Consider the following 56,907-nt stretch of genomic DNA (forward strand, 5'->3'; position numbering starts at 1 on the left):
TGGTACGGCAGAGTGGGGGACATCACGCACGCCGCGGTGGCGGCGCAGCGGGACGCGCGACTGGCCCGCGGGCCGGGGGCGCGCCCGCCCTCGTGAACCCGGGTTCGCGAGGCCGGGCGCCGGGGCCCACCCGCAGGCACAGGCCTGCGGCGCGTCAGCCGGAGATCCGCACCGGCAGGCTGCGCACGCCCCTGAGCATGACGCTCGTACGGCGTTCGAGGCCTGCCGGGTCGGCGGCCAGGGTGAGGCCGGGGCAGCGTTCGAGGAGGAGGCGAATGGCCGTCGCGGCCTCGATTCGGGCCAGTGGGGCACCGAGGCAGTGGTGAATGCCGTGGCCGAAGCCGAGCTGGCCGGCCGGCTTGCGCCGGATGTCGAACCGGTCGGGGTCGGGGAAGTGACCGGGATCCCGGGAAGCGGCGGCCAGGGAGACGAGGACGGAGTCGCCCGCCCGGACGACGGTGCCGCCGATCTCCACCGGCTCGGCCGCGAAGCGGAAGGCAGCGGCGCCGACCGGGCCGTCGTACCGGAGCATCTCCTCGATGGCGCCGCCGATGAGGGCCGGGTCCTCGCGCAGGGCGGCGAGCTGGCCGGGGTGGGTGAGCAGGGCGAGCACCCCGCCCGAGATGAGGTTGACCGTCGTTTCGTGGCCCGCGACGAGCAGCAGGAAAGCCATGCCGAGGAGTTCCTCGGGCGTGAGCGGGATTTCCCTGGGCGTGAGCGGCGCCGCCGCGGGGGCCGCCGCCGCTCCGGGCGCTGCGGCGGCGACGAGGGCACTGAGCAGGTCGTCGCTCGGATTGGCCCGTTTCTCCTCGATGAGGGCGGCGAAGTAGCCGGTCATACCGGCGACCGCCGCACCGGCGGCCTCCTCCGAGGTCGGTGCGACGATCTCGCTGGACCAGCGGTGGAAGTCGCCGTGGTCCGCCGTGGGGACCCCGAGCAGTTCGCAGATGACGGTCAGCGGCAGCGGCAGGGCGAAGGAGCTGACGAGATCAGCGGATCCGGTGGCGACCGCCGTGTCCAGCAGGCCGTCGACCAGGCGGTCGGCGAGTTCCTCGATCCGGGGGCGCAGCGCCTCGATCCGGCCGGGGGTGAATTCGCGGGCGACGAGTGCCCGCAGCCGGGTGTGCCGAGGTGCGTCGGCCTGGAGCATGTTGAGGCCGACGGCGTGGCCGCCGTCGTCCGTCCAGGTCGAGGAGAAGCGGATGTCGTTGCGCAGCCGGGGGTCGGTGAGGGCGGCGCGGGCCTCGTCGCGGGCCACGATCAGCCAGGCCTCGCCGGATCCGGGGACGTGGATGCGGTGCACCGGTCCTTCCGCACGGAGCGCGGCGTAGACCGGGTACGGGTCGACGGTGACGTCCAGGCCCGCAGGGGCCAGGTCCTGAAGTGTCGGAGCAGTCAAGGCAGTTCCCTCCCGATGGAAAAACGGGCAACCCTCCCCGCTTTGCCTTCCGACCGTACCAGGAAACGGACAGCCCTCCCCGATAGGGGTACCGTTCCCCCGTGACCACCGACCGGCCCGAACCTCCCGCCCGACGGCGCGACGCCCGCCGCAACCGAGAACTGCTGATCACCGCAGCCCGCGAGGTGTACTCCGAGCAGGGCGTCGACGCACCGCTCAACGTCATTGCCCGGCATGCGGGCTTCGGCAACGCCACGCTCTACCGGCACTTCCCCGACCGGGCGGCACTGGCCGAAGCGGTGTTCCGGGAGGCACTGGGCACCATCAGGGAAGCGGGCGAGCAGGCCCGGTCGGCCGCCGACCCATGGGCCGGCCTCACCGGCTACCTCGACCGGGTCTTCGCCCTGCTCGCCACCGACCGGGGAGCAGGCGACCTGATGACGACGGGCCTGGCGGGCGTCCCCTCGCTGGACGCCCTGCACCCGCACAACCTGGAGACGGTCGCGATGCTGGTCGGCCGGGCGCAGGAGAACGGGACGGTACGCGGCGACGTCACCCCGGAGGACCTGCTGCTGACTCTGGCCGCACTGGGCCGAGTCGCTCCGGCGCTGGAGGCCGCGGCGCCCGGCGCCTGGCACCGCCCCCTCGCCCTGTTCCTCGACGGCCTCCGCACGCCGGTGGCCCGCCCGCTCCCCGCAGCACCGCTCACGAGCGTCCAACTGGCTTCTTTTCTAGCGGAGTTGGGCGGACGCACGCAGACGGCCGACTGACCCCCGGCCTCGCTTGCTTGCGCGAGGCCCGAGGGGCAGCCGGCCGCCGTCGCGGCGCGGCAGTACAGCACTGCCGGCGCGTCACCACAGCCCTGCAACGCGGCTAGCTCACGCCGCTGCCACCGTTGCCCGAGCCCACGATGTTGTCGTGGAACGCGTTGAAGATGTCGTCCCCGGCGACCTGGTTCCCGTTCCCGATGATGATCGTGCGGCTCGCCGGGGCGACCTTCGACCCGTCACCGCTCTCACCGTTGCCCGAGCCCACGATGTTGTCGTAGCCGGCGTTGAAGATGTCGTCCCCGGCGACCTGGTTCCCGTCCCCGGCGATGATCGTGAAGCCCGGCCCGGAGGCGTCCGCGAAGGCGGCGGTGGGCTGGCAGAGAATGCCGCCCGCGACGAGCAGAAGCGCCGCGACCTTGACAGTACGGTTCATTTCCATCCTTTCCTCGACTGTGCCAGAGCGACATTAGGCACAGGTCGGATTCCCGGACGGGACCGTCCCCCGAATGGCGTGTCCCGGATTCACCCGAGGCCCGGAACCGCCGGGAGAATCGCCTGAGCAGCCCAAACGGGAGATCGTGCACAAACTTCACCACTGCCCGGGATTCCGGTCGCAGCTCCGAAGCGACGGGCCGCTATTCCCTCCGGCGATGACTCCGCGGCTATACCGCGCGAGGGGTGATGCCCTCCAGCAGGATCTCCAGGAAACGGCCCGCCTGGGCGGGGTTCCCGGCGCGGGCGACGGCCGTGACGAGGGCGATGAGTTCCGCGCCGTCGAGGTCCGCCCGCACGCGGCCGGCACCCTGGGCCGCATGCAGCAGCGGGGCGACGGCCTCGCGCACGGACCGGTGCCAGGCGGTGACCTGCGGCGGCTCGGCGTCGGGCGGGCCCTGGTACGCGGCATTGAAGGCGTCGCCGAGCGTTCGACTCGCGTTGATGTGGATGACGGCGGCCCGCAGCCAGCCGACGAGAGCGTCACCGGGCCGCTCCGTCGCCGCCAGGCGGCCGGCCGCGGCACAGAGCGCCCCGATCCGCTGGTCGTAGACGGCCTCGATCAGCTTCTCGCGGGTCGGGAAGTGCCGGTAGAGCGTCGCGTTGCCGACCCCGGCGGACTTGGCGATGTCGTCGAGGGAGGCAGCGGCGCCGTGGGCGTTCAACGCCGTCTCGGCCGCGGCCAGCAGGCGCTCGTAGTTGCGCTGGGCGTCGGCCCGCCGTCGGGGCGGTGGTGGGGAGGACATCGCCCCGCATCCTACTTGCCAACCGGGGAGCAGTCCTCGTATGGTCGTCGGCAAGAAGCGGGGACAACTCCCCGTATTCTCCCGACCGGAAAACGGGGACTGCTCCCCAGTTACCGGCACCGCTCACCGGAAGGCAGGAAGATGGCCGACGCGATGGGACCAGCCGCGGTTGTCAGGGCGATCATCGAGGCACGTGAGGCCGGCGACCTGGACGCCTGCCTCGGCCTCGTCGCCGCCGACTCACTGAACCAGGGGCACCCTGCCACCCACCACGACTGGCGGCGCCAGTGGGAGCTGATGCACGCGGGCTGCCCCGACCTGCGGGTCACCACCGAGCACAGCGTGGAGAACGGCGAATGGGTCGCCAACCGCTACACCATCCGCGGCACCCACACGGGTGACTTCTTCGGCCTGCCGCCGACCGGCCGGCACTTCGAGCTCAACGGGGCCGACCTGGTCCGGGTCCGGAACGGCCGGCTCGTCGAGCACTGGGTGTTCGCCGACCCGCTCCCCGACCCGCTCGACAAACCGCTCCCCGACCCGCTCGACGACCCGCTCTCCGACGCGCTCGACGAACCGCTCGACAAGCCGTCGGCCTCCGGCCCGGCGGCACAGCGGCGGTGAACCGTTCAGTGCGGCAGCGCGAAGGCGGCAGCGGTCGCCGCACCCAGGCCCGCACCGGCCACCGTCTGGAGCGCCGTGTGGTAGCCCAGCGCGACCCGTGACCAGCAGACCGCGGCGACGAGCAGGTACCCGACGCTCCACCAGGGCGAGTGGACCGCCGCGAGCACGGCGACCACGGCGGACGCCACCGCGGAGTCGACGCTGATCTTCCAGGCGGAGTTGACGGCCAGCAGGACGACGGTCATCACCCACAGGGCGAGCATCGCCACGAGGACTCCCCCGGGCGCGCCGCCCAGCAGCATCAGCCCGGCCCCGGCGCCGACCGAGCCGAGGATGACGAGGAAGATCGGCGCGCGCTGGGTACGGTCGACGACGTGCCGGTCGCCCCAGGTGCCCCGTCCGCGCTCCCACTCGATGTAGGCGGCGGGGACGACACCGGCGCACAGCGCGCCGAGCAGGCCCCAGGGGATGCCGGTCCAGTCGCCGGCCGCGGCCAGGCCGACGGCGGGCATGCCCGCGACGAGGGTGTTGCGCGGCTGGAGCACGTCGGTGACGGCGCGTGCGAGCCGCCCGTGCGCGCGGGGCGGCGCCGCGCTGTCGGGGAGTTCGCCGGCCCGGGCGATGACGGACCCCGGCCGGTCCTCCCTGTTCAGCATGGCGGCCACCCTATCGCCGACGGTCGCCGGCCCGGCCCGACGCGGGTCCTCCGCCCGTCCACGGCAACCGTGCTTGCCAGTTCCGGGACGGGTGCGATGCAATGGACGGCATGGAGCACTCACCGGAGAACTCGCCCGCCATCGCCAAGGCCCTGACCGAGGTCGGGCCCCGGCTCAAGCGTCTGCGGACCAGGCGCGGTGTGACCCTGGCGGCGCTGGCCGAGAGCACCGGCATCTCCACGAGCACGCTGTCCCGGCTGGAGTCCGGCCAGCGCCGGCCGAGTCTGGAGCTGCTGCTCCCCATCGCCCAGGCCCACCAGGTCCCGTTGGACGAACTGGTCGGCGCCCCCGAGGTCGGCGATCCGCGGGTCCGCCTGACCCCCAAGCAGGTGAACGGCAGCGTCGTGGTGCCGCTGACCCGGCTCCCCGGGCCGCTGCAGTCCTTCAAAATGATCATCCCGGTCACCCGGTGCACGCCGGAGCCCCGCACCCACGAGGGCTACGAGTGGCTCTACGTCCTCTCCGGACGCCTGCGGTTGGTCCTGGCCGACCACGACGTGGTGCTGGGCCCGGGCGAGGCGGCCGAGTTCGACACCCGGCAGCCGCACTGGTTCGGCAGCACCGGCGACGGCCCCGTCGAACTCCTGAGCCTCTTCGGCCGCCAGGGCGAGCGGATGCACGTCCGCGCCAGGACCGGCAGCGCGGACAAGTCCGTCCACTGACCCGGCCGAAGCGGGCCGCCGGGACAACCACGGCAACCACGGCAACCACGGCAACCACGGCCAGTACGACGGCCGGGGCGGAGGAAACCGCCGCGACCAGCAGCCACATCCCACATGCGGCCGCCGGTCACGGCGGGGTCGGGGGCGCTCGGAGCGGGCGTGAAGGGCCTGCCCCGAGCGCCGGTCTGGGGCGTCAGCGGCGGGTGGTGAGCCCGTAGCCGTACGCGAACAGCGGGTCGTACACCTTGTCGCCGACGTTGATCGGCTCCTGGGCCTCGCTTCGCGGCCAGGTGACGGGGAGCTTGCCGGTGAAGGGGCGCTTGCCGAAGAGCACGTCGGAGACGCCCGCGCCCTCGCTGCCGGGCAGCCAGGACATCACGAAGGCGTCCGTCTTCGGGAGTTCGTCGGTGACGATCTGCGGGCGGCCCGCGACGTCGAGGACGACGCAGGTGCTGATGGCCGCGCAGACGCGGTCGATGTTCGCCCGGTCGGCGGCGGAGATCTCCAGGGTGCGGCCGCCGTTGCCGACGTCGCCGACGCCTTCGGCGTACGGCGTCTCACCGATCACCACGATGCCGACGTCGTAGCCGTCGGTCGGCGCCGAGGCGTCCGCGCTGTAGGCCGCCTGCGGCGCGTTCTGCCGGATGCCCTGGAGGATCGTCGTGCCGGGGATGGTGCTGCCGGACTGCCCCTGCCAGGTGACCGTCCAACCACCCGCCTGGTTACCGATGTTGTCCGCGTTGACGCCTGCCACGTAGATCCGCTGGGAGGCCTTGAGCGGCAGCGCGCGGCCGCTGTTCCTCAGCAGCACCTGGGACTCGGCGACGGCCTTGCGGGCGACGGCGCGGTGGGCTGCCGAGCCGATGGTGCCGGCGTTGCGGCGGTCCGTGAAGGGGTGTTCGAAGAGGCCCAGTTCGAACTTGGCGCGCAGGATCCGGCGGACGGCGTCGTCGATACGGGTCGTCGCGACGTTCCCGGCCGCCACCTCGGCGAGCAGTGTCTGCTCGAACTTCCCCGCGCTGTAGGGCTCCATGAACATGTCCAGCCCGGCGTTGACCGCCGTGCGCACCTGGGCCGGGTAGTCGCCGGGCAGCTGGTGGATCGCGTCCCAGTCGCTGATCAGGAAGCCCTCGAAGCCGATCTTCTGCTTGAGGACGTCGGTCAGCAGCTCCTTGCTGGCGCTCATCTTGACCGGGTTGCCGACGCCGTCCTCCGTCCAGTCGACGCTGGAGTAGGACGGCATGATGCTGCCGACGTCGTGCTGGCGGACGGCCTGGACGTACGGCGCGAGGTCGATCTTCCGGAAGTGCTCGCGGTCGGTGACCGTCACCCCCTGGTCGAGCTTGTAGCTGCCGTTGGTCGAGGTGCCGTACGTGGTGTCACCGTCCCCGGCGAAGTGCTTGACCGTCGCCAGCACCCGGTCGGGGCGGGCCAGGTCCTCCCTGCTGTCGCCCTGGAGGCCGTCGATCGCGGTCTCCATCCGGGAGACCAGGTCCGGGTCCTCGCCGAAGCTCTCGTACGTGCGCCCCCAGCGGTCGTCGCGGGCGACGCAGACGCACGGGGCGAACACCCACTGCGGGCCGGTCGCCCGGGTCTCGGTGGCCGTGATGTGGGCCGCCTCGCGGACCAGGTCCGGGTCGCGGGTCGCCCCCAGCGCGATGTTGTGCGGGAAGACGGTCGCGCCGACCAGGTTGTTGTCGCCGTGCACCGAGTCGATGCCGTACAGCAGCGGGATGTGCAGCCGGGTGTCGAGGGCGCGCTGCTGGTAGCCGTCGATCATGTCCGCCCAGGCCTCCGGCGTGTTCGGGGTCGGGGTGGAGCCGCCGCCGGAGAGGAGCGAGCCGAGGGCCAGGGTGGTGATCTGCGTCAGGTCGCCGTTGACGGAGTTGCGCTCCGCCTGGGTCATCTGGCCGACCTTCTCCTCGATCGTCATCCGGCCGAGGAGGTCCCTGACGCGCTTCTCCACCGGCAGTTTCGGATCGAGGTACGGCAGCGGCCTGGCGCCCGCGCCCGCCGTGACGGCCTGCGCCGCCGTGACGGGCACGGCGCCGGCGGCCAGCGCGGTCGCGGCGAGCAGCGCGCCGCCGAGCAGGGCGCGGCGGCGCGCGGCCCGGCGGCGGGCGGTGGTACCGATGGGGAGGAACTTCACAGGTGTCTCTCCGTCTCGATCGGGTGGGTGTCGCGGACGCGGCCCGGTGCAACGGCTGAATGAAATCAGACCTACCAACCACTTGGTAAGTGTTCTGCAGACACTTTTTTCAGGACGTGACGGATCGACGGGCCGCCGACCGCGCCGCCGCGCCCGGGACCGTAGACTCCGACAGGTGAGACCCAAAAGCACGAACGAGGCCACCGGAACCGTCGCCCCGGAGCCCGCCGCCCGCTCCCCCCGCGCCTCCGGCGCACGACGGCGCGAGGAGATCCTCGCCATCGCGGTGGAGACCTTCGCCACCCGCGGCTACCACAACGCCTCACTGGCCGAGATCGCCGAGCGGGCCGGGCTCACCCAGGCCGGCCTGCTGCACCACTTCCGCTCCAAGACAGCACTGCTGAGCAGCGTCCTGGAGCTGCGGGACAATTCGGAGATCGAGCAGCTGGGCCCGGAGCGCCCGCGCGGGATCGCCTTCCTGAACCACCTGGTGGACACGGTCCGGCGCAACGCCGAACGCGAGGGCATCGTCCGGCTGTACACCGTGCTGTCGGCGGAGAGCGTCACCGAGGGCCACCCCGCGCAGGAGTTCTTCCGCGACCGCTACGACGGCCTGCGCGCCATGGTGACGGAGGCCCTGTGCGAGGCCTGCCAACTGGGCGAGGTCCGCGAGGACCTGGACGTCGAGGGCGTCGCCACGGCCGTCATCGCCGTGATGGACGGGCTCCAGGTGCAGTGGCTGCTCGCCCCGCAGTCCGTCGACATGGCCGCCACCACCCGGCGGGTCATCGACGCGCTGCTCGCCGACCTGCTCCCGGCGCAGGACTGACGGGCCGGCCCGACCCGGGGACGCTCCCACCTGCGGTGACTGCGGCACACCTGCGCCACTCGGCTAGCCTGGGCGGACAATGAACCGTTTGACGACGTCATGGGGCGACTACGCCCTCACCCGCTTCCCCGAGGACCCGCGCGACCAGCTCCGAGCCTGGGACGCCGCCGACGAGTACCTGCTCCGCCACCTCGACGGGACCGCCGACAGTGCCGAGGGCCACCGGGCGGAGCTGTCCGGCACGGTGGTCGCCCTCGGCGACCGCTGGGGCGCGCTGGTCACCGCGCTGAGCGGCGCCCTCGCCGGAGCCGGGGGCGGCCGGCTCGTGCAGATCAGCGACTCCCACCTCGGCCAGCAGGCGACCCGGGCCAACCTGGGGCGCACCGCGGCCGGTACGGACGCCGTGGAGCTGCTGTCGACCAGGGACACTCCGCCGGAGCGGATCGACGTCCTGCTGGTGCGCGTGCCCAAGAGCCTCGCGCTGCTGGAGGACCAGCTGCACCGGCTGGCACCGTCCGTGCACGCGGGCACCGTGATCGTCGGTACCGGGATGACCACCGAGATCCACACCTCGACGCTGAAGCTGTTCGAACGGATCCTCGGGCCGACCCGGACGTCACTGGCGGTCCGGAAGGCGCGGCTGATCCTCTGCACGCCGGACCTCGCGCTCCCCCGGGGCACCGACCCGTGGCCGCACAGCTACCAGCTGCCCGAGGACATCGGCGTGGTCTCGGGGCGGACGGTCGTCAACCACGCGGGGATCTTCTGCGCCGAGCGCCTCGACATCGGCACCCGCTTCCTGCTGCGCCACCTGCCGCGGCGCAGCGGGCGCGAGCGGGTCGTCGACCTGGGCTGCGGCAACGGCGTGGTGGGCACGGCGGCGGCGCTGGCCAACCCGGCGGCCGAGGTGCTGTTCGTCGACGAGTCGCACCAGGCGGTGGCCTCGGCCGTGGCCACCTACCGGGCGAACACGGACCCGGCCGTGCACGGCGGGGCGGAGTTCCTGGTCGGCGACGGCCTCGCGGACGTACCGGCCGGCTCGGTGGACCTGGTGCTGAACAACCCGCCGTTCCACACCCATCAGGCGACGACCGACGCGACGTCCCGGCGGATGTTCACCGGTGCGCGGGACGCGCTGCGCCCGGGCGGCGAGCTGTGGGTCATCGGCAACCGGCACCTCGGCTACCACGTGAAGCTGCGGCGGCTGTTCGGCAACTGCGAGATCGTCAGCAGCGACCCGAAGTTCGTGATCCTGCGGGCCGTCCGCAGGTGACCCCGGACGCGGTGACCCCGGACGGCCGTCCGGGGTCACCGCGCGAGGTTCACCGCGCGAGAGTCATCGCGCAGTGGTCACTGCTCCGGGGCCTGCGAGCTGGCCCGGAGCATCTCCTCGCGCTCGACGACCTTGACCCGCTCGCGGCCCTCGCGCTCACCGAGGGCGCGCTCGTGGGCGTCGAGGCGGTGCCAGCCCTCCCAAGTGGTGTAGCTGACGCCGCGGCTCTCCAGGAAGGCGACGACGGCGTCCTCCTGCGGTGCGTCGGGGGTGCGCAGCCGGTCGCCGCGGTAGTCCTCCACCAGGCAGGCCACCGTCTCGTTGGCGTCGCCCTTGGTGTGGCCGATCAGGCCGACCGGGCCGCGCTTGATCCAGCCCGTGACGTACGTGGACGGCAGGTGGGAGCCGTTCTCGACGACCCGGCCCGCCTCGTGCGGGACGGTGCCGGACAGCGCGTCGAACGGCAGCTTCGCCAGTTCGGCGGAGCGGTAGCCGACGGCGCGGTAGGCGGCCTGGACGTCCCAGTCACGGAACCGGCCGGTGCCCCTGACGTTGCCGGTGCCGTCGAGTTCGGTGCGCTCGGTGCGCAGCCCGACGACCCGGCCGTCCTCGCCGAGTATCTCGACCGGCGACTCGAAGAAGTGCAGGTACAGCTTGTGCGGGCGGTCGCCGGTGTCGCGGATCGCCCAGTTCTCCAGGGTGGAGGCGACCATGTCGGCCTGCTTGTTGGCGCGGCGGGTGGCGATGCTGCCGTCGTCGTACTCGATGTCCTCGGGGTCGACGATGACCTCGATGGTCGGCGAGTGGTCGAGTTCGCGCAGCTCCATCGGGCTGAACTTGGCCTGCGCGGGGCCGCGCCGGCCGAACACGTGGACCTCGACGGCCCGGTTGCCGGCGAGACCGTCGTAGACGTTCGGCGGGATCTCGGTGGGCAGGAGTTCGTCGGCGGTCTTCGCCAGGATCCGGGCGACGTCGAGGGCTACGTTGCCGACGCCGAGCACGGCGACCTGCCGCGCCTCCAGCGGCCAGGTGCGCGGGACGTCCGGGTGGCCGTCGTACCAGGAGACGAAGTCGGCGGCGCCGTACGAGCCGTCCAGTTCGACGCCGGGGACACCGAGGTCGCGGTCGGCGTCGGCGCCGGTGGAGAAGATCAGCGCGTCGTAGAACTGGTGCAGGTCGTCGAGGCTGATGTCGCCCGGGTAGTCGACGTTGCCGAAGAGGCGGATCTGCGGCTTGTCCAGGACCTGGTGCAGGGCGGTGATGATGCCCTTGATGCGCGGGTGGTCGGGGGCCACGCCGTAGCGGATCAGGCCGAACGGGGCGGGCATCCGCTCGAAGAGGTCGATCGACACGCCGGGGTCCTGGGCGACGTCGGACTTCATCAGCGCGTCGGCCGCGTAGATGCCGGCGGGGCCGGCTCCGACGATCGCCACTCGGATGGGACGGGGCATCTGGGTTTCCTCCGACGGGCAGGGCTGGACTGAGCGGACGCGTACGGGCGGGCCGTGCTCCCGGGACAGCCTCGCGGCCGGCGCGCCCGTCCGGTAGCCACCTCGGACCTATGGGGCCATAGAGCCGACCTATGCCGGACGGGGAACCCGGCGGCGGCAGCGCGGGCGGATCACGGCGGGCGCACGTGTCGCGGGGGCCCGCACCGGGCCCGCTGCCTACGCTGGACAGCAGGACCGGGGACGACTCGACGACTCCCCCGAGCCCCGCCGAGGAGGCCCCGCACCATGGCAGACACCGTACCCGCCGCGCCCGGCCCGGCCGCGGCGCCCCCTCCCCCGCAGGTGTGGCCCAGCCTGCGGGCGCACGACGCGCGGGCACTGATCCGCTTCCTGGTCGAGGCCTTCGGCTTCGAGGAGACCGCCGTCTACGGCGACGAGCAGCACGTCCACCACGCGCAGCTGGCCTGGCCGCCCGGCGGCGGCGTCATGCTCGGCTCGGCCCGCGAGGAGGACGACAGCGAGGACCCGTGGCCGCTGCGCCCGGGCAGCTTCGGCGCGTACGTGGTCACCGACGACCCGGACGCGCTGTTCGCACGCGCGGTGGCCGCCGGCGCCGAGGTGCTCTCCGGGCTGCACGAGACGGACTACGGCTCCCGCGACTGCGCGTTCCGCGACCCCGAGGGGAACCGCTGGTCGTTCGGCACCTACCCCGGCGAACCCCGCCGGCCGGCCGCTCCCGGGGCCTGACCCGGTGTCACCGAGGTCTCGTTGACCGGCCTTCGGGGCCCGCCTAGAGTCTCGGTGACCGCCGAGTAACGTCGGGTCCGAACCACTTCTCGGTCCCGACCGGCCGCAGGAGGGGCACCCATGAAGCGCCGCGACTGGCTGAACCGCATCCAGCAGCTCGACCCGGAGACCGACTTCGCCGAGATCTACCGGATCAGCAGCACCCACGAGTTCCCCTGGGACACCACCCAGGCACTGGGATTCGCCCTGTACCGGACGTACGCGGTGCCCAGCATCGGCCGCCTGCTCGCCGCCACCGGGGAGTTCACCGGGCGCACGCAGAAGCGCTACGACGACACGGTGCTGATCCTGGAGGCCGTCGTCGAGCACGGCTTCGGCTCGGTGCAGGGCCGCGAGGCGATCCGCCGGATGAACCAGATGCACAAGCGGTACACCATCACCGACGACGACTTCCGGTACGTGCTGGCGACGTTCGTGGTCGTCCCCAAGCGCTGGCTCGACGACTACGGCTGGCGGCCCTACTCCGCGCACGAGGTACGGGCCTCGGTCAACTACTACCGCGAGCTCGGCCGGCACATGAACATCCGCGGCATCCCGGAGACGTACGAGGAGTTCGAGCGGCTGCTCGACGACTACGAGCGGGCCAACTTCGCCTTCGACCAGGGCGGGCGGGACGTCTCGGACGCCACGCTGGACCTGATGGCCTCCTGGTACCCGACTCCCGTCCGCCCGTCCATCCGCCGGTCCTCGGTCTGCCTGCTGGACGACCCGCTGCGGGAGGCGTTCGGCTACCCGAGGCCGCCGGCCCTGCTGCGGGCCGTCGTCCGGGGCGGGATGCGGCTGCGCGGGCGCTTCGTGCGGCTGCTGCCGCCGCGCCGCGCACCGCACTACGCGCGCGACGGCAGACTCGTCCGGGGCTACCCCGGCGGGTACCTGGTCAGCGAACTCGGCACCTTCGGGCCGGACGCGCCGGCGGGCGGCGGCTGTCCGTTCCCGCACGGTACGGCGGTGGAGGGTCCGGCCACCGCCTGAGACCGGCCGGCGCCCGGGGCGCCGTCCGGACCGCCTGAGCCTTTCCGGCGCGGCTGTGCTTGACGAACCGTCACCGCTGACTGAGCCTGGACATGACACGCCACGCGGCTCAAGGAGGAGCACCGGTGCCGGTTCCGTCGTCCTACGCGCGTGGCAGTACCGACGCCCCGCTCTCCACCGAGACGATCGGGCAGGCCCTCGACCGCGCCGCCGGCGCCCACCCCGGCCGCGAGGCCCTGGTGGACGTACCCAGCGGGCGCCGCTGGACGTACGCGCAGCTCGTGGAGGACGTGGACGCGCTGGCCAGGGGCCTGCTCCGGGCCGGCGTCACCCAGGGCGACCGGGTCGGCATCTGGGCCGCGAACTGCCCCGAGTGGGTCCTCGTGCAGTACGCGACGGCCCGGATCGGCGCGATCCTGGTCACCCTCAACCCGGCCTACGGCGCCCACGAACTGGCCTACGTACTCGGGCACGCGGGAGTCGGCCTGCTGGTCGCCGAGCCCGGGTACCGCGGCGCCGACCACCGCGCGATGGCGGCCGAGGCCGCCGCCCGGTGCCCGGCCCTGCGCCGGACGGTCTGGATCGGCGAAGCCTCCTGGGACGGGCTGCCCGCACCGGAGGACGGGAGCGCCCTCCCCGTACTGCACTGCGACGAGCCGATCAGCATCCAGTACACCTCGGGCACCACCGGCCGGCCCAAGGGCGTCACGCTCTCGCACCGCGGCATCCTCAACAACGGCCGCACCGTCGGCGTCCTGCTCGGCTACACCGAACAGGACCGGATCTGCGTGCCGGTGCCGTTCTACCACTGCTTCGGCATGGTCGTCGGCAACCTCGCCGCCCTCGCCCACGCCGCCTGCGTGGTCATCCCCGGGCCCGGCTTCGAGCCCGCCGCCACCCTGCACGCCGTCGCCACCGAGCGCGCCACCTCGCTGTACGGCGTGCCCACCATGTTCATCGCCGAACTGGGCCTGCCCGACCTCGCCCGCTACGACCTCACCTCGCTGCGCACCGGGATGATGGGCGCAACCCCGTGCCCGGTCGCGGTGATGAAGCGGGTGCTCACCGAGCTGCACATGCCCGAGGTCGCGATCGCGTACGGGATGACCGAGACCTCGCCGGTCTCCACCATGACCCGCCGGGGCGACGACCTGGAGCAGCGGACGGCCACCGTCGGCGCCGTGCTGCCGCACGTCGAGACCAGGGTCGCCGACCCGCTGACCGGGCTGACCGTGCAGCGCGGCGAGCCCGGTGAGCTCTGCACCCGCGGCTACTCGGTGATGCTGGGCTACTGGGACGACCCGGTGCGCACCGCCGAGACCGTCGACGCGGACGGCTGGCTGCACAGCGGCGACCTCGCGGTCATGCGCGAGGACGGCTACGTCACGGTCGTCGGGCGGATCAAGGACATGATCATCCGCGGTGGCGAGAACGTCTCCCCACGGGAGATCGAGGAGTTCCTGCACGCCCACCCCGGCATCTCGGACGTCCAGGTGGTCGGCGTGCCGCACCCGACGCTCGGCGAGGAGATCTGCGCCTGCGTCATCCTGCACGACCCGGCCGCCGGCCTCGGCCGGGCCGAGCTGGCCGCCTACTGCGAAGGACGCCTCGCGCACTACAAGACCCCCCGCCACGTCCACGTGGTGGACGCCTTCCCGATGACCGCCAGCGGCAAGGTCCGCAAGGTCGAGCTGCGGAGCGAGGCGGCCCGCGCCCTCGGCCTCGCGCCATGACCCGGCAGCGCGGACGACCATCCGGGCGACCACCCGGCCGGCGCCTGTGGTGCGTCCCACAACAGGGGGCTCGCCCGCCCCCGCCGGGGTCATCTAGGCTGGATGACGTGCTCATACTCGTCAGCCGTCGCCACGTGGACCTGCTCCGCGTCACGAGCATGTCCTGTCGACGCTCCGGCTGACCCTCGAACCCTCAGCGCGCGGCCCCACCCGGCCCGCATCCCCCTTCCCGGCCCCGTGGCACCCGCCCTACCCGGCGCGGCCCCGGCGTCCCCGGTCACCACCGGGCCCGGCCGGGACGAGACCCAGCGGATGTCACCCATGACGCAGCAGGCTCCCTCCACCCCCTCCTCCACCCCCGGCGCCCCGGCCGCCGGACTCCCGGTGATCGACCTCTCGCTCGCCGACGGCAGCCCGGCGGACCGCACCCGGCTCCACGCCGAGCTGCGCGCCGCCGCCACCGAGGTCGGCTTCTTCCAGCTCACCGGCCACGGCGTCACCGCCGGGGAGACCACCGCGCTGACCGACGCGATGCACGCCTTCTTCGCCCTCCCCGAGGCCGACCGGCTGTCCGTGAGCAACCTCAACTCCCCGCACTTCCGCGGCTACACCCGCACGGGGCACGAACTCACCGGCGGCAGCCGGGACTGGCGGGACCAGCTGGACATCGGGGCGGAACTGCCGCCGCACGTCCCCGAGCCCGGCGAGCCGCCGTACTGGTGGCTGGAGGGCCCGAACCAGTGGCCAGGGGCACTGCCCCGCCTGCGCCCCGCCGCCCTGCACTGGATCGACCGGCTCAGCACCGTCGCCCAGCGCCTGCTGCACGAACTGCTCGCCGCCATCGGCGCCCGCCCCGACTTCTACGACGACGCCTTCGCCGGCCACCCCCACCTGCGGCTGAAGCTCGTCCGCTACCCCGGCACCGCCCCGGACGGCACGGGCCAGGGCGTCGGCGCGCACAAGGACTACGGCTTCATCACCCTGCTGCTCCAGGACAGCGTCGGCGGCCTCCAGGTGGAGCGGCCGGACGGGTCGTTCCTGGAGGTGCCGCCGCTGGAGGGCGCCTTCGTGGTCAACCTCGGCGAGCTGCTGGAGGTCGCCACCGACGGCTACCTCAAGGCCACCAACCACCGGGTGGTGAGCCCGGCCGGTGCCCGCGAACGGTACTCGGTGCCGTTCTTCTACAACCCGAGGCTCGACGCGCACATCGAGCCGCTGGACTTCCCGCACGCGCACCACGCCCCCGGCGCCACCCAGGACCCGGGCAATCCGCTGTTCGCCGATTTCGGACGGAACGAGCTGAAAGGGTACGTAAGGGCGCACCCCGAGGTGACCCGCCGGCACCACGCCGAGCTGCTGGACAGCACCCGCTGACCGGCCCGTCGGCACCGCCGCTGCGACGACCCGTGCGGCGACCCGTGCGATGACCGCGCGATGACCCCTGTGCCCGCCCGCCACTGCGGCGGGCGGGCACAATAGTCGCCATGTCCCGACGAATCACGCGGCCCACCGTCACCGCCGTCACCACTGCCGCCCCCTGCCCCTGCGGTCTGCCCGCACCGTACGGCGACTGCTGCGGCAGGCTGCACCGGGGCGAGAGCGCCGCCCCCACCGCCGAGCTGCTGATGCGCTCGCGCTTCAGCGCCTTCGCCGTCCGCGACGAGTCCTACCTCGTACGGACCTGGCACCCCGCGACCCGGCCGCAGGACACCGGGATCGACCCGGGCCTCCAGTGGGTCCGCCTGGAGATCCACTCCGTCTTCGAGGGCGGCCCCTTCCACACCCACGGCACGGTCGACTTCAGCGCGCACTTCATCGACCGCGGATACCCGGAAGTGCTCCACGAGCACAGCCGGTTCGTCCGCCACGAGGGCGCCTGGGTCTACTTCGACGCCCTGCCCCAGCCCTGACGGTGTGCCTGCGTCGGCCCGTCCCGGCGGGCCGATAAATTTCTTTCGCGGAAACCCGGTACGGATGTCGAAATCCCGGTTCCTGCTTCTACCTACGGGTGAGAGCGCCGGACGGCGGCGCGGGAGAGTACGAGGAGCAGGGCCATGAAGTACATGCTGCTGATGCAGTTCAGCCAGGAGACCACCGACTTCGCGCCGATCGGGGAGTGGACCCCGGAGGAGTTCAAGGCGCACATCGCCTTCATGAAGGACACCAACCTCAAGCTCACCGAGGCCGGCGAACTGGTCGACGCGCAGGGGCTGGCGATGCCGGACACCGCGAAGATCGTCCGCTCGCACGCCGGCGGCACACCCGTGGTCACCGAGGGCCCGTTCGCGGAGACCAAGGAGTTCCTGGCCGGCTGGTGGATCGTCGACTGCGAGACCCCCGAACGGGCCGTGGAGATCGCCGCGTACGTGTCGGCCGCGCCCGGCCCGAAGGGCGAGCCGCTGAACATGCCGATCGAGGTGCGCGAGGTGATGTCCGCCCCGCCCACGGAGCTGTGACGCGGCCGTGACGGCCCCGTCCGGCCCGGGCGCTCCCGTCGGCGACCTGCTGCGCGAACTCGCGCCGCAGGTCGTCGGCGTGCTCACCCGCCGCCACGGCGACTTCGACACCGCCGAGGACGCCGTCCAGGAGGCCCTGCTCGCGGCGGCCGTCCAGTGGCCGGACGAGGGCCTGCCGGACAACCCGCGCGGGTGGCTGATCCAGGTCGCTTCCCGCCGCATGATCGAACAGGTCCGCGGTGAACAGGCCCGGCGCCGCCGCGAGGACCGCTCCGCCCGCGAACTCCCCGCCGACACCTGGACGGCACCGGGGGCGGACGAGCCGGACGCAGGCGGGCAGGACGACACACTGACCCTGCTCTTCCTGTGCTGCCACCCCGCCCTGTCCCCCGCCTCCGCGATCGCCCTCACCCTGCGCTCGGTCGGCGGCCTGACCACGGGCGAGATCGCCCGCGCCTTCCTGGTGCCCGAGGCGACCATGGGGCAGCGGATCAGCCGGGCCAAGCAGAGGATCAAGGCCTCGGGCGTGCCGTTCCGGCTGCCGGAGCAGGCGGAACGGGCGAGCCGGCTCGACGCCGTCCTGCACGTGCTCTACCTGATCTTCAACGAGGGCTACGCCACCAGCACCGGGCCCGAACTGCAACGCGTCGAACTCTCCCGGGAGGCGATCCGGCTCACCCGGGCCGTGCACGCGCTGCTCCCCGCCGACAGCGAGGTCACCGGACTGCTCGCGCTGATGCTGCTGGGCGACGCCCGCAGCGCGGCCCGCACCGGCCCCGACGGCGAGCTGATCCCGCTCGCCGAACAGGACCGCAGCCGCTGGGACGGCGCAGCCATCGACGAGGGCATCGCCCTGATCACCGCCGCCCTGCCGCAGGGCCAGGTCGGCCCGTACCAGGTCCAGGCCGCCATCGCGGCCTGCCACGACGAGGCACCGACGGCGGCGGAGACCGACTGGCCGCAGATCCTGGCGCTTTACGGAGTGCTGGAACACCTGTCGGCCAGCCCGGTCGTCGCCCTGAACCGGGCCGTCGCCGCATCCATGGTGCACGGGCCCGCCGCCGGGCTGGAGATCCTGACCGCCCTGGAGGCGGACGGACGGCTGACGGGCCACCACCGCGTGCACGTGGTCCGGGCCCACCTGCTGGAGCTCTCCGGCGACCGGCAGGGCGCCGCCGCACAGCTCCGCCTGGCGGCAGCCCGCACGGCCAACCTGCCGGAGCGGCACTACCTCACACTGCGGGCGGGGCGGCTAACGGCTAACGGCTAACGGCTAACGGCTAACGGCTAACGGCCGACAGATGACAGATGACAGATGACAGATTCTGTCAGCACGTCTAATCTCTCGCCGCCGCCCCACCCCGCTGAAATACTCCGGCTATGCCAAGCATCTTCGACGACCTGCTGGCCGAAGCCGACGCCGCCCCCATCGAAGGCTGGGACTTCTCCTGGCTGGACGGCCGCGCCACCGAGCAGCGCCCCTCCTGGGGCTACCAGCGGACCATGAGTGAGCGGCTGAGCAGGGTGTCCGCCGCCCTGGACATCCAGACCGGCGGCGGCGAGGTACTCGCCGGCGCACGGCAACTGCCCCCGCTGATGGTGGCCACCGAGTCGTGGCCACCCAACGTCGCCAAGGCGACGCGACTGCTGCACCCGCTCGGCGCCGTCGTCGTCGCCGACCCGGACGAGCCGCCGCTGCCTTTCGCCGACGAAGCGTTCGACCTGGTGACCAGCCGCCACCCGGTGACGGTCTGGTGGGAGGAGATCGCCCGGGTGCTGCGGCCCGGCGGCAGCTATCTCGCCCAGCACGTCGGCCATTCCAGCGTGTTCGAGCTCGTCGAGTACTTCCTCGGACCGCAGCCGGAGGCCTCCCGCCGCGGACGGCACCCCGACGACGCCCGCCGGGATGCCACCGTGGCCGGGCTGGAGGTGGTGGACCTGCGCTTCGAGTCCCTGCGGACGGAGTTCCTCGACATCGGCGCGGTGGTCTACTTCCTGCGCAAGGTGATCTGGATGGTCCCGGGCTTCACCGTGGACGGCCACCGCGAGCGGCTGCGGGAACTGCACGAGCAGATCGAGCGCGAGGGCCCGTTCGTCGCCCACTCGACCCGCTACCTGATCGAGGCCCGCAAGCCCGCCTGAACAACACCGCGGCCCGCAGCCCGCGGCGCGAGGGCGCTGCGGACTGCGGACTGCGGACTGCGGACTGCGCCGGCCGGTCAGCCGTTGGGCAGGATCACCGCACGGCCGTTGATCTTTCCGGCGTGCAGCCGCTCGTAGGCGAGCGGGGCCTCGTCGATGCCGTACGTCTCCACGTGGACGTTCACCGCGCCGGCCCGGGCGAGGTCCAGGACCTCGATCAGCTCCGAGCGGGTGCCCCAGTACGGGGCGGCGACCGAGACTTCGTAGGGCAGCGTGCCGAAGCCCACGGCGAGGCTGCCGCCGCCGATGCCGACGATCGTCACGTCGCCCTCGGCGGCAGCCATCGCGCCGGCGGCGGCCGTGGTCGGCGGGGCTCCGACGAAGTCCAGGACCACCTGGGCGCCGACGCCACCCGTCAGTCCGCGGACCTTCGCGGCCGCCGAGGCATCCGAGAGCACCGTCTCGTGCGCGCCGACGGTGCGAGCCAGCGCCAGCTTCTCCTCCGTCACGTCCAGTGCGATCACCCGGGCGGCGGTCATCGCGCGCAGCAGCTGGATCGCCACGTGCCCGAGGCCGCCGGTGCCGATCACCACGGCCGTGCTGCCGGGCAGCAGCTTGCCGAGCGAGCGCTTGATCGCGTGGTACGGCGTCAGGCCGGCGTCGGTCAGCGGCACGGCCTGTACCGGGTCGAGGCCGCCGAGCGGCACGAGGTGGCGCGGGTTGTCGACGACCATGTACTCGGCCATCGCGCCGGGGGCGCCGAGGCCGGGCGGGCGGATGGCGAGTTCGGCGGCCCGCAGGCAGTAGTTCTCCTTGCCCTCCGCGCACTTGGCGCAGCTGCCGCAGCCCCACGGCCCGTACACGGCGACCGCGTCGCCCTCGGCGAAGCCGGTGACGCCCGCGCCCAGGGCGGCGACGGTGCCGACTCCCTCGTGTCCGAGGGTGAGCGGCAGCGGGAACGGCAACTGCTCGGCCGGCCAGCTCATCACCGCGATGTCGGAGTGGCACACCCCGGCCGCGGTGACCTTGAGCAGTACCTGCCCCGGTCCGGGCTCCGGATCGGGAACGGTGACCACCTCGGGGGCCGAGCCGACCGTGCGGTACTGGACTGCCTTCATGATTCGTACTCCTTGCCTTCGGACTGCCCCCCGGTGTCGGGTCGGTCAGCGGGCCGCGTAGGCGCCGTCGACCAGGTGGTAGCTGCCGTGGACGAAGGAGGCCCGGTCGGACAGCAGGAAGGCGGTCAGTTCGGCGACCTCCTCGGCGCGGCCGAGCCGGCCGGCGGGGTGCAGCGCGATCAGGGCGTCGCGGGCGGCCGTGTCGGCGTTCTGGAGCAGCGGGGTGTCGATGAAGCCGGGCCCGACGGCGTTGATCCGGATGCCCTGTGCCGCGTACTCCAGGGCCGCGGTCTTGGTGAGGCCGACCACGCCGTGCTTGGCAGCGGCGTACGCGGGCGAGCCGGCGAAGCCGTTGGTGCCGAGGATGGAGGCCATGTTGACCACGGCGCCGCCGCCCGCTGCGAGGATGGCGGGGATCTCGTAGCGCAGGGAGTAGAAGACGCCGTCCAGGTTGGTCGCCAGCACCCGGCGCCACGACTCGGGCTCGTACTCGCCGGTGGGCGCGGAGTCGCCGCCGATGCCGGCGTTGTTGACGGCCAGGTGCAGCCCGCCGAGGCTGTCCACGGTTTCCTGGACGGCGGCCCGCACGGACTCCGGGTCGGTGACGTCGACGGCCACGGCGAGGGTGCGGGCGCCGTCGGCCGCCAGTTCGGCGGCGGCCTTGCGGGCGCCCTCCAGGTTGAAGTCGGCGACGGCGACCGCCGCACCGCCCGCGGCGAGCCGGCGGGCCACGGCGAGGCCGATGCCGGAGGCGCCGCCGGTGACCAGTGCGGTCCGGCCGGCGAATTCCCGGGTGTAGTCGTTGACGGTCATGGTCGGTGTTCCTTCCGTACGGTTGCGTGCCTGGTGGGCACGCCGGTCAAGCGGCCGGGCCGTGGGGTGGTGGCTCTGCCGCGAGCACCTCGAAGGCCTGCTCCACCAGTTCGGGCAGATCACCCGCGGCCGTCGTCGCCTCCGGGTGCCGGACCCAGGCGCGGGCGGCGGCCTGGAGGGCGGCGACGCCGAGGCCGATGGCGACGGCGGGCCGCAGGTCGCGTTCGGCGTCCAGCCCGAGGCGGCCGGCGGCGATCCGGATGGACGCCTCCTCCGCCTCGACGCAGATCCACCGGTACGCGGCGGTCAGCGCCGGCTCGGCGGCGATCAGCCCGATCAGTTCCCGGACGCCGGGGCGCCGGTGCCAGGCGGGGTGCTCGTCGTCGCGCAGCCAGTCCCGCAGGGCCGCGCGGTACGCGGTCAGCGGGGTTTCGGCGGCGGGGCGGGCGGCCAGCGCCGCGTTGATCCGGCCGAAGTCGGCGCGCAGGCAGTCCAGCACGGCGTCCTCCCGGGAGGGGAAGTACCGGCTGAAGGTGCGCCGGGAGACGTCGGCCCGCTCGGTGATGTCCTCGACGGACACAGCGGCGAGGCCCCGGTCCAGGACCAGGCTCAGGGCTGCGTCGGCGAGCGCCTCGCGGGTGCGGCGCGCCTTGCGGTCACGTCGGCCCTCGGGGGTTTCGCCTGCCTTCTCGATGCTCACGCCACCCACCGTACTCCCAAAAATGTCCCGGCGGGACATGAGTCCCGCCGGGACATTCCCAGGCCGTCACCGGCTCGGCCCAGACCCAGGCCCGGACCCAACCCCAGGCCCGGACTCAGCCCAGGGAGGCCTGCCACTCCGCGCGGTAGTCGTCGAAGATCTCCTTCAGGTGGTGGCCGATCTTGAGGTAGTCGAGGTCGTCGAGGTTCGCCAGCGAGACCCGCACCGACCACTCCGGCCCGTCGAAACCGCCGCCGTTGAGCAGCACCACCCCGGTCTGCTCGGCGAGACGGAACAGCGGTTCGGTGGGTTCGTACGTCTTCAGCAGGTACGCCGCGAAGTCGGGGCCGGCCACCCGCTCGGCCTCGGCGAGCAGGTCGAGTTCGACGTAGTAGCCGGCCCGCTGCGGGTCGTCGGCGATCCGCATCCCGGAGCCCTCCAACAGCAGGTCCAGGCGCTCGCGGACGATGGCCTGCACCTTCGCCTTGTACGCCTTGCCCTCGGGCAGCAGCGCGAACAGCGAGAACAGCGCCATCTGGACCTGCTGCGGGAGGCTCAGCCCGGCGGTGTGGTTGAGCGCCACCTGGCGGGAGTCGGCGACCAGCCGGTCGATGAACCTGATCTTCTCCGGATCCAGGCTGAGCGTGCCGTAGCGCAGGGCGAGGCGGTCCTTCTCGGCCTGCGGGAGGGCCGCGATCTGCTCGTCGACCACGTTGTCGCGGTCCAGGCCGATGACGCCGAGGCGGTGCCCGGTGGCGCCGTAGTGCTTGGAGTACGAGTAGACCAGCATCGTGTTGCGCGGCAGGTCGGCGGCGATCGTCCGGAACCCGTCGACGAAGGTGCCGTAGACGTCGTCGGTGACGATGACCAGGTTCGGGTTGCTCTCCGCGACGATCTGCGCGATCTGCTCGGTGACCCGGGCGGACAGTGCCAGCGACGGCGGGTTGCTCGGGTTGACCAGGCAGACCAGCCGGACGGCCGGGTCGGCCAGCTTGGCGACCTCCTCCGGCGGGTAGCGCCACTCGCGCACGCCCCGCTCGGCGAAGCGGTTGGCCTCGACCCTGACGACGTCGAAGCCGTAGGTGTCGAGTTCGGCGATCTCGATGTACGGGGTGAAGACGGGCACCATCAGCGCGATCCGGTCGCCCTTGCGCAGCACCCCGTTCTTCAGCAGCGAGTCGAAGATGTAGCACATCGCGGCCGTGCCGCCCTCGGTGGCGAACAGCTCGGGCTGCGTCCCGGCCGGCGGCCGGCCGGCCATCAGCTCCTCCTGGAGGTAGCCGCGGACGACCTGCTCGGTGTGCACGAGCATCCGGTCCGGCACGGGGTAGTTGTCGCCGATGGCGGAGTCGGTGAGCTCGTGGATCCAGGCGTTGCGGTCGAAGCCGAAGCGGTCCACGGCGAGGTTCACGCTCGCCCGCAGCAGTTCGATCCCGGGCAGTGCGGGGTTGCTGCGGACGAAGGCGTCGAAGCGCTCCGCCGACCCGGTCTCCTCCGGCATGCCGCCGAGGTTGTCGGCCGTCCAGACCCGGCGGCTCTCGCTGAGCGCGAAGTGGCCGAGCGCGAGGTAGGCCTCCCGCGGGCCGGTGGCGACCCAGTTCGGGTTGCCGCGCCCGGCGTTGAGCATGTGGGCGGTGGACTTGCCCTTCTGGCCGGGCTCGTCCTGCTGGTAGACCTCGGCGAGCCGGATGAACTCGCCCTTGAGTTCGAAGGGGCTGAGCTGCGCGAGCCGGTGGATGTCGGCCCGGCTGATCGAAGGCTTGCTCATCGGTTCTCTCTCCTAGCCGAGCAGGGCGACGATGATCGCGCCCCAGATGGTCAGCAGCACGTTTCCGGCCGCGTACGGGATGGTGTAGCCGAGGGTCGGGATCTGGCTGCGCGCCGACTCGTTGATGGCGCCGATCGCGGCCGTGGTGGTCTGGGCGCCGGCCACCACGCCCATCAGGATCGGCGTACGGATCCTCAGCACGAAGTGCCCGAACAGCAGGCCGACGATCAGCGGCACCACGGTGGCCACCGCGCCCCACACCAGCAGCCCCCAACCGGCCTGCGAGAGACCGCTGGTGAAGCTCGGTCCGGCGTTGATCCCGACGATCGCGACGAACGCGCAGAGCCCGAAGGTGTCCATGAACCACTGGGCGCCGGGCGGCACGTTGCCGTACGTCGGGTACCTGCCGCGGATCCAGCCGAAGACCAGGCCCATGATCAGCGCACCGCCCGAGGTGGAGAGGCTGATCGGCACGCCGCCCGCGGTCAGCGCCGGGATGCCGATGCAGCCGCCCAGGAAGATGCCGAGGCCCACCCAGACCATGTCGGTCGCGAAGCTCGTCGGCACCGGCTTGCCGAGTGCCTCGCAGGCCGGGTCGACCAGCCGCTTGGGGCCGGTCAGCACGAGGGTGTCGCCGCGTTCCAGCTCGGTGGAGAGCCGGTAGGGGAACTCCGCGCCCGAGCGGTAGACCTTGTCGATGAAGACGCCGACCATGAACGGCTCGCGGCGGACCTGGGCCACCGTCATGCCGAGGTACTTCTTCTCCGAGACCACCACGTGCAGGTTCTCGGTCCGGTAGCTCAGCAGCCCGGCGTCGTCACTCTCCGGACCGATGTGCGCGGCGGGGTCGAACTCGACCAGGTCGTGCCGGAGCGCGCTGACCGCGATCACGTCACCCGCCCGGAGCACGGTCTGCTGGTCGTGCTCCAGGATCTTCCCGTCCCGACGCACCCGGGTCAGGTAGATCCGGCGCCCGCGCTCCCTCTGCTGGGCCTCGATGTCGTCGACGGTGCGGCCGACGAAGCCGTTGGCGGCCACCGTGAAGGCGCGCAGCACCACCTCGTAGTAGCCCTCGGCGAGGTCCGGGTCGCTCTCCGGGGCGTCGAGTTCGACGGCCAGCGCCCGGCTGTCGGCGGCCAGGTCGCTGTGCAGCAGCCGGGGAGCGATGTTAGCCAGCAGGATCGCGCAGAGGATGGTGCCGAGCGGGTAGGTGACCGCGTACGCGACCGGGACGAGGTTCTGCTGCTCCTGGATCTGGTCGGCGCTCAGGCCCTGGATCTGGCCGATCGCGTCCTGGGCCACACCGATGACGGCGGACTGGGTGAGCGCGCCGCCGAGCAGCCCGGCGCCGAGGCCGGGGCCGTAGCCGAGCATCTCCGCGAAGCCCCAGCAGACCAGCAGTCCGGACACGCAGACCACGACGGCGACCGCGACCTGCGGCAGGCCGTCCCGCTTGAGGCCGCGGAAGAACTGCGGGCCGACCTTGTAGCCGAGGGCGAACAGGAACATGATGAAGAACACCGACTTCACGGTGCCGTTGACGGGCACGTCGGTGACCCACCCGGTGAACAGGCCCGCGACCAGGCAGCCGGTGACGGAGCCGAGGCCGATCGCCCGGTAGTGGATCTTCCCGATCAGGAAGCCGATCGAGATGGTCAGGAAGATCAGCAGTTCCGGGTAGGGCTTGAAGACGTGGTCGGTGATCCAGTCCACGGGTCCCCCTTCTTGGTGATGCGTCGCGCTTCCTGGTGGTGCGTCGCGCCGGGAGCGGGATCACGCTCCCAGGAAGCCGACCAGGATCGGTCCGGTAAGCGGGAGCAGGAAGTTCGACATGGTGTAGGTGATCGTGTAGCCGAGCACCGGCACGCTGCTCTGGGCCACGTTGGTGATCGCGGTGATGGCGGGTGTGCTGCACTGCTGGCCCGCGATGGCGCCGACCAGGATCGGCGGCTCGATCTTCAGCAGCTTGCGGCCGATGAACAGCGAGACCATCGCCGGGACGGTGACCATGAGGACCCCGGAGACCGGGAGCAGCACCGGGTACTCCTTGAGCAGCGCGGCCGCGTCCGGGCCGGCCGCGAGTCCGGTGACCGCGATGAAGACGGACAGGCCGAGGTCCTTGGCGGTCTGCGCGGCCACCGGCGGGTAGGCACCGAAGGTCGGGTGCTGGGCGCGCAGCCAACCGAAGACCAGGCCGGCGATCAGGCAGCCGCCGCCGGTGCCGAGCGCGAGCGCGGCGTCGCCCAGGTTCACGGTGATCATGCCGATCAGCACGCCGAGGCAGATGCCGAGGCTGATGTAGATGTAGTCGGCGGTGTCCTGGCGGACGGTCGCGCCGATCCGCCCGGCGAAGCGCTCGACGGCCGAACGGGCGCCGACCACCGTCAGCGTGTCGCCGCGGTGCAGCTCGGTCTCGGAGACGGCCGGCAGGTGGTGGTCGACGCGCTGGATGTCGGTGAGGTAGACGCCCGCGGTGGCCTCGGCCTGCTCGGTGCGCAGCTCGGCGATCGTCCGGCCGGCGAAGTCCTTGCTGGTGACGACGATGTCCCGGACGGCCAGCGGGCTGTCCAGGCCGGGCACGCCGGAGGTCTCGGGTCCGAGTTCGTGGCCGGTGTCGATGACGGCCTCGCGTCGGCCCACCAGGAGGACCCGGTCGCCGCGCCGGAGTTCGACGCCGTCGTCCGGTTCGACGGCCTGGTTGTCGCGCCTGATGCCCTCGACGGTCACCGATCCGGGCTGCAGGGCCTCGATCTGCCGGACGCTGCTGCCCTCGCCCTGCGAGACCAGGTAGATCCGGCCGACCAGGGCGGGAAGCGCGGCCTGCTCGTCCGGCCCGAGGGTCGCGTCGCCGCCGCGCATCTTCTCCCAGACGGCCCGGGAGGCCTCGGGAAGCTTGATCCGCATCATCATCGGGATGATCTGGCTGGTCAGCAGGACGATGCTGACCAGGCCGAACAGGTAGCAGACCGAGTACGCGGCAGCCACGTGGTTCTGCAGCTCGGTGATCTGGTCGGCGCTCAGCCCGCCCAGCTGGCCGATCGCCTCCTGCGCCGTACCGACGACGGCGGACTCGGTGGCGGCGCCGGCCAGGATGCCCGCGGCCGTGCCGACGTCCAGGTCGAAGGCCTTGGCGATGCCGAAGGCCATGGCGACCACGAGGACCGCCTCGACCGCGCACAGGATGCCGAAGCGCAGGCCCTTGGCGTTGAGATTGGCGAAGAACTGGGGGCCGGCCATGTAGCCGAGCGAGAAGATGAACAGGGCGAAGGCCACGTTCTTCACGTCGCTGTTGACGCTGACGTGGCGGCTGCCGATCAGCATCGCGACGATCAGGGTGCCGCAGATGCCGCCGAGCTGGATCGGGCCGACCCGGAGTTTGCCGACCAGGTAGCCCAGGGCCAGGCAGGTGAACAGCGCGAGGACGGCGTTCTCCCGGAGCAGGCTCACCTGCTCCGCCACCGGGGTGGGGCGGGCGCTGTTCGGGTACGGCGCAAGAGTTCTCTGATCATGTGTCCGATTACATCGAAAATCGGACATATTGATCCATTTGACACGCCGTAGGACTCAGGTCGGCTCAGGTCGGCTCGGGGTGGAAGCGGTGGAGGCCCTTGCGGTCGTAGTACGTCGTCATGCCGAAGCCGAACAGCAGCGCCGCGACCACCCCGATCGTGATCATGATCCAGGCGCGGGCCAGCCCGGCGTCCGCCTGCGCCCCGAAGTAGAGGATCGCCCGCACGCCGTCGCTCAGCTGCCGCATCGGCTCGAACACCGACAGCACCCGGTAGAAGGAGGGCAGCGCCTGCAACGGAATGGTCGCCCCGGAGGACGGCAGCGAGAGCGCGATGAAGATGAACATGCTGATCAGCTGCCCGATCCCGCCGAAGGCCGCCACCAGGGCCTGCACCCCGAGCCCCACCGCCGCGCTCGCGCAGACCGAGAACACCCACAGCAGCGGCAGGTGCGAGGCGTCCATGTCCAGGATCACCACGGTCGCCAGCATCACCAGACTGGACGTCAGCACGGACAGCACGACCGACATCACACTGGTGACGGCCAGCGTCTGGGTCCGGCTGATCCGCACCGGCGGACGCTGGGTGCGCAGCGGTCCGAGCTCACTGGCGGCGTACCCGAGGGCGGTGTCGACGCCGTTGCTGATGATGTTCGCGCCCAGGAATCCGCAGAGCACCAGCAGCAGGGTGTAGTAGAACGCCGTCAGTCCCAGTCCGCTGTGCGGGCCGATCGGGTGGCCGACCTCGACGTCGACCGTCACCGGATCGGCCAGCAGGAGCTGCGCCGCGTTGCTCGCCCCGCCGGCCTGCAGCTGCCCCTGCGCCGCGGCCTGCGCGGTCAGGGTCTCGCCGAGCTGCAAGGAGGCCTGGTGCGCTGCCTGCTGGGAGATGGACGAGGCCAGCGAGGACGCCAGACTGCCCACCCCGGGGTTGGTGAGCACCGTGATCGTCGGCCGGGCCGGTGCCCGCTGCACCGAGGCACCGAGCGCGGCCACCGCCGCGGTGAATCCCGCCGGGACCTCCAGCGCGCCGGTCAGCCTGCCCGAGGCGAGCTGCTCGTTCGCGGCCGCCCGGTCGAGCACCCGCCAGGAGACGTACCCCTGCGGATCCGGTGCGGCCGCGATGCCGGCGGTGACCTGGGCCCCGAGGTTCACCGGCCGGCCCGCCACCGGGGCGCCCTCGTCGGAGTTGACCAGGCCGATCGGCAGCCGGTGCAGGTCGGTGCGCGGGTTGAGGATGCCGCCCATGTAGAGCAGCGAGAGCAGCAGTGCCAGCAGCCCGACGATGACCGTCGGCACCACCCAGACCTTGGGGTTGCGCAGCACCTGCCAGGCGCTCACCCCGGCGCCGCCCTGATTCGGAGTCATGGCTCTCCCGCACACGTCGGTCGGTGGCCCCCGCCCGAACGTAGCCGGTCGAGGCGGCCTTGCCCCGGCGCCTCGCCCGCGCCGGGGCAGGCCGGTCGCACGGTTGGCCGGTCCGCCGCCGGGCCGGGCGCCGCGCCCCCCAGGGCCCGCCTGTCGCGTTCCTCGGGAGGCCAGCCGGGCTACCCGGCGACCAGGGCGTCCGCAGGGTCGAGGTCCCGTGCGAGCCGGCGCAGGTGCGGCCCGTAGTCCGGGTCGGCGAGCGCCGCCGCGAACTGCGCGGTGAGGTAGGCGAGCGGGTTGCCCGTGTCGTACCACTGCCCCCGGATGACCTGCCCGTACACCGCGCGGGTGGCGGCGAACGCGTTGATGGCGTCGGTCAGGTAGATCTCGCCCGCCCCGGTCCAGCGGCCGGTCTGCTCGCGCAGCTCGTCGATGATGCCGGGGGTGATCACGTAGCCGCCGATCGCCGCGAAGTGGGACGGCGCCTCCTCCGGCCGGGGCTTCTCCACCAGCCCGGTGATCCGCAGCAGACCGCCGTCGAACTCCTCCTTCACCACCGGCACGCCGTACCGCTGGGAGTCCCCCGGCTGCATCGGCATCAGGGCGAGGACGGGCGAGTTGGTCGCGTTGTACGCGGCGATCAGCTGCTGGGCGCGCGGCACGTGGGCCACGAACACGTCGTCCGGCCAGAGCACGAGCATCGGCTCGTCGCCGGAGTTGCGTGCCGCGTTGAGCACCGGCGTGCCGTTGCCGTAGGGGCCGTGCTGGTCGAGGTAGGTGATGTGGCCGCGCCGGCTGAGCTCGCCGACCTCCTGCACCGCGTCCGCGTACGCCGCCTTGCCGTCCGCGCGCAACTGGGCCACCAGGGCGGGATTGGGCCGGAAGTGCTCCTGGATCAGCGACTTGCCACCGGAGACGACGATGGTGATGTCCGTGATGCCGGACGCCACCAGCTCGCGGACGGTGTGCTCGATCACCGGTCGGTCGCCGACCGGCAGCATCTCCTTGGGGATGGCCTTGGTCAGCGGCAGCAGGCGGGAACCGAGGCCGGCGGCGGGGATGACGGCACGGCGGATGGGCTGGGGCATGCGGTCCTTCATTCGTTCGGGGCCGGACTTCGGCGGATGGCACGACGCACGCCGACGCTACCAACGATGACCACTTGATCACTCAGGGTGCCCGCCGGGCCGGCGCCCGCACTCCGGGCGGGAACTGTCACACTGCTACTGTCACAGCGGGAGTGTCCCGCACGAGTCCCCGGCCGCACCGGCCCCGAGCAGCGGAGGCACCGCGCCATGTCCGCCACCCCCGCCACGCCCGCCACCCCCGAAACGCCCACCGCTCCGCTGCGGCTGACCGTCGACGAACTGGCCGCGCGGGCCGGGGTCACCGTCCGGACGCTGCGCTTCTACAGCAGCAAGGGGCTGCTGCCGCCCCCGGAGCTCGGGGCGCGCCGGGTGGGGCTGTACGGGGTGGAGCACCTGGACCGGCTGGAGCTGATCGAGGAGCTTCAACGGCAGGGCCTGACACTGGCCGCGATCGAACGCTACCTGGCCCAACTGCCCGCCGACATCAGCTCACTGGACCTCGCCATCCACCGCGCCCTGGTCGCCTCCTGGACGCCGGAGGCCGCCGAGGAGGCGACCAGGGCGCAGGTGGAGCGGCGGGCCGGGCGGGCGCTCTCGGAGGCGCACGTCGCACAGTTGGCGGCGATGGGCGCGCTGGAGCGGACGGCGGACCCGGACGTGTTCCGGGTCGACCCGGGGCTGCTGCCGCTGGGGGTACGGGTGCTGGACGTACCGATCCCGCTGGAGACGCTGGTGGCCGCCCGCGCGGTGGTGCTCCGGCACAGCCGGGCGACCGCGCACGAGCTGCACCGGCTGTTCCGGGAGGCGGTCTGGAAGCCGTACCGGGAGAGCGACCCGGCTCCGGAGGAGCTGGAGCGGATGAAGGGACTGACCGACCACATCCAGCCGATGATCGCGCAGGCGCTGGTCACGGCGTTCCAGCGGTCGCTGCGCGAGGAGCTGGGCGGCGCCGCGCGCGGGGAGTGAGGCCCGTACGCGGCGCCGACAGGTGGCCGGCCGGCCTTGGAACGGTCAGTCCTGGAAGCTGCCGCCCTCGGTGGCGAGCCGCTCCAGCAGGGCGGGCGGCCTGAAGCGCTCGCCGTAGGCGGCTGCCAACTCGTGGGCACGGGCGGTGAATCCGGGCAGGCCGCCGGTGTAGCCGTTGATGTACTGGAGCACGCCGCCCGTCCAGGCGGGGAAGCCGATGCCGAGGATCGAGCCGACGTTGGCGTCCGCGACGGAGGTGAGCACGCCCTCCTCCAGGCAGCGGACGGAGTCCAGGGCCTCGGCGAAGAGCATCCGCTCCCGCATGTCCTCGAACGGGATCTGCGCGCCCTCCCGGGTGAAGTGCTCGCGCAGGCCCGGCCAGAGGCGGGTGCGGCGGCCGTCCTCGTACTCGTAGAAGCCCGCGCCGCCGCTGCGGCCGGGGCGGGCGAACTCGTCGACCATCCGGTCGACCACGGTGTCCGCCGGGTGGGCGGCCCAGCTGCCGCCGGCCTCCTCGACCGCCCGCCGGGTCTCGTTGCGGATCTTGCGGGGCAGCGTGAGGGTGAGCTCGTCCAGCAGGGAGAGCACCTTGGCCGGGTAGCCGGCCTGGGCTGCGGCCTGCTCGACCGAGGCCGGGTCCAGGCCCTCGCCGACCATGGCGACGCCCTCGTTGATGAACTGGCCGATGACGCGGGAGGTGAAGAAGCCGCGCGAGTCGTTGACCACGATCGGCGTCTTGTTGATCAGGCGGACCAGGTCGAAGGCGCGGGCGAGGGCCTCGTCACCGCTCTCCGGGCCCCGGATGATCTCCACCAGCGGCATCCTGTCGACCGGCGAGAAGAAGTGCAGGCCGATGAAGTCCGCCCGCCGCTCGACGCCTTCGGCGAGCAGGCCGATCGGGAGCGTGGAGGTGTTCGAGCAGAGCAGCGCGTCCGCCGCGACGACCTGCTGGACCTCCTGGAAGACCTTGTGCTTGAGCTCGGGGTTCTCGAAGACGGCCTCGATCACGACGTCGCAGCCGGCCAGGTCGGCGGCGTCCGCCGTCGGGGTGATCCGGGTCAGCAGGTCGTCGCGCTGCGCCGCCGTGGAGCGGCCGCGCGCGACCGCCTTGTCCAGCACTCCGGCGGAGTAGGCCTTTCCGCGCTCGGCGGCCTCCACGGTGACGTCCTTGAGCAGGACCTCGACGCCGGCCCGGGCGACGGAGTAGGCGATGCCGGCGCCCATCATGCCGGCACCGAGCACGGCGACCCTGCGCACCTCACGCTTCGGGACGTCCTTCGGGCGCCCCGCACCGGAGTTGACGGCGTTCATGTCGAAGAACAGCGCCTGGATCATGTTCTTCGAGGTCTGCCCGCAGGCCAGCTCGGTGAAGTAGCGGGACTCGATCGCCATCGCGGTGTCCACGTCCACCTGGGCGCTCTCCACCGCCGCCGCGAGCACGTTGCGCGGGGCCGGATACGGCGCCCCGGCCAGCTGCTTGCGCAGGCCGGCCGGGAAGGCCGGCAGGTTGGCGGCGAACGCCGGCGTGGCCGGAGTGCCGCCGGGGATCCGGTAGCCCTTGACGTCCCAGCGCTGGACGGAGACCGGGTTGGCCTCGATGAAGGCACGGGCCTTGGCGATCAACTCCTCCGGGGTGGCGGCGAGTTCGTCGACCAGGCCGGTCTCCAGCGCCTGTGCCGGGCGGTACTGCCGGCCCTGCAGCAGCACCTTGAGCAGAGCGTCCGCGATGCCCAGCATCCTGACCGTACGCACGACACCGCCGCCGCCCGGGAGCAGCCCGAGGGTGACCTCCGGAAGCCCGATCCGGCTGCCGGGTGCCTCCAGTGCGATCCGGTGGTGACAGGCGAGTGCGATCTCCAGGCCGCCGCCGAGCGCACTGCCGTTGATCGCGGCGACCACGGGCTTGCCCAGCGTCTCCAGGGTGCGCAGCGCTCGCTTCATCCGCATCGAGGACTCGAACAGTTCCCCCGCGTCCTCCGGGCGGGTGGCGGAGATCAGCCGCAGGTCACCGCCGGCGAAGAAGGTCTTCTTGGCCGAGGTGACGATGATGCCGCGCACGCCGTCGGCCTCGGCGGCGAGCCGTGCCATCACGCTCTCCAGGGCGTCCCGGAAGGCGGCGTTCATGGTGTTGACGGACTGCGCCGGGTCGTCGAGGACGAGCGTGACCACGCCGTCCGCGTCCTGCTCCCAGCGGATGGCGGGGGCGGGGGCGGCGACGAGGGCGGGGGCGCTGTCGGTCGTCTGGGGTGTCTCGGACATGTGGGGTCTCTCCAGAGGGCAGGCGGGCCGGAAGGGGATCAGGCGAGGCGCTCGACGACGGTGGCGATGCCCATGCCGCCGCCCACGCAGAGCGTCGCCAGGCCGTAGCGCAGGTCCCGTCGCTCCAGCTCGTCGATGAGGGTGCCGAGGATCATCGCGCCGGTGGCGCCGAGCGGGTGGCCCATCGCGATGGCACCGCCGTTGACGTTGACCTGGTCGTGCCGGAAGCCGAGTTCGCGCATGAAGCGCAGCACGACGGCGGCGAACGCCTCGTTGATCTCGACCAGGTCGATGTCGGCCGCGGTCAGTCCGGCCTTGGCGAGGGCCTTGCGGGTGGCGGGCGCCGGACCGGTCAGCATGATGGTGGGCTCGGAGCCGGAGACGGCGGCCGAGACGATCCGGGCGCGCGGGCGCAGCCCGTACCGCTCGCCGATCTCGGGCGAGCCGATGGCGACCAGGGCAGCGCCGTCGACGATGCCGGAGGAGTTGCCGGCGTGGTGCACGTGGTCGATCGCCTCGACCCAGTGGTACTTCTGCAGGGCGACGGCGTCGAAGCCGCCCGCGTCGCCGATGCCGGCGAAGGAGGGCTTGAGGGCGGCGAGGGTCTCCACCGTGGTGCCGGGGCGGATGAACTCGTCGTGGCCGAGGACGACGAGGCCGTTGCGGTCCCTGACCGGGACGACGGAGCGCTCGAAGAGGCCGTCGGCCCAGGCCTTGGCGGCGCGGGCCTGGGACTCGGCGGCGTAGGCGTCCACATCGGTGCGGGAGAGGCCCTCGATGGTGGCGATCAGGTCGGCGCCGATGCCCTGCGGAACGAAGCGGGTCTCGTAGCTGGTCATCGGGTCCATCGCCCAGGCGCCGCCGTCGGAGCCCATCGGCACCCGGGACATCGACTCGACGCCGCCGGCCAGGATGAGATCCTCCCAGCCCGAACGGACCTTGGCGGCAGCCATGTTGACGGCCTCCAGGCCGGAGGCGCAGAAGCGGTTCTCCTGCACGCCGGCGACGGTGTCGGGCAGTCCGGCCGCGATGGCGGCGATCCGGGCGATGTCGGATCCCTGGTCACCGATCGGGCTGACCACGCCGAGCACGATGTCGTCGACGGCGGCCGGGTCCAGACCGGGGAAGCGGCGGCGCAGTTCGTGGATCAGGCCGACGACCAGGTCGATCGGCTTGGTGCCGTGCAGGGAGCCGGTGGCCTTGCCCCGGCCGCGCGGGGTGCGGACCGCGTCGTAGACGTACGCTTCGGTGGTCACGGTGGTTGCCTTTCGAGGGTGTGGTTTCGCGGAGCGGTCGGGGTCGCGGTGCGGTCGGCGGGCGGACGCCGGGGTTCAACCGAGCAGGGAGCGGCCGATGATCTCCTTCATGATCTCCGTGGTGCCGCCGTAGATGGTCTGGATCCGGCCGTCGGTGAACGCCTTGGCAACCGGGTACTCGGCCATGTAGCCGTACCCGCCGTGGAGTTGGAGGCACCGGTCGGCGGTGCGCTTCTGCAGTTCGGTGGCCCACCACTTGGCCATCGAGGCGTCCACCGGGGTGAGCGCGTACCGGTTGTGCTCGGTGATGCAGCGGTCGACGAAGGCGCGGGTGACGGCGCACTCGGTGGCGAGTTCGGCGATCTCGAAGCGGACGTGCTGGAGCTTGCCGAGCGGCCGGCCGAACGCCTCCCGCTGCTTGACGTGGTCGGTGGTGATCTCGACCAGGTACTCGGCGCCGGCGATCGCCGCGACCGCGATGGCCAGCCGCTCCTGCGCGAGGTTGCGCATCAGGCTGACGAAGGCGCCGTTCTCCTCCCCCAGCAGGTTGGCCTTCGGGACGCGGACGTCGTGGAAGAACAACTCGGCGGTGTCCTGGGCCTTCTGGCCGATCTTGTCCAGGTTGCGGCCGCGCTCGAAGCCGGGCATGCCGCGTTCGACGACGAGCAGGCTCAGGCCGTGCGCGCCGCCTTCGGGGGTGGTGCGGGCGACCACGACGACGAGGTCGGCGAGGATCCCGTTCGAGATGAAGGTCTTGGAGCCGTTCAGCAGGTAGTGGTCGCCCTGGTCGAGGGCGTGGGTGCGGATGGCCTGGAGGTCCGAGCCGGTGCCCGGCTCGGTCATCGCGATGGCGGTGATGATCTCGCCGGTGCAGAATCCCGGGAGCCAGCGGCGACGCTGCTCGTCGTTCGCGAGCGAGGTCAGGTACGGGCCGATGATGTCGTTGTGCAGGCCCAGCGCCAGGCCGGAGGCCCCGGCCCGGGTGAACTCCTCGGCGAGGACGGCGCTGTGGCGGAAGTCCTGACTGCCCCCGCCGCCGTACTCCTCGGGCACGGCGAGACCGAGCAGGCCCCGGGCACCGGCGGCCGTCCAGGCCGAGCGGTCGACGATGCCGGCGCGCTCCCAGCGGTCGTGGTGCGGGAGCACCTCCTTGGCGAGGAAGGCCCTGACCGTCTCCCGGAAGGCTTCGTGCTCCTCGGTGTAGATGTCTCGCTGCACTGCGGTGTCCTCTCGGCGCGGCCGGGCGGTGGAGATCGGGGAGGCGGGGGCGGGGGCGGTGACAGGACGCTCAGGAGCGGCCGAGGCCGGGGACGTCCCAGTCGCGGGCGATGTCGGCGGTGTCGGCGCCGGGGCGGGCGGGAGGCCGGCGCAGCGTCCCCGGGGTGGCGGAGAAGCGCGGGGCGGGAGCGGGCTGGGTGATGCCCGCGAACTCGGTGTACGTCCCGCGCGCCACCAGGTGCGGGTGCGCGGCTGCCTGACGCATCGTCAGGACGGGCTCCACGCAGGCGTCGGTGCCCGCGAAGACAGCCGTCCACTCGGCGAGGGTGCGGGTGGCGAAGCGGGTGGCGATCCTGGCCCGCAGCTCGGGCCAGCGGGTGGTGTCGTACTGGCCGGGAGCGTCCGGCCCGAGGCCGAGAAGCCTGCTGAACTCGGCGTAGAACTGCGGCTCCAGGGCGCCGACGGCGAGGTGGCCGCCGTCGGCGGACTCGTACACGGCGTAGCAGGGGGCGCCGCCGTCGAGCAGGTTGACGCCGCGCCGGTCCTGCCAGTGGCCGGCGGCGAGCAGGCCCCAGAGCATCGAGGTGAGGTGGGCGGCGCCGTCCACGACGGCGGCGTCGACGACCTGCCCGGCGCCGCTGTCACGGGCGTGGTGGAGGGCGGCCAGCAGGCCGACGACCAGGTAGAGCGAGCCGCCGGCGTAGTCGCCGAGCAGGTTGGCGGGGATGGCGGGGGCCTTGCCCTCCTCCCCGATCAGGCCGAGGACGCCGGCGGTCGCCGAGTAGCCGATGTCGTGGCCGGCCCGGGCGGCGAGCGGCCCGTCCTGGCCCCAGCCGGTCATCCGGCCGTAGACCAGGGCGGGGTTGCGGGCCAGGCAGGCGTCGGGGCCGACGCCGAGGCGCTCCGCGACGCCGGGGCGGTAGCCCTCGATCAGGAGGTGGGCGCGTTCGGCCAGGTCGAGCACCTGGCCGGGGCCCTGCGGGGACTTCAGGTCGATCAGGACGGACCGCTTGTTGCGGTTGGTGACGTCGTACGCCGGATCGGTGCCGAGGGGCTGCGGGCCGGGACGGTCGATCCGGACGACGTCGGCGCCCAGGTCCGCGAGGAGCATGGCGGCGAACGGCCCCGGGCCGATGCCCGCGAGCTCCACCACCCGCACGCCGGCCAGTGGGCCGGGACTGGTCGCGCCGTCCATCCGCTACCCCTTCATCGGTTTGACAGTGAAGCTGTCACACTGGCGATGATAGATAAGCGACCGGCCGGTAACAAGGGCGGCGCGGGCGGCGACCGGGGCATCCGGGGGCGGGATTCGCACCGGCCGGCCCGGACCGGGGCCACCCGGAAGCAGTCCTGCGATGATCCTTCCCCGTACCCCTACCTGCCAGTAGAGTGCGAGGTCGCTCCACAGCCGTCCGGTACCTCCCGAAATAGTCAGGTGACCACATGCCCGTGTCCGTCCGGACCCGCCCCGCGCTCTGGTGGCGCACCGCCATCGCGCTCTCCGCGGCGACGGGCCTGACCCTCGGCACCGCGCCCCTGGTCTACTTCACCATCCAGAGCAACGTGATCGTGCTCGGCTACTTCGCCGCCGCGGTCTACTGGATGAACCGGCGCGGCACCGTCGACGCCCCCGCACCCCGGCTGCGGGGCGCCGTCACCCTGTACATCCTGATCACCGGGCTGGTCTCGCACATCCTGCTGGAACACGGCGCCAACCCGCTGCCCGGCCTGTTCGACGGCCCCGACCGGCTCGCGCACTGGTCGTCGTTCTTCCTGCACTACGTCACACCGGTGCTGGTGATCGTCGACTGGCTGGTGCTGCGCCCCCGCAACGCCTCGCAGTGGCGGGACATCCCGCTCTGGCTGGTCTTCCCGCTCGGCTACGCCGGGATCGTGATGGCCCGCGCGGCACTGTTCTCCGACTACCCGACGCCGTACCCGTACTTCTTCTTCGACCCGACCACCAAGGGCTACGGCTACGTCTGGGGCCAGATCGCGCTGCTCACGTTCGAGTTCGTCGCCCTCGCCGCGGTCGTGATCGGCCTGGACCGGCTGGGCACCCTGGTCGCGGGCAGGCTGCGCCCCGCGCCCGCTGAGGCCTGACCCGGCGCGGCGGCCGGCAGGGCGCCACCGGCCTCAGATCCGCCAGTCGCGGATCCGGCCGGCCGCCGCGTACACGTCCGCCGTCCCCTGTGCCACGTCCCGGGCCAGTTCGACCAGCGCGCCGTACGGCGGGTCGATGCCCTCCTTCGCGGCGTGCATGTACGCGGCCGTCGCCATGCAGGCGTAGAGGTTGTTGCGGACGGGCAGCGGGCGCAGCAGCACGATGGTGTGCATCAGCGTCGCCGCGCACCAGGCCGGATCGGCGGTGTGGCCGAGCTGCGCGGTGTTGACCCGGTGGCGGGCGACGGCCGCCTGCAGGGCGGAGTAGTCGCGCACACTGAGGTCCTCGGGCGAGGCCTGCTCCTGGACGTCGAGCAGCCAGCGGATGTCGACGTGCAAGGCCGTCACGCCGCCGCGGGCCTGGACGGGGGCGCGTCCTCCGGGAAGGCCGCGTCGAACTCCTCGACGTGCGAGTTCCAGAACGCGACCGCGTGGTCCACGAAGACGCGCCGCTGCTGCTCGCGCACGCTGAGGTCGTGGACGTACGCCTTGACGCTCTTCCCGTCGGCGGCGGCGGCCTCTCGTATCGCTGCGAGTTCGTGTTCGGTGTACTCGATGTTCAGCGCCGGCATGGCGCCGATGGTACCGGCGGGGTACCGGCTCCGGTACCCCGCCGGGACTGCCCGCCCGGCTCACATCGGCTCGGCCGTCCGCAGCGTCCCGTCCAGCTCCAGCCAGCGGGTGATGCCCAGCCCGCGCAGGAACGGCAGGTCGTGGCTGGCCACGATCAGCGCGCCCTCGTACGCGGCGAGTGCCTGGGTGAGCTGGCGGACGCTGGCGAGGTCGAGGTTGTTGGTCGGCTCGTCCAGCAGCAGCAGCTGCGGCGGCGGGTCGGCGAGCAGCAGGGCGGCCAGCGTCGCCCGGAACCGCTCGCCGCCGGACAGGGTGGCCGCGAGCTGTTCGGCCCGGGCGCCGCGGAACAGGAAGCGGGCCAGTCTCGCCCGGATCGCATTGTCGCCCGCCCCCGGGGCGAAGGCCTTGACGTTGCCGACGACGCTCAGCGTGTCGTCCAGCAGGTCGAGGCGCTGCGGGAGGTGGCGCAGCGGCACGGGGGTGGTGATCTCCCCCGCCAGTGGCGTCAGTTCGCCCGCGACGGCACGCAACAGGGTGGACTTGCCCGAGCCGTTGCGCCCGACCAGCGCGATCCGCTCGGCGCCCCGCACCTCCAGATCGGCCGAGACGCCGTGGGGCAGCCGTACCCGGTCGAGGGTGAGCACGGTGCGGCCGGCGGGCACGGCGGTACGCGGCAGGTCGATGCGGATCTCCGCGTCGTCCCGGATCGCCTCCTCGGCGACGGTGAGCCGCTGCCTGGCCTCGTCGAGCCGTTCGGTGTGCATGGTCTGGAGGCGGCCCGTCGTCTCCTGGCCCTGGCTCTTGAGCTTGCCCGCGAAGATCTTCGGATCGTTGCGGGTGACGGAGCGCTTCTTGCCGTAGCTCGCGCTGCGCTCCTGCCTCGTCCTGGCCTCCACCAAGTCCCGCTTCTGACGGTGGACATCGGCCTCGGCCGTGCGTACCAACCGCTGCGCGGTCTCCTGCTGGGCGGCGACCGTCCGCTCGTAATCGGCGAAGTTGCCCCCGTACCAGGTGACGGCGCCGCCGCGCAGATCGGCGATCTGGTCGACGTACTGGAGGAGTTCGCGGTCGTGGCTGACGATCACCATGACGCCGCCCCAGGAGGCGACCGTCTCGTAGAGCCGCTCGCGGGCCGCCAGGTCGAGGTTGTTGGTCGGCTCGTCGAGCAGCAGGACGTCCGGGCGGCGCAGCAGCAGCGCGGCGAGCCGCAGCAGCACCGCCTCGCCGCCGGAGAGTTCGCCGGTGGTGCGGTCGAGGCCGAGGCGGGCCAGACCGAGCCGGTCGAGGGTGGCGCGGGCGCGCTCCTCGACGTCCCAGTCGTCGCCGATCGCGTCGTAGTGGCGCCCGTCGGTGTCGCCGGCCTCGATGGCGTGCAGGGCCTCGCGGGCGGCCCGGATGCCCAGGGCCTCGTCGACCCGCAGCGTGGTGTCGAGGGTCAGCCCCTGGGGGAGGTAGCCGAGTTCGCCGCCGACCCGGACGGCGCCGCGGGTCGGGGTCAGCTCGCCCGCGATCAGCCGCAGCAGGGTCGACTTGCCGGCGCCGTTGAGGCCGATCAGGCCGGTGCGGCCGGCGCCGACGGCGAGGTGGAACCCGTCGAGCACGGTGGCGCCGTCGGGCCACTCGAAGCCGAGGTCGGTGCAGAGCACGGAGGTGGGTGTCGGATGCGCCATGGATGGCCTCCCGGGGTGGTTGCTGGGGTGATGGAGGTAGCAACACGGGAGACACCGCGGGTGGGCGGCGAGGACGACGAGGGGAGGGGCGGAACCCGGACGGGGCGGCGCGGCCCTGAAGGCCGGCTCGCAGCCGGTGCTCACCACTGGAGTCCACTGAGGTCGCACGCTCACGCGCCGCGCTCGATCGGCGCGGGGGGCGGTGTCTCGGGACCTCAGTAGAGCAACGGCCTTCTCCTGTTCTGGCGGGTGACGGGATCAACGCTACGACGGCCCCGGGAGGTGCGCAACGGACTTTCGGCCCGGCCGCGACGGGGGCGGCCGGCCGGGCGGTGGGCGGCTCGTGGGAGACTCCCTGCTGCTGGACCGGCGGCCCAGGGCCGCTCGGGGGAGTTTTCAAGGGGGAACTGATCTGATGTCACCTGTGTCTCGTGCTGCCCGCAGCACCCGTCGCGCCCGGACGGCGGCCGCGGCCTCGGTCGCCGTGCTGACGCTGCTCTCGGTGAGCGGCTGCGGGCCGGAGGAGAGCCCGGCCGTCTCGGCCCCGACGGCGGCCACACAGGCGGCCGCGAGCCCGGCCGCCGCCAGGAGCGGCCCCGCGATCAAGCTGCCGACGCTGGACGAACTGAAGAACTGGAAGGCCGACGACTGGGACAAGTGGGCCCGGCAGAACGTCATCACCCCTGCGGTGAAGGGCTACTGGGACCTCCAGAAGATCCTCAAGGCCAGCCCGGTGAAGCACGTGCCGCTGCCGCCGGAGGCTCCGGGCGCGAAGCCCGCCCCCTCCCAGTCCCCGTCCCGGGCGGCCTCGCAGGCCGCGCAGTCCCCGGCCGCGCAGTCCCAGGCGCCGCAGCCGGCTGCCGACGGCGGCCAGGACCCGAGGCCCGCGCCGGTGACGCCGAAGGCCGTCCCGCACCCGTACACCAAGTACCAGGTCAACGGGAAGATCTTCTTCGAGGAGGGCGGCAAGAGCTACGTCTGCTCCGGCACCGTCATCTCCGACCCGGCGCACCCGGGGAAGAGCAACCTGGTGTGGACGGCCAGCCACTGCCTGCACGGCGGCAAGGGGGGCAAGTTCCACACCAACATCACCTTCGCCCCGGCGTTCAACAGCTCGGGCGCGGTCAGCAACGACAAGGCCGGCAGCCAGGCGCAGGCCGAGCCGTTCGGCGAGTGGGGCGCCGTCGACGCGGTCACCTCCCCGCAGTGGCCCGACGAGGCCGACGGCGAGTACGGCGGCCCCTGGAGCCAGTACGACTTCGGCATCATGCGGGTCGCCAACCCCGACGGCGGCGGCAAGTCGCTGGAGGAGACCGTCGGCGGCTCCGTCCCGGTCTGGTTCAACGCGCCGCGCGACCAGCTGCGCGAGGTCAGCAACTACGGCTACCCGGCCGGGCCGCCCTTCGACGGCACCGAGCTGAACCACTGCGACGGCGGCAGGCCCGTCCGGACGTCCCCCGAGCCGTCCCGCCCGGCGATGCTCACCATCGGCTGCCGGATGACGGCCGGCGACAGCGGCGGCGCCTGGTACGCGACCAAGGACGGCAAGACCTACCTGGTCAGCGACACCTCCATCGGCGGCGACGGCGACACCTGGGAGGCCGGGCCGTACCTGGACGACGTGGCCGCGAAGGCGCTGGACTACATCTCCAGGAAGAAGTGAGACCTCCGCCACCTCGGTGACCCGGCGGACGGCCCCCGGCCCCGCGGTGCCTGCCGCCGGGCCGGGGGCCGTCCGGGACGCGATCACGTGATCATGCCCCGAACTCTTATGATCGGGGCATCATGAGCGCCACTCTCGTAGTCAAAGACCTGAGCGCCGGCCACGGCGACCGCACCCTCTTCTCCGGGCTCGACCTGGTCGTCGCCCCCGGGGACGTCATCGGCCTGGTCGGGGCCAACGGCGCGGGCAAGTCGACCCTGCTGCGGCTGATGGCCGGGCTGGACACCCCGGAGGGCGGCTCGCTCAGGCTCAGCCCGCCGACCGCCAACATCGGGCACCTCCCGCAGGAGCCCGAGCGGCGCGCGGGCGAGTCCGTCCGGGACTTCCTGGCCCGCCGCACCGGCGTCGCCGCCGCCCAGGCCGCCCTGGACGAGGCCACCGAGGGCCTGGTCGAGGGCCGCGCCGGGGCCGACGACGCCTACGCGGTGAGCCTGGACCGCTGGCTCGACCTCGGCGGCGCCGACCTGGAGGAACGCGCCGAGGAGGTCGCCGACTCGCTCGGGCTGAAGGTCGGGCTCGACCTGCCGATGACCGCGCTCTCCGGCGGCCAGGCCGCCCGGGCCGGCCTCGCCTCGCTGCTGCTCTCCCGCTACGACCTCTTCCTGCTGGACGAGCCGACCAACGACCTCGACCTGGACGGCCTGGAGCGGCTGGAGGCCTTCGTCAAGGGCCTGCGGGCCGGCACCGTGCTGATCAGCCACGACCGCGAGTTCCTCGCCCGCACCGCCACCAAGGTGCTGGAGCTGGACCTCGCCCAGCAGCAGGTGAACCTCTACGGCGGCGGCTACGACGCCTACCTGGAGGAGCGCGCGGTGGCCCGCCGGCACGCCCGCGAGGACTACGACGACTACGCGGACACCAAGGCGGGCCTGGAGGCCCGCGCCCGGATGCAGCGCGGCTGGATGGAGAACGGCGTGCGCAACGCGCGCCGCAAGTCCAGCGACAACGACAAGATCGGGCGCAACGTCCGCTCCGAGTCCACCGAGAAGCAGGCCGCCAAGGCCCGCCAGACCCAGCGCATGATCGAGCGCCTGGACGTGGTGGAGGAGCCCCGCAAGGAGTGGGAGCTGCGGATGGAGATCGCCGCCGCGCCGCGCTCGGGCTCCGTCGTCGCCACCCTGCGCGCCGCCACCGTGCGGCGGGGGGACTTCGCCTTCGGCCCGGTCGACCTGCAGATCGACTGGGCGGACCGGGTCGCCATCACCGGTGCCAACGGCGCCGGCAAGTCCACCCTGCTCGCCGCCCTGCTCGGCCGCCTCGAACTGGACGGCGGCAGCGCCGCGCTCGGCTCCGGCGTGGTGGTCGGCGAGGTCGACCAGGCCAGGGGCCTGTTCCTCGGTGGGGAGCCGCTGTCGGACGCCTTCGCGGCGGCCGTCCCGGAGCTCACTCCGGAGGAAGTACGCACCCTGCTGGCGAAGTTCGGCCTCAAGGCGTTCCACGTGACGCGCCCCGCAGCCACCCTCTCCCCCGGCGAGCGGACCAGGGCGGCCCTCGCGCTGCTCCAGGCGCGCGGGGTCAACCTGCTGGTGCTCGACGAGCCCACCAACCACCTGGACCTGCCCGCCATCGAGCAGTTGGAGTCCGCGCTCTCCTCCTACACCGGGACACTGCTGCTGGTCACCCACGACCGGCGGATGCTGGAGGCGGTCACCGTCAACCGGCGCCTCGAAGTCCGGGGCGGCCTGGTCCACGAGAGCTGACCGGCCGCCCGGCCGCGAGCCGGTGGGCGAGCGGCGGGCCGCGCACGTCGTCCCGGACGGCGGCCGCCCGGCCGAGGGCGCACGCGTACCGGGCCCGCGCCACAAGGCGCTCCACGAGGTGCCCGTGCGCCTCCGACGCTACGGAATCCCCTGGTCAGAGCCCTGGGCGGGCGGACATAATCATGTCATGAGCCACTCACTCAACCCGCCCGCCCAGATCACCACCGGCCGCCCGCCCGAGCTGCTCCCGCTCCCCGGCGGCATCTCGCTGCACCGCCGCACCACCGCGTACGCACCCGCACTGAACGCCGCCGTGACCGCCAACCTCGACCACCTGCGCCCCTGGATGGCCTGGGCCGCCCAGGCCCCCGCCCTCGCCGAGACCCTGGAACTCTCCCGGGTCGGCGAGAGCGCCTGGGAGGCCGGCAGCGACTTCATGTACCTGGTCGTCCCCGACGGCGAACCGGCCACCGTCATCGGCGCGTTCGGCCTGCACGGCCGGATCGGCCCCGGCGCCCTCGAAATCGGCTACTGGGTGGACCACGGCCACACCCGCCGGGGCATCGCCACCGCCGCCGCCGAGGCCGTCACCGCCACGGCCCTGGCCCTGCCCGGCATCCAGCGGGTCGAGATCCACTGCGACGAGACCAACGGCCCGAGCGCCGCCGTCCCCCGCCGGCTCGGCTACCGCCTCGACCGGATCATCGACTCCCCCGTCACCGCACCCTCCGAGACGGGCCGCAAGATGATCTGGCTCAAGCACCGCGCCGTCGCCTGACGTCCACCGCAGGCCTGCCGCACGCCGTTTGCCGGCCCGGGCGGGGCCGCAGCGGCGGGGCCGGGCGGATACCGGGCGGACGCCGGGCGACGGCCCGGGCCTCAGCCGAGGGTGGCGAGGAACTCGCGGACGGCCCTGCCGAAGCCAGCCGGGTCGCCGTCATGGGCGAAGTGGTCGGTGTCGAGCACGACCAGCCGCGTGTTCGGGCGGCGCTCCACCATGGCCTTCGCCAGGTCGCCGTCCAGGCAGGGCGGACGGTTTCCGGCCACCAGCAGGGCCGGGCAGTCGGTGGCGAGCCACTCCGCCCAGTGGTCACCGTGGACGAGCTCCTCGGAGTCCACGGTGTCCTGCGGGTGGAACGGCAGACGCCAGCCGCCGTCCGGGAGTTCACGCAGGTTCGCGCCGACCATCCGGCCGATCACCGGGCCGAGGGCGGCCAGCAGCTCTTCGCGGCCGGGCGCGGTGTAGGGGAAGTTGAGCACGAAGGACAGCGGGCTGGGGCCCCCGGCGGGCAGACTCGCCGCGCCCTCCTCGTTGACCAGCGCGCTGACCAGCTCCGGGTGCCGGGCCGCGAGCTGGTAGCCGGTGATCGCACCACCGGAGTGGCCGAGCACCGGCACCGGTCCGAGGCCGAGATGCTCCAGCAGGGCGACGACGTCGGCGATGTAGCCCTCGCGGGTGTACTCCGGGGCCCGCTCCGAGTCACCGTGCCCCCGCAGGTCGGGCGCGATGACCCGCCACTGCGGCCCGAGCTCTCCGGCGACACCGGCGAAGCTCCCGCCCTCGCTGAGGTGGCCGTGCAGGGCGAGCAGCGGGCGGCCCGGCCCGCCGAAGTCGAGGTACGACAGGCGCCGCCCCGCGAGGTCGAGTTCGGCCCGGACAGGACCGGCGGGCACAGCGCCGGCGGCAGTGGCATCGTTCATGGTGGATCCCCGTGTTCGTTCGCAACGATCTGGCTCGCAGCACCGTATTACGCAGCCGGCTGCCGATGTTGTCGCACCGTCAGATCAGTGGCCGGACGTCGCCGGGTGTTCATCACCGCAGGGCAGCACCACCACCGCCGGTCAGCCCAGGCAGATGCAGAACGGGTGGCCGGCCGGATCGGTCAGCACCCTTGCCCTCGCCGCCTCGTGGGGCTGGTGTTCCGGTTTGCCCGCGCCCAGCTCCAATAGCAGGGCCTCGGCCTCGTCCAGATCCGGGACGTCGAAGCAGAGATGCAGCTGCTGCGGGACGCTCTGTCCGGGCCAGCGCGGAGCCCGGTAGTCGTCGACCCGTTGGAAACCGATGAAGAGTCCGTCCGCACGGTTGAGCCCCGCGAAGTCGGCGTCCGACTTCGGGTGCGGCTCGAAGCCGGTGGCCTGCTGGTAGAACGCCGCCAACGCCGGCGGATCGGGGCAGTCGAGCGTGATCGCGGTCAACTTCATCTGCAGGGGCACGGCACCTCCGGACCGGTCGGCGAGCGGGCTTCCGCGCCGAACACTACCGGGGCGGCCGCCTGCGGTTGACCGGAACGGCGAGTACTCCGACGCCGCCGCCGACCACAACCCGGCCGCCCCGGCGGCTCAGTAGCGCTCGCCCGTCGGGGCCGGGAGGGCGTCCAGTTCGGCGAGGTCGGCGGCGTCCAGCGTGAGTTCGGCCGAAGCCGCGTTGTCGGCCAGGTACTTGGGGGTCTTGGTGCCGGGGATCGGCAGCACGAGGCGGCCCTGGGCCAGCACCCAGGCGAGGGCGACCTGGGCGGAGGTGGCGCCGAGGCGACCGGCGATCTGCGCGACCGCGTCGACGATGGCCTGGTTGGCTGCCAGGGCGTCCTGCTGGAAGCGCGGCATGGTGCGCCGGAAGTCGTCGGCCGGCAGGTCGTCGGCGGAGGTGAAGCGGCCCGCCAGGAAGCCGCGCCCGAGCGGCGAGAAGGGCAGGAAGGCGATGCCCTGCTGCTCGGTGTACGGGAGCACCTCCCCCAGTGCGTCCCTGGTCCAGAGCGAGAGTTCGGACTGCACGGAGGCGACCGGGTGGACGGCCTGGGCCCGCTTGATCTCCTCGACGCCCACCTCGGAGAGACCGATCCGCCGGGCCTTGCCCGCCGAGACCGCCTCGGCGAGGGCGCCCCAGGTCTCCTCGATCGGCACCTCGGGGTCGACCCGGTGGAGCTGGTAGAGGTCGACGTGGTCGGTGCCGAGCCGGCGCAGGCTCTCGTCGATCGAGCGCCGGACGTGCTCGGGCCGGCCGTTGCGCACGACCCGCTCGTCGCCCTGGCCGGGCACCAGGCCGACCTTGGTGGCGAGCACCGCCCGCTCGCGGTACGGGCCGGCCAGTGCGGCGCCGACCAACTCCTCGTTGCTGTAGGGGCCGTAGATGTCGGCGGTGTCGATCAGGGTGACGCCGAGGTCGAGCGCGCTGCGGATCACCCCGGTGGAGGTGGCGTCGTCGCGGCCGGACGGGTCGTAGGCCCAGGTCATCCCCATGCAGCCGAGGCCGACCACGCCGACCTCGGGGCCGCCGTTGCCGAGTGTGCTGGTACGCATCCTGCTGCTCCTTCGGTGGGCCGGGCCGGTGTGCTGCCCGGCCGGGTTCGGCTGACGTGCACCAGCCTGCCCCTTCGAGTGCACTCCAAGACAAGTTCCCGGGACGATTGCGACGCCGACGGGCCCGGCCCCGCCCGTGTGCGGGCGGAGCCGGACCCGTCGGCCCGTTGGGGGGACCGGATCAGCCCAGGCTGCTCGCGATGGCGTTCAGCAGGCTGCCGGAGTTGTCGTCGTTCTCCAGCGCGAAGGCGAACATGCCCGCCAGCCCCTTGGACTTGGCGTAGGCGCCACGGGCCTGGATGGCCTGCGGGGTGTCACCCGTCCAGAAGTTGGTGCCGTCGTAGATCCAGGAGCTCTCGGTGGTGGCGTCCCAGTGGGTGTTGGCGGCGGTCGGGGTCAGCTCGCGCCAGGCCGCGAGGCCGGCCTCCTGGCTGCCCGGCTTGGCGGGCGTGGCACCGGTCGCGCTCTGGTAGAGGCCGAAGTTGGCGCCGGCCGGCACGCCCGTCCAGCCGCGCCAGTAGAACGGGACGCCGAGCACGATCTTGTTGGCGGGGAAACCGCCCGCGATGCCGTACTCCGGGAGGCCCGTGGTGTACGCGGCGAGGGTGGTGTCCACGTTGTACTTGCGGGTGCCGGGGGTGATCGGGGTGGTCGGGTCGGCGGCGCTGTCGTGCAGCGGGTCCTGGTGGTTGGTGGGGCCGGTGGCGTCCCAGGCACCGTGCATGTCGTAGGTCATCAGGTCGGCGTAGTCCAGGTAGGCGCCGATCTTGTCGGTCTCGATGTACTGGATCTTGTCCTGGCCGCTGGGGAGTGCGGCGGTCAGCAGGAACTTCTTGCCGAGGGTGGCGCCGTAGGCGTCCAGCTGGGTGCGGAACTCCTTGAGCAGCGCGGTGAAGTTGGCCTTGTCGGCGGTCGAGTAGTGGTTGCCGGTGTGGCCGCCGGCCGAGCCGGGGTACTCCCAGTCGAGGTCGATGCCGTCGAACAGGCCGGCCGCCGCCGCGACGCCGCCGGACGGGTCGCCCGCGACGTTCTTGGGCAGGTCGCCCTTGAGGAACATGGTGATGCAGGAGGAGACGAAGGCCTTCCGCTTGGCGTCGGTGGACGCCGCGTCGGAGAAGTACTTCGAGTAGGTCCAGCCGCCGATCGAGATGGCGAGGCGGAGGTTCGGGTACTTGGCCTTCAGCTGCCGCAGCTGGTTGAAGTTGCCCTTGATGGGCTGCTCGTAGACGTCGGTGGTGCCGTCCACACTGGTCGCCGAGGTGTAGTCCATCTGGTAGTCGGCGTAGGCGTCCCCGGCGCCGTCACCCGCGTTGGGGTTGTCCTCGTGGGCCGCGTCCGAGGCCTTCACCGTCTCGAAGCAGGTGTGCGAGGTGGGGTGGATGTTGGCGAACGCGTAGTTGATGACGTCCAGCTTGGCCGCCGAGCCGGTGGTGTCGACGTTCTTCGCGAAGTACGAGGTGTCGTAGACGCCCCACTGGTCGTAGTACGCGGACCGGACGGGCGCGTTGGCGGGCGCGGCGGAGGTGGTCAGGTTCACCGGCTTGGACTGGCCGGAGGCGTGCCCGGCCGCGTCGTAGCCCTGCACGGTGAAGGTGTACGAGGTGCCCGGGATCAGCGAGCTGACCGAGACCTTGGTGCCCATCGAGGTGGCGACCAACTGCCCCTTCGAGTAGACCTTGTAGGCCGGGACGTTGTCCGTGCTGTCGGTGGACGGCTGCCAGGAGAGCACCGCCGCGTTGTGGGTGACCTGGCCGACCGTCAGGCCGGCCGGCGTGGTGACCTTGCCGTCACCGACGGGGCCGGTGGGGTCGGTCGGGTTCACGGTGGCCGTCGGGCTGGCGGTCGGGCTGGCCGACGTGGTGCCGGTCGGCGAGGCGCTGCTCGACGGACTGGCGCTGCTCGACGGGCTGGCGCTCGCGGAGGGCGAGGCACTGGCGGACGCGGAGGCGGAGGCGGACGGGCTGGCGGTGGGACTGGCGGTCGTGCCGGCCGGCCCGGTGAGGCTCAGATCGTCGGCCTTGTAGGCGCCCTGGCCGTACCAGCCGTGGGTGAAGACGGTCACCGAGGTGGTGCTCGCACCGGTGGTGAACGAGGTGCTCAGCTGGCTCCAGGCGGTCGCGGAGGGCGTCCAGACACTGGAGTTGACGCCGGTGCCGGTCGCGCCGAGGTAGACGTAGCTGCCCTGGACCCACGCCGACAGGGTGTAGGCGGTGTTCGGCTGCACGGTCACCGTCTGCTGGCACTGGCCGGTGTCGGACGCCGAGGCGCCGCCGTTCAGCGCGTACGAGCCGCTGTGCACGGGCGTGGCGACGACGGACCCGGCGGTGCAGGTCCAGCCGCTGAGCGTGCCGGTCTCCAGCCCCGGGTTGGTCAGCAGGTTCACGGTCGCGGCCGAGGCCGAACCGAAGGTGGTGGCGAGCGCCGCGCCGCCGGTGGCGAGCACGGCCGCGAGGGCCAGCGCGCCGGCCCGGCGGGTGGGGGTGGCGCGGTGCTCCGGGGTTCTGTCGGGCAGGGCGCGTTCGGGCATCGCTCGGTCGAGCATGGGGTCCTCCGGATGAGTGGGGTTTCCGGCGGTGCAGCGACCCGGGACGGATCGGCGGGGAGCCCGGGTTGGGGTGGGAGCCCTGGGTGACGGTGCTGACGGTTGACAACAGGTGATATCGGTGGGTCCTGTGATGGTGCGGTGTGCCGTTCGTGCTCCGCCGGTGGGGGGCGGGCGCAGGCACAGCACCAAAGATTGGACTGGACCAATGTTCCCCGTCAAGGGCGACCCGGAGGCCGGGCCGGGCCGCACCGGCACCGGGCATGACGGACGGTCAGCCGACGGCGCCGTTTGGGCACGGTTTGACCGGACTCCGACACGCCGACGCGCATCGATGTGACCGTACGTCAACGGACGAGGAATATTTCGCGCACGAGGCACCGGACGTCCGGGCGCCGACGGCAGCCGGGACGCAGCTCAGCAGGGCCCGGCCGCTCCCGCGACCCGGAACCTTAAACCGGGCGTAAGCGCGCAACGAGGAGCTTGACGTGCACAGTTGGTCTAGTCCACTTTTGTGGCTAGCACGGCGCACCCCCACGTTCAGGACCGTCCCCGTTCCCCTGCCGCCCGGCACCCCCCAGCGCCGGCAGCGGGGGCTCCCCGTCCCGAAAGGCACCCCCATGCCACGCGCGCACCACCGTCGGTCCGCAAGCTCCCGGCGGGCCAGGCTCATTGCTCTCGGCGCCGCCTCCGCCCTCGCCGCCGGCACCCTCGCCACACTCGCGGCCAGCGCGAACGCGGCCGACACCAACCTGCTCGCCAACGCCGGTTTCGAGACCGGCACCCTCGGTGCCTGGAGCTGTTCGGCCGGTACCGGATCCGTCGCCGGCAGCCCGGTGCACACCGGCTCGTACGCGCTGAAGGGGGCGGCGAGCAGCAGCGACACCGCCCAGTGCAGCCAGAGCGTCGCCGTACAGCCCAACACCAAGTACACGCTCAGCGCCTGGGTGCAGGGCGCCTACGTCTACCTCGGCGCGACCGGCAGCGGCGTCACCGACCCGGCGACCTGGACCCCGGGCGGCGCCACCTGGCAGCAGCTGTCGACCACGTTCACCACCGGCGCGGCCACCACCAGCGTCAGCGTCTACCTGCACGGCTGGTACGGCCAGGGTGCGTACCTCGCCGACGACGTGGTGCTCAGCGGCCCCGGCGGCACGCCGACCACCCCGCCGGCCTCGCCCTCCCCCTCGTCCTCGCCGAGCGCGAGTGCGAGCCCGACCGCGACCGCCTCGCCGACGGCCACCTCCAGCACGCCTCCGCCGAACGTCGCCGTGCCGGCCGCGCCGTACGTCGACATGGGCGCCTGGCCGACTCCCTCGCTGCCCGCGATGGCGACGGCCGGCAATCTGAAGTCCTTCACCATGGGCTTCGTGACCAGCGTCGGCTGCAAGGCCAGCTGGTTCAACGCCTACGACCCGCGTACGGGTTGGGCCAAGGACCAGATCGACGCGCTGCGCGCCAGGGGCGGCGACGTCAAGGTGTCCTTCGGCGGCGCCAGCGGCAGCGAACTCGCTGCCGCGTGCAGCACGGTGGACTCCGTGTACGCCGAGTACGAGGCCGTCGTCAACGCCTACAACCTGAAGTACATCGATTTCGACATCGAGGGCGCGGCCATCGCCGACACCGCCGCGAACAACCGCCGCGCGACGGCGCTCGCCAGGCTGCAGCAGGCGCACCCGGGGCTGAAGGTCTCCTTCACCCTGCCCGTGCTGCCGGAGGGCCTGACCGCCGAGGGGGTGGCCATCGTGAAGTCGGCCCGGGACGCGGGTGTCGACGTCAACATGGTCAACGTGATGGCGATGGACTACTACCGCACCGGCGCCGACTACGGCGACGCGGCGATCCAGGCCGCCCAGGGCACCTACAACCAGCTCAAGGTGCTGTACCCGGCCAAGAGCGACGCCCAGCTCTGGGCGGCCGTCGGGATCACGCCGATGATCGGCGAGAACGACGACCACCAGATCTACAACCAGGCGGACGCCCAGCAGCTGGTCTCCTTCGCCAAGCAGCACCACGTGGGCATGCTCGCCTTCTGGGACGCCACCCGGGATGCCAACGCCTGCACCGGCGCGCTCTACAAGTGCACCAACATCGCGCAGCAGCCGTACGAGTTCTCGAAGATTTTCGCGCAGTACACTGGCTGACGCACCGTCATGCAGTGGGCCGGTCCGCGGGCGATCCGCCGTGGGCCGGCCCGACGCGGTTCAGGGGGCGGCCACCGCCGCCTGCGAGCGGTCGGCGGCGATCCGCAGCGCGAAGGCGGCCAGCGCCGTGCCCATCAGGTAGCGGTGCACCTTCGTCCAGAGCGGGCGGCGGGCGAAGAACGTCGACACCGATCCGGCCGTCAGGACGAACACGCCGTTCACGGTCAGCCCGACGGCGATCTGGGTCAGGCCCAACAGCATGCTCTGCAGGCCGACACGGCCGCGCGCCGGGTCGACGAACTGCGGTAGCAGCGACACGTACAGGATCGCGATCTTCGGGTTCAGCAGGCAGGTGAGCAGCCCCATCGCGAACAGCCGGGCGGGAGGGTCGGCCTTCAGCTCGCGCGGCGCGAACGCCGAGTCCCCGCCGGGCCGGACGGCCTTCCAGGCCAGCCAGAGCAGGTACCCGGCACCGGCCAGCTTGACCGCCAGATAGACCTCGGGGACGAGCGCGAACACCGCGGCGATCCCGGCCGTCGCCGCGACCAGGTACGTCAGGAAGCCCGCCCCGACCCCGGCCAGCGATATCAGCCCCGCCTGCCTGCCCTGGGCCACCGAGCGGGACACCAGATAGATCATGTTCGGCCCGGGCGTCAGCACCATCCCGAACGCCACCACCGCGATGCCCGCCACCGCCCCCGCACCCACGACCACGACCGCCGCCTCCCGGTAGGGTCCGCAACCCCCCAACGGAGCTGCGGACCAGGGCCCACGGTAGCCGTAGCGCACTCCGGGCGGCGCGGCCTGTCCGCACCTCAGCCCCGGAGCGCCTCAGCCCTGGAGGAAGCGTGCCTCGACCGCCGGGTCGAGGCCGCACGGGGCGAGGTCCTCGCGGATCGGTGCGCCCTCGGCGAGGTCGCGGGAGCGCAGCTCCCGGAGCCAGGCCCAGGTGTCGGCGACGGTCTCCTCGACCGGGCGGATCCGCAGGCCCGCGGCCATCGCCCGGGACACGTCGCCCTGGTGCAGGCTGTCGTACAGCTCGCCCGGCGGCAGCCAGACCGGCAGGTCCGTCCACGGTTCGATGCCCGCGTCGACGATCCGCTGCGGGTCGCTCCAACGCAGGTCGGCGTCACTGCCGGTGGCGCGGATGCAGGCCTCCAGCAGCCCGGCCATGGTGGTGTGCCCCGGGCGGCTGACCAGGTTGTAGGCGCCGCCGAGGCCGCGCGCCGAGGCGTCCAGGGTCCAGGCCGCCAGGTCGCGGGCGTCGATGTACTGGATCGCCAGGTCGCGCGGGCCGGGTGCCAGGACGGGGCCGCCGCGGGCGATCCGGTCGAGCCACCAGGGGAGCCGTCCGACGTTCTCGCCGGGGCCGATGACGAGCCCGGCCCGGGCCAGCAGCGCCCGGTCGCCGAACGCCTGTTCCGCCGCGAGTTCGCCGCCGCGCTTGGCCCTCGGGTAGTCCACCGCCCCGTCGTCCGGCGACCCCTCGACCAGCGGGCCGTCCTCACCGGAGCCCGCCGGTGTCGGGTAGGCGTACACCGAGCGGCTGGAGACGTACGCGTAGTGCCCGGCCCGGCCGGCGAGCAGCCGGGCGCTGTCCCGTACGGCGGACGGGGCGGCCCGCCAGGTGTCGACGACGATGTCCCACTCGCCGGTGGCGAGCGCGGCCAGGCCGCCCTCGGCCGTCCGGTCACCGTGCAACGCGGCCGCGCCCTTCGGGGGTTCGTGCCGGCCGCGATGGAAGACGGTGACCTCCCAGCCCCGCGCCAGCGCGTCCTCGGTGACGGCCCGGCCCACGAATTCCGTCCCGCCCAGTACCAGAAGTCTCATACCGGGGACTCTGCCCGGCGGGCCCCGGGAGGTGAACCCCTGCACGCTCTCGGCGGAATCGCCGAGAGCGGACACGGCGGCACGGGGGGCCTCCCGCGGCGACGCGCGCGGGCGCCCGATGATCTGACTCCCCCTCACGTCGGGAGCCGCCGAGGACTACGATCATGCGATGACGGATACCACGGAAACCGCGACGGAACTCACCGACCTGGCATCCCGGTTCCCCCTGCTGCACGCGCCGCAGCACTGGGCCTGGGGCGGCTACGACGCCCAGTTCTCGGTGGAGCTGCCGCCGGACGAATTGATCACCAACATCCACGTCGTCGGCTTCTCGGGCGACCGCGTGGTGCTCTGCCGCGACGCACGCGACCACTGGTTCCTGCCGGGCGGCACCCGGGAGGCGGGCGAGAGCGTCGAGTCCTGCCTCGCCCGGGAGTTGCGCGAGGAGGCCGGCGCCCGGCTGACCGGCCCCCCGGTCTGGATCGGGGCGCACAGATGCGTGACCGACAACCCCGTCCCGTACCGGCCCTGGCAGCCGCATCCGGAGAAGGCCTGGCTGTGGGGCTGGGCCGAGGTCGACGTGGACTCGGAGCCGACCAATCCGGAGGACGGCGAGGAGGTCGTCGAGGTCCGCGCGGTCGACCCGGAGGAGGCGGGCCGCCTGCTGGTGCACGCGCGGGAGCGCTGGTGGGCCGAACTCGTCCAACTGGCCGTGGAGTCGCACGCGCGCCGCTGACCCGGCGCAGCTTCACGGGAACGCACGGCTGCGGAAGGCGGCACGGGAACGCACGACGCGCCCCGTCCCCCGGGAGGGGGCAGGGCGCGCGTCGGTGCGGTGCGGGGTGTGCCTGCCGCCTCTTACTTGGTGAGGCCGGCCTTGACGGAGCAGACCGGCCAGGCGCCGGGGCCCTGCGAGGCGAGGACCTTCTCGCCGATGGCGATCTGCTGCGCCTTGGTGGCCTGGTGGGCCTGCGGGGCGTAGGCGGTGCCGCCGAAGGCAGCCCAGGTGCTGGAGGTGAACTGCAGGCCGCCGTAGAAGCCGTTGCCGGAGTTGATGGCCCAGTTGCCGGTGCTCTCGCACTGCGCGACCTTGTCCCAGGTGGAGGCGGGGGCGGCGGAGGCGGAGTTGGCCGTAGCGAGGCCTGCCAGCGGGAGGGCCAGGACGGCGCCGCCCATCAGAGCCATCCGGACGCGGTTGCGCTTCGGGGTGGTCTTGGTGCCGGCAGCGTTGGTCTCGTTACGGAAGGTCATGTAAATCCTCTCGAACGCCCGGTGAGGGCAGTCGGAACCAGGCCCGTGCGGGCCGGTCGCTTCTCGGTGGGGTGCGGCGGCCGCTCCGGGCCGGTGGGGCGCCGGGTTGCTCGCTGCACTGGTTTCGAACTTACGGACCTCGGTGGTTTCAATCAAGCATTCGAAGGTTGTCCCAGGTCAGAGTGCCGTTACCAGGCGTATGGATCAAGAGAAATGCCCTGAATCGATAGCTTTGTCCCGATTTAAGTGATCCATCAGGCCCCCGAAGTGCCCCCGCTCACACAGAACGCCCTGTGAGCCCGCGCACATGGTCGACGGACGGTCACCGCCGGCCCACCCCGCGTCCATCCCGGCGCCCCCACCGGCACCTCCCGCAGTGGCCCCCGCCACAGCCGTCGCGCACCGCGTCCACGGCCGTACGGTCCGTACCCGTCGGGGCGCGCGAAACGGCTCCGGCCGCCACCTGGTGGAGACCGGAGCCGATCGGGACCGCTTCGCTCAGCGGCGGCCGGACCTGCCTCCGGAGGCACCCGAGCCGGAGCCGGAGCCCGAGGACGGTCCGCCGGTCAGGCCCGCGCGGCGCAGCGCGTCCGCCATCGCGCTGTTGCCCGCCGGGGCCGGGGCGGCGCCGGACCTGCCGCCGCCACCACCGCCGGAGCCGGAGGCAGCTCCGGACCCGCCCGAACCGCGGCGGTCCTGGCGGGGCGGGCGCGGGCCGCGCTCGCCGCCCCGGTCGCCCTGGTCGCCGCCGCGCTCACGACCGCCGCCACCGGAGCCGCCGGAGCCCACCTCGTCGTCCAGCCGCAGCGTGAGCCCGATCCGCTTGCGCGGCACGTCCACGACGGTGACCCGGACGCGCACGATGTCGCCGGGCTTGACCACCTCGCGCGGGTCCTTGACGAAGTTCTTCGACAGGGCGGAGACGTGCACCAGGCCGTCCTGGTGCACGCCCACGTCGACGAAGGCGCCGAACGCGGCCACGTTGGTGACCACGCCCTCCAGCACCATGCCGACCTCCAGGTCGCCGATCTTGTCGACGCCCTCCTTGAAGGTCGCCGTCCGGAAGGCGGGGCGCGGGTCGCGGCCGGGCTTGTCGAGCTCGCCGAGGATGTCGGTGACGGTGGGGACACCGAAGGTGGCGTCCGCGAAGTCGCCGGGGCGCAGCGCACGCAGCGCGGCGCTGTTGCCGATCAGCGCGGGCAGGTCGCCGCCGGTGGCGGCGAGGATGCGCCGCACCACCGGGTACGCCTCGGGGTGGACGCTGGAGGCGTCCAGCGGGTCGTCGCCGTCGGGGATGCGCAGGAAGCCGGCGCACTGCTCGAAGGCCTTCGGGCCGAGCCGGGCGACGTCCTTGAGCGCCTTGCGGGTGCGGAACGGCCCGTTGGCGTCACGGTGGGAGACGATGTTGTCGGCGAGCGTGCCGGTGATGCCCGAGACCCGGGTGAGCAGCGGGGACGAGGCGGTGTTGACGTCCACGCCGACGGCGTTGACGCAGTCCTCGACGACGGCGTCCAGCGAGCGGGAGAGCTTCACCTCGCTGAGGTCGTGCTGGTACTGGCCGACGCCGATCGACTTGGGGTCGATCTTGACGAGTTCGGCCAGCGGGTCCTGAAGGCGGCGGGCGATGGAGACGGCGCCGCGGATCGAGACGTTGAGCTCCGGCAGTTCCTGCGAGGCGTACGCGGAGGCGGAGTACACCGAGGCCCCGGCCTCGGAGACCATCGCCTTGGTGAGGCTCAGCTCCGGGTGCCGCTTGATGAGGTCCTCGGCGAGCTTGTCGGTCTCGCGGGAGGCGGTGCCGTTGCCGATCGCGACCAGGTCGACGCGGTGCTTCTTGGCCAGCGCGGCGAGGGTGGCGATCGAGGCGTCCCACTTGTTGGCGGGCTGGTGCGGGTAGATCGTGTCGTGGGCGACGACCTTGCCGGTGGCGTCGACGACGGCGACCTTGACGCCCGTCCGGAAGCCCGGGTCGAGGCCCATGGTGGCGCGGGTGCCGGCCGGGGCGGCGAGCAGCAGGTCGCGCAGGTTGGCGGCGAAGACGCGGACGGCCTCGTCCTCGGCCTCCTGGCGCAGCCGGGTGCGCTGGTCGATGCCGAGGCGCACCAGGATCCGGGTGCGCCAGGCCCAGCGGACGGTGTCGCCGAGCCACTTGTCGCCCGGGCGGCCGTGGTCGGCGATGCCGAAGCGGGCCGCGATGCGCTGCTCGTACGCGCTCTGGCCGGGGAGGTCGCCGGAGTCCTGGCCGTCCTCGGGGGAGAGTTCGAGGTCGAGGACCTCCTCCTTCTCGCCGCGCAGCATGGCGAGGATCCGGTGCGAGGGGAGCTTGGTGTAGGGCTCGGCGAAGTCGAAGTAGTCGGAGAACTTGGCACCCTCCTGCTCCTTGCCCTCGCGGACGGTGGCGACCAGGCGCCCGCGCGTCCACATCCGCTCGCGCAGGGTGCCGATCAGGTCGGCGTCCTCGGCGAAGCGCTCGACCAAGATGGCGCGGGCACCGTCCAGGGCGGCGGCCTGGTCGGCGACGGCTTCACCGAGGTATCCGGCGGCGGTGGCCTGCGGGTCGAGCCGCGGGTCGGCGAGCAGGGCGTCGGCGAGCGGCTCCAGGCCGGCTTCGCGGGCGATCTGGGCCTTGGTGCGGCGCTTGGGCTTGAACGGGAGGTAGATGTCCTCCAGCCGGGCCTTGGAGTCGGCGGCGAGGATCTGCGCGCGCAGGGTGTCGTCCAGCTTGCCCTGC

48 protein-coding genes and 1 pseudogene (1 of these 49 only partly in view) are annotated in these 56,907 nt (G+C 72.6%); 20 read left to right on the forward strand and 29 right to left on the reverse strand.

The window, feature by feature from the left end; translation table 11 throughout:
• Window positions 1-154: 154 nt before the first annotated feature.
• The gene (locus tag ACFUK0_RS11695) at window positions 155-1,399 is read right to left on the reverse strand and encodes a cytochrome P450 (protein WP_380248762.1); all 1,245 of its coding nucleotides are present in this window, start codon (window positions 1,397-1,399) and stop codon (window positions 155-157) included.
• 101 nt (window positions 1,400-1,500) lie between these two features.
• On the opposite strand from ACFUK0_RS11695, the gene ACFUK0_RS11700 reads away from it, so the two are divergent.
• On the forward strand, window positions 1,501-2,169 hold the full coding sequence (locus tag ACFUK0_RS11700; protein WP_380248764.1) for a TetR/AcrR family transcriptional regulator: 669 nt from the start codon (window positions 1,501-1,503) through the stop codon (window positions 2,167-2,169).
• Window positions 2,170-2,272: 103 nt separating this feature from the next.
• Here ACFUK0_RS11700 and ACFUK0_RS11705 read toward each other — a convergent pair whose 3' ends face one another.
• Both ACFUK0_RS11705 and ACFUK0_RS11710 read right to left on the reverse strand, forming a co-directional pair.
• The gene (locus tag ACFUK0_RS11705; RefSeq protein WP_380248766.1) at window positions 2,273-2,602 is read right to left on the reverse strand and encodes a hypothetical protein; all 330 of its coding nucleotides are present in this window, start codon (window positions 2,600-2,602) and stop codon (window positions 2,273-2,275) included.
• A gap of 229 nt (window positions 2,603-2,831) precedes the next feature.
• Window positions 2,832-3,407 carry a TetR/AcrR family transcriptional regulator gene (locus ACFUK0_RS11710; RefSeq protein ID WP_380248768.1) on the reverse strand — a complete coding sequence of 192 codons (576 nt, stop codon included), beginning with the start codon at window positions 3,405-3,407 and terminating at the stop codon, window positions 2,832-2,834.
• Between the two features lie 141 nt (window positions 3,408-3,548).
• Here ACFUK0_RS11710 and ACFUK0_RS11715 point away from each other — a divergent pair, with 141 nt between their 5' ends.
• Window positions 3,549-4,031 (forward strand): ester cyclase, encoded by a 483-nt coding sequence (locus ACFUK0_RS11715; RefSeq protein WP_380248770.1) that lies wholly within the window; start codon window positions 3,549-3,551, stop codon window positions 4,029-4,031.
• 5 nt (window positions 4,032-4,036) lie between these two features.
• On the opposite strand, the gene ACFUK0_RS11720 is transcribed toward ACFUK0_RS11715, so the two are convergent.
• The gene (locus ACFUK0_RS11720; RefSeq protein WP_380248772.1) at window positions 4,037-4,687 is read right to left on the reverse strand and encodes a hypothetical protein; all 651 of its coding nucleotides are present in this window, start codon (window positions 4,685-4,687) and stop codon (window positions 4,037-4,039) included.
• A gap of 101 nt (window positions 4,688-4,788) precedes the next feature.
• Here ACFUK0_RS11720 and ACFUK0_RS11725 point away from each other — a divergent pair, with 101 nt between their 5' ends.
• Window positions 4,789-5,409, forward strand: a complete 621-nt coding sequence (locus ACFUK0_RS11725) for a helix-turn-helix domain-containing protein (RefSeq protein ID WP_380248774.1) — start codon at window positions 4,789-4,791, stop codon at window positions 5,407-5,409.
• Between the two features lie 202 nt (window positions 5,410-5,611).
• On the opposite strand, the pseudogene ACFUK0_RS11730 reads toward ACFUK0_RS11725, so the two are convergent.
• Window positions 5,612-7,534 (reverse strand): annotated as a pseudogene (locus tag ACFUK0_RS11730) (glycoside hydrolase family 3 protein); the annotation flags it as partial.
• Window positions 7,535-7,844: 310 nt separating this feature from the next.
• On the opposite strand from ACFUK0_RS11730, the gene ACFUK0_RS11735 reads away from it, so the two are divergent.
• Both ACFUK0_RS11735 and ACFUK0_RS11740 read left to right on the forward strand, forming a co-directional pair.
• On the forward strand, window positions 7,845-8,387 hold the full coding sequence (locus tag ACFUK0_RS11735; protein ID WP_380248895.1) for a TetR family transcriptional regulator: 543 nt from the start codon (window positions 7,845-7,847) through the stop codon (window positions 8,385-8,387).
• A gap of 79 nt (window positions 8,388-8,466) precedes the next feature.
• On the forward strand, window positions 8,467-9,660 hold the full coding sequence (locus ACFUK0_RS11740; protein ID WP_380248776.1) for a methyltransferase: 1,194 nt from the start codon (window positions 8,467-8,469) through the stop codon (window positions 9,658-9,660).
• Between the two features lie 77 nt (window positions 9,661-9,737).
• On the opposite strand, the gene ACFUK0_RS11745 is transcribed toward ACFUK0_RS11740, so the two are convergent.
• Entirely contained in the window at window positions 9,738-11,111 is a 1,374-nt protein-coding gene (locus ACFUK0_RS11745) for an FAD-dependent oxidoreductase (RefSeq protein WP_380248778.1), read from the reverse strand.
• Window positions 11,112-11,396: 285 nt separating this feature from the next.
• Here ACFUK0_RS11745 and ACFUK0_RS11750 point away from each other — a divergent pair, with 285 nt between their 5' ends.
• The 8 genes from ACFUK0_RS11750 (at window position 11,397) to ACFUK0_RS11785 (ending at window position 19,221) form a co-directional block, all read left to right on the forward strand.
• Window positions 11,397-11,858, forward strand: coding sequence for a VOC family protein (locus ACFUK0_RS11750; protein ID WP_380248780.1), 462 nt, complete (start codon window positions 11,397-11,399; stop codon window positions 11,856-11,858).
• 120 nt (window positions 11,859-11,978) lie between these two features.
• Complete coding sequence (locus ACFUK0_RS11755; RefSeq protein ID WP_380248782.1) at window positions 11,979-12,890, forward strand: oxygenase MpaB family protein; 912 nt, start codon at window positions 11,979-11,981, stop codon at window positions 12,888-12,890.
• A 92-nt stretch (window positions 12,891-12,982) separates the two neighbouring features.
• Entirely contained in the window at window positions 12,983-14,623 is a 1,641-nt protein-coding gene (locus tag ACFUK0_RS11760) for an AMP-binding protein (protein ID WP_380248784.1), read from the forward strand.
• Between the two features lie 321 nt (window positions 14,624-14,944).
• Window positions 14,945-15,997 carry an isopenicillin N synthase family dioxygenase gene (locus ACFUK0_RS11765; protein WP_380248786.1) on the forward strand — a complete coding sequence of 351 codons (1,053 nt, stop codon included), beginning with the start codon at window positions 14,945-14,947 and terminating at the stop codon, window positions 15,995-15,997.
• A gap of 110 nt (window positions 15,998-16,107) precedes the next feature.
• Window positions 16,108-16,533 (forward strand): YchJ family protein, encoded by a 426-nt coding sequence (locus ACFUK0_RS11770; RefSeq protein ID WP_380248788.1) that lies wholly within the window; start codon window positions 16,108-16,110, stop codon window positions 16,531-16,533.
• 144 nt (window positions 16,534-16,677) lie between these two features.
• Window positions 16,678-17,079 carry a YciI family protein gene (locus ACFUK0_RS11775; protein WP_380248790.1) on the forward strand — a complete coding sequence of 134 codons (402 nt, stop codon included), beginning with the start codon at window positions 16,678-16,680 and terminating at the stop codon, window positions 17,077-17,079.
• 7 nt (window positions 17,080-17,086) lie between these two features.
• Window positions 17,087-18,349, forward strand: a complete 1,263-nt coding sequence (locus tag ACFUK0_RS11780) for an RNA polymerase sigma factor (protein WP_380248792.1) — start codon at window positions 17,087-17,089, stop codon at window positions 18,347-18,349.
• A gap of 110 nt (window positions 18,350-18,459) precedes the next feature.
• Entirely contained in the window at window positions 18,460-19,221 is a 762-nt protein-coding gene (locus ACFUK0_RS11785) for a class I SAM-dependent methyltransferase (RefSeq protein ID WP_380248794.1), read from the forward strand.
• 77 nt (window positions 19,222-19,298) lie between these two features.
• Here ACFUK0_RS11785 and ACFUK0_RS11790 read toward each other — a convergent pair whose 3' ends face one another.
• From ACFUK0_RS11790 to ACFUK0_RS11825, 8 genes are all read right to left on the reverse strand, one after another.
• Window positions 19,299-20,339, reverse strand: a complete 1,041-nt coding sequence (locus tag ACFUK0_RS11790; protein ID WP_380248796.1) for an NAD(P)-dependent alcohol dehydrogenase — start codon at window positions 20,337-20,339, stop codon at window positions 19,299-19,301.
• Window positions 20,340-20,384: 45 nt separating this feature from the next.
• On the reverse strand, window positions 20,385-21,152 hold the full coding sequence (locus tag ACFUK0_RS11795) for an SDR family NAD(P)-dependent oxidoreductase (RefSeq protein ID WP_380248798.1): 768 nt from the start codon (window positions 21,150-21,152) through the stop codon (window positions 20,385-20,387).
• A gap of 46 nt (window positions 21,153-21,198) precedes the next feature.
• Window positions 21,199-21,846 carry a TetR/AcrR family transcriptional regulator gene (locus tag ACFUK0_RS11800; RefSeq protein ID WP_380248897.1) on the reverse strand — a complete coding sequence of 216 codons (648 nt, stop codon included), beginning with the start codon at window positions 21,844-21,846 and terminating at the stop codon, window positions 21,199-21,201.
• Between the two features lie 121 nt (window positions 21,847-21,967).
• A complete protein-coding gene (locus ACFUK0_RS11805) occupies window positions 21,968-23,620 on the reverse strand; it encodes a bifunctional aspartate transaminase/aspartate 4-decarboxylase (protein ID WP_380248800.1) in 1,653 nt (550 codons plus the stop codon).
• Between the two features lie 12 nt (window positions 23,621-23,632).
• Window positions 23,633-25,333 carry an aspartate-alanine antiporter gene (aspT, locus tag ACFUK0_RS11810; protein ID WP_380248802.1) on the reverse strand — a complete coding sequence of 567 codons (1,701 nt, stop codon included), beginning with the start codon at window positions 25,331-25,333 and terminating at the stop codon, window positions 23,633-23,635.
• Window positions 25,334-25,393: 60 nt separating this feature from the next.
• Window positions 25,394-27,067, reverse strand: coding sequence for an aspartate-alanine antiporter (gene aspT / locus ACFUK0_RS11815; RefSeq protein WP_380248804.1), 1,674 nt, complete (start codon window positions 27,065-27,067; stop codon window positions 25,394-25,396).
• Between the two features lie 127 nt (window positions 27,068-27,194).
• On the reverse strand, window positions 27,195-28,496 hold the full coding sequence (locus tag ACFUK0_RS11820; protein ID WP_380248806.1) for a YhgE/Pip domain-containing protein: 1,302 nt from the start codon (window positions 28,494-28,496) through the stop codon (window positions 27,195-27,197).
• A gap of 179 nt (window positions 28,497-28,675) precedes the next feature.
• Window positions 28,676-29,584 (reverse strand): UTP--glucose-1-phosphate uridylyltransferase, encoded by a 909-nt coding sequence (locus ACFUK0_RS11825; RefSeq protein WP_380248808.1) that lies wholly within the window; start codon window positions 29,582-29,584, stop codon window positions 28,676-28,678.
• Between the two features lie 207 nt (window positions 29,585-29,791).
• Here ACFUK0_RS11825 and ACFUK0_RS11830 point away from each other — a divergent pair, with 207 nt between their 5' ends.
• Window positions 29,792-30,550: a MerR family transcriptional regulator gene (locus tag ACFUK0_RS11830; RefSeq protein WP_380248810.1), complete on the forward strand. Its 759-nt coding sequence runs from the start codon at window positions 29,792-29,794 to the stop codon at window positions 30,548-30,550.
• A gap of 45 nt (window positions 30,551-30,595) precedes the next feature.
• Here the strand turns inward: ACFUK0_RS11830 and ACFUK0_RS11835 are convergent, their stop codons facing one another.
• From ACFUK0_RS11835 to ACFUK0_RS11850, 4 genes are all read right to left on the reverse strand, one after another.
• Window positions 30,596-32,809 carry a 3-hydroxyacyl-CoA dehydrogenase NAD-binding domain-containing protein gene (locus ACFUK0_RS11835; protein WP_380248812.1) on the reverse strand — a complete coding sequence of 738 codons (2,214 nt, stop codon included), beginning with the start codon at window positions 32,807-32,809 and terminating at the stop codon, window positions 30,596-30,598.
• 38 nt (window positions 32,810-32,847) lie between these two features.
• Window positions 32,848-34,065: an acetyl-CoA C-acetyltransferase gene (locus tag ACFUK0_RS11840; RefSeq protein ID WP_380248814.1), complete on the reverse strand. Its 1,218-nt coding sequence runs from the start codon at window positions 34,063-34,065 to the stop codon at window positions 32,848-32,850.
• A 75-nt stretch (window positions 34,066-34,140) separates the two neighbouring features.
• The gene (locus ACFUK0_RS11845; protein ID WP_380248816.1) at window positions 34,141-35,283 is read right to left on the reverse strand and encodes an acyl-CoA dehydrogenase family protein; all 1,143 of its coding nucleotides are present in this window, start codon (window positions 35,281-35,283) and stop codon (window positions 34,141-34,143) included.
• Between the two features lie 70 nt (window positions 35,284-35,353).
• Window positions 35,354-36,478, reverse strand: a complete 1,125-nt coding sequence (locus ACFUK0_RS11850) for a CaiB/BaiF CoA transferase family protein (RefSeq protein ID WP_380248818.1) — start codon at window positions 36,476-36,478, stop codon at window positions 35,354-35,356.
• A gap of 248 nt (window positions 36,479-36,726) precedes the next feature.
• On the opposite strand from ACFUK0_RS11850, the gene ACFUK0_RS11855 reads away from it, so the two are divergent.
• The gene (locus ACFUK0_RS11855; RefSeq protein WP_380248820.1) at window positions 36,727-37,386 is read left to right on the forward strand and encodes a Pr6Pr family membrane protein; all 660 of its coding nucleotides are present in this window, start codon (window positions 36,727-36,729) and stop codon (window positions 37,384-37,386) included.
• Window positions 37,387-37,419: 33 nt separating this feature from the next.
• Here the strand turns inward: ACFUK0_RS11855 and ACFUK0_RS11860 are convergent, their stop codons facing one another.
• From ACFUK0_RS11860 to ACFUK0_RS11870, 3 genes are read right to left on the reverse strand one after another with little or no spacing between them, the layout of a single operon-like run.
• Window positions 37,420-37,794, reverse strand: coding sequence for a toxin Doc (locus tag ACFUK0_RS11860; protein WP_380248822.1), 375 nt, complete (start codon window positions 37,792-37,794; stop codon window positions 37,420-37,422).
• On the reverse strand, window positions 37,791-38,018 hold the full coding sequence (locus ACFUK0_RS11865; protein ID WP_380248824.1) for a hypothetical protein: 228 nt from the start codon (window positions 38,016-38,018) through the stop codon (window positions 37,791-37,793). The genes ACFUK0_RS11860 and ACFUK0_RS11865 overlap by 4 nt, the downstream gene beginning before the upstream one ends.
• Before the next feature lie 60 nt (window positions 38,019-38,078).
• Window positions 38,079-39,689 carry an ABC-F family ATP-binding cassette domain-containing protein gene (locus ACFUK0_RS11870; protein ID WP_380248826.1) on the reverse strand — a complete coding sequence of 537 codons (1,611 nt, stop codon included), beginning with the start codon at window positions 39,687-39,689 and terminating at the stop codon, window positions 38,079-38,081.
• A 424-nt stretch (window positions 39,690-40,113) separates the two neighbouring features.
• Between ACFUK0_RS11870 and ACFUK0_RS11875 the strand changes: the two genes are divergently transcribed.
• From ACFUK0_RS11875 to ACFUK0_RS11885, 3 genes are all read left to right on the forward strand, one after another.
• Window positions 40,114-41,352 carry a trypsin-like serine peptidase gene (locus ACFUK0_RS11875; protein ID WP_380248828.1) on the forward strand — a complete coding sequence of 413 codons (1,239 nt, stop codon included), beginning with the start codon at window positions 40,114-40,116 and terminating at the stop codon, window positions 41,350-41,352.
• A 122-nt stretch (window positions 41,353-41,474) separates the two neighbouring features.
• A complete protein-coding gene (locus ACFUK0_RS11880) occupies window positions 41,475-43,112 on the forward strand; it encodes an ABC-F family ATP-binding cassette domain-containing protein (protein ID WP_380248830.1) in 1,638 nt (545 codons plus the stop codon).
• Window positions 43,113-43,299: 187 nt separating this feature from the next.
• Complete coding sequence (locus ACFUK0_RS11885; protein ID WP_380248832.1) at window positions 43,300-43,890, forward strand: GNAT family N-acetyltransferase; 591 nt, start codon at window positions 43,300-43,302, stop codon at window positions 43,888-43,890.
• A 101-nt stretch (window positions 43,891-43,991) separates the two neighbouring features.
• Here ACFUK0_RS11885 and ACFUK0_RS11890 read toward each other — a convergent pair whose 3' ends face one another.
• From ACFUK0_RS11890 to ACFUK0_RS11905, 4 genes are all read right to left on the reverse strand, one after another.
• On the reverse strand, window positions 43,992-44,813 hold the full coding sequence (locus ACFUK0_RS11890; RefSeq protein ID WP_380248834.1) for an alpha/beta fold hydrolase: 822 nt from the start codon (window positions 44,811-44,813) through the stop codon (window positions 43,992-43,994).
• Window positions 44,814-44,954: 141 nt separating this feature from the next.
• A complete protein-coding gene (locus ACFUK0_RS11895) occupies window positions 44,955-45,326 on the reverse strand; it encodes a VOC family protein (protein WP_380248836.1) in 372 nt (123 codons plus the stop codon).
• 126 nt (window positions 45,327-45,452) lie between these two features.
• Entirely contained in the window at window positions 45,453-46,409 is a 957-nt protein-coding gene (locus ACFUK0_RS11900; protein WP_380248838.1) for an aldo/keto reductase, read from the reverse strand.
• A gap of 181 nt (window positions 46,410-46,590) precedes the next feature.
• Window positions 46,591-48,951, reverse strand: coding sequence for a glycosyl hydrolase family 18 protein (locus tag ACFUK0_RS11905; RefSeq protein ID WP_380248840.1), 2,361 nt, complete (start codon window positions 48,949-48,951; stop codon window positions 46,591-46,593).
• A 620-nt stretch (window positions 48,952-49,571) separates the two neighbouring features.
• On the opposite strand from ACFUK0_RS11905, the gene ACFUK0_RS11910 reads away from it, so the two are divergent.
• Window positions 49,572-51,095, forward strand: coding sequence for a carbohydrate binding domain-containing protein (locus ACFUK0_RS11910; RefSeq protein WP_380248842.1), 1,524 nt, complete (start codon window positions 49,572-49,574; stop codon window positions 51,093-51,095).
• A gap of 60 nt (window positions 51,096-51,155) precedes the next feature.
• On the opposite strand, the gene ACFUK0_RS11915 is transcribed toward ACFUK0_RS11910, so the two are convergent.
• Window positions 51,156-51,758, reverse strand: coding sequence for a LysE family translocator (locus ACFUK0_RS11915; RefSeq protein WP_380248899.1), 603 nt, complete (start codon window positions 51,756-51,758; stop codon window positions 51,156-51,158).
• A 168-nt stretch (window positions 51,759-51,926) separates the two neighbouring features.
• Window positions 51,927-52,925, reverse strand: a complete 999-nt coding sequence (locus ACFUK0_RS11920; RefSeq protein WP_380248844.1) for an NAD-dependent epimerase/dehydratase family protein — start codon at window positions 52,923-52,925, stop codon at window positions 51,927-51,929.
• Window positions 52,926-53,094: 169 nt separating this feature from the next.
• Between ACFUK0_RS11920 and ACFUK0_RS11925 the strand changes: the two genes are divergently transcribed.
• Window positions 53,095-53,661 carry an NUDIX domain-containing protein gene (locus ACFUK0_RS11925; RefSeq protein ID WP_380248846.1) on the forward strand — a complete coding sequence of 189 codons (567 nt, stop codon included), beginning with the start codon at window positions 53,095-53,097 and terminating at the stop codon, window positions 53,659-53,661.
• Between the two features lie 122 nt (window positions 53,662-53,783).
• Here ACFUK0_RS11925 and ACFUK0_RS11930 read toward each other — a convergent pair whose 3' ends face one another.
• Complete coding sequence (locus ACFUK0_RS11930; protein ID WP_380248848.1) at window positions 53,784-54,176, reverse strand: transglycosylase family protein; 393 nt, start codon at window positions 54,174-54,176, stop codon at window positions 53,784-53,786.
• A 498-nt stretch (window positions 54,177-54,674) separates the two neighbouring features.
• Window positions 54,675-56,907: the 3' portion of a Tex family protein gene (locus ACFUK0_RS11935; protein WP_380248850.1), read on the reverse strand. The gene runs 257 nt beyond the window's last position; only the last 2,233 of its 2,490 coding nucleotides appear in the window; the start codon falls outside the window, past its right edge — the gene reads right to left on this strand; the stop codon is at window positions 54,675-54,677.

Source organism: Kitasatospora sp. NPDC057223, assembly GCF_042669755.1.
In the GTDB taxonomy this organism is placed as follows: Bacteria; Actinomycetota; Actinomycetes; order Streptomycetales; family Streptomycetaceae; genus Kitasatospora.

Coding starts and splice junctions, on each gene's coding strand:
- ACFUK0_RS11705 (WP_380248766.1), bottom strand. CDS start 2,602: ATGAACCGTACTGTCAAGGTCGCGGCGCTTCTGCTCGTCGCGGGCGGC.
- ACFUK0_RS11710 (WP_380248768.1), bottom strand. CDS start 3,407: ATGTCCTCCCCACCACCGCCCCGACGGCGGGCCGACGCCCAGCGCAAC.
- ACFUK0_RS11715 (WP_380248770.1), top strand. CDS start 3,549: ATGGCCGACGCGATGGGACCAGCCGCGGTTGTCAGGGCGATCATCGAG.
- ACFUK0_RS11720 (WP_380248772.1), bottom strand. CDS start 4,687: ATGCTGAACAGGGAGGACCGGCCGGGGTCCGTCATCGCCCGGGCCGGC.
- ACFUK0_RS11725 (WP_380248774.1), top strand. CDS start 4,789: ATGGACGGCATGGAGCACTCACCGGAGAACTCGCCCGCCATCGCCAAG.
- ACFUK0_RS11740 (WP_380248776.1), top strand. CDS start 8,467: ATGAACCGTTTGACGACGTCATGGGGCGACTACGCCCTCACCCGCTTC.
- ACFUK0_RS11745 (WP_380248778.1), bottom strand. CDS start 11,111: ATGCCCCGTCCCATCCGAGTGGCGATCGTCGGAGCCGGCCCCGCCGGC.
- ACFUK0_RS11750 (WP_380248780.1), top strand. CDS start 11,397: ATGGCAGACACCGTACCCGCCGCGCCCGGCCCGGCCGCGGCGCCCCCT.
- ACFUK0_RS11755 (WP_380248782.1), top strand. CDS start 11,979: ATGAAGCGCCGCGACTGGCTGAACCGCATCCAGCAGCTCGACCCGGAG.
- ACFUK0_RS11760 (WP_380248784.1), top strand. CDS start 12,983: ATGACACGCCACGCGGCTCAAGGAGGAGCACCGGTGCCGGTTCCGTCG.
- ACFUK0_RS11765 (WP_380248786.1), top strand. CDS start 14,945: ATGACGCAGCAGGCTCCCTCCACCCCCTCCTCCACCCCCGGCGCCCCG.
- ACFUK0_RS11770 (WP_380248788.1), top strand. CDS start 16,108: ATGTCCCGACGAATCACGCGGCCCACCGTCACCGCCGTCACCACTGCC.
- ACFUK0_RS11775 (WP_380248790.1), top strand. CDS start 16,678: ATGAAGTACATGCTGCTGATGCAGTTCAGCCAGGAGACCACCGACTTC.
- ACFUK0_RS11785 (WP_380248794.1), top strand. CDS start 18,460: ATGCCAAGCATCTTCGACGACCTGCTGGCCGAAGCCGACGCCGCCCCC.
- ACFUK0_RS11790 (WP_380248796.1), bottom strand. CDS start 20,339: ATGAAGGCAGTCCAGTACCGCACGGTCGGCTCGGCCCCCGAGGTGGTC.
- ACFUK0_RS11795 (WP_380248798.1), bottom strand. CDS start 21,152: ATGACCGTCAACGACTACACCCGGGAATTCGCCGGCCGGACCGCACTG.
- ACFUK0_RS11805 (WP_380248800.1), bottom strand. CDS start 23,620: ATGAGCAAGCCTTCGATCAGCCGGGCCGACATCCACCGGCTCGCGCAG.
- ACFUK0_RS11820 (WP_380248806.1), bottom strand. CDS start 28,496: ATGACTCCGAATCAGGGCGGCGCCGGGGTGAGCGCCTGGCAGGTGCTG.
- ACFUK0_RS11825 (WP_380248808.1), bottom strand. CDS start 29,584: ATGCCCCAGCCCATCCGCCGTGCCGTCATCCCCGCCGCCGGCCTCGGT.
- ACFUK0_RS11830 (WP_380248810.1), top strand. CDS start 29,792: ATGTCCGCCACCCCCGCCACGCCCGCCACCCCCGAAACGCCCACCGCT.
- ACFUK0_RS11835 (WP_380248812.1), bottom strand. CDS start 32,809: ATGTCCGAGACACCCCAGACGACCGACAGCGCCCCCGCCCTCGTCGCC.
- ACFUK0_RS11850 (WP_380248818.1), bottom strand. CDS start 36,478: ATGGACGGCGCGACCAGTCCCGGCCCACTGGCCGGCGTGCGGGTGGTG.
- ACFUK0_RS11855 (WP_380248820.1), top strand. CDS start 36,727: ATGCCCGTGTCCGTCCGGACCCGCCCCGCGCTCTGGTGGCGCACCGCC.
- ACFUK0_RS11865 (WP_380248824.1), bottom strand. CDS start 38,018: ATGCCGGCGCTGAACATCGAGTACACCGAACACGAACTCGCAGCGATA.
- ACFUK0_RS11870 (WP_380248826.1), bottom strand. CDS start 39,689: ATGGCGCATCCGACACCCACCTCCGTGCTCTGCACCGACCTCGGCTTC.
- ACFUK0_RS11880 (WP_380248830.1), top strand. CDS start 41,475: ATGAGCGCCACTCTCGTAGTCAAAGACCTGAGCGCCGGCCACGGCGAC.
- ACFUK0_RS11885 (WP_380248832.1), top strand. CDS start 43,300: ATGAGCCACTCACTCAACCCGCCCGCCCAGATCACCACCGGCCGCCCG.
- ACFUK0_RS11890 (WP_380248834.1), bottom strand. CDS start 44,813: ATGAACGATGCCACTGCCGCCGGCGCTGTGCCCGCCGGTCCTGTCCGG.
- ACFUK0_RS11900 (WP_380248838.1), bottom strand. CDS start 46,409: ATGCGTACCAGCACACTCGGCAACGGCGGCCCCGAGGTCGGCGTGGTC.
- ACFUK0_RS11905 (WP_380248840.1), bottom strand. CDS start 48,951: ATGCTCGACCGAGCGATGCCCGAACGCGCCCTGCCCGACAGAACCCCG.
- ACFUK0_RS11910 (WP_380248842.1), top strand. CDS start 49,572: ATGCCACGCGCGCACCACCGTCGGTCCGCAAGCTCCCGGCGGGCCAGG.
- ACFUK0_RS11915 (WP_380248899.1), bottom strand. CDS start 51,758: ATGGTGCTGACGCCCGGGCCGAACATGATCTATCTGGTGTCCCGCTCG.
- ACFUK0_RS11920 (WP_380248844.1), bottom strand. CDS start 52,925: ATGAGACTTCTGGTACTGGGCGGGACGGAATTCGTGGGCCGGGCCGTC.
- ACFUK0_RS11925 (WP_380248846.1), top strand. CDS start 53,095: ATGACGGATACCACGGAAACCGCGACGGAACTCACCGACCTGGCATCC.
- ACFUK0_RS11930 (WP_380248848.1), bottom strand. CDS start 54,176: ATGACCTTCCGTAACGAGACCAACGCTGCCGGCACCAAGACCACCCCG.